Annotated in this window: 57 protein-coding genes (1 of these 57 running past the window's edge); 17 read left to right on the top strand and 40 right to left on the bottom strand. The window is 50.6% G+C overall.

Going from position 1 to position 57,671, the window contains the following annotated elements; genetic code table 11:
* Positions 1–277: 277 nt before the first annotated feature.
* Positions 278–1,855: a glutamine-hydrolyzing GMP synthase gene (guaA, locus tag FM042_RS05585; protein ID WP_143235144.1), complete on the bottom strand. Its 1,578-nt coding sequence runs from the start codon at positions 1,853–1,855 to the stop codon at positions 278–280.
* A gap of 8 nt (positions 1,856–1,863) precedes the next feature.
* Positions 1,864–3,330, bottom strand: coding sequence for an IMP dehydrogenase (gene guaB / locus FM042_RS05590; RefSeq protein WP_143235145.1), 1,467 nt, complete (start codon positions 3,328–3,330; stop codon positions 1,864–1,866).
* A gap of 187 nt (positions 3,331–3,517) precedes the next feature.
* Here guaB and xseA point away from each other — a divergent pair, with 187 nt between their 5' ends.
* On the top strand, positions 3,518–4,903 hold the full coding sequence (gene xseA, locus FM042_RS05595) for an exodeoxyribonuclease VII large subunit (protein WP_143235146.1): 1,386 nt from the start codon (positions 3,518–3,520) through the stop codon (positions 4,901–4,903).
* Positions 4,904–4,926: 23 nt separating this feature from the next.
* Here the strand turns inward: xseA and FM042_RS05600 are convergent, their stop codons facing one another.
* From FM042_RS05600 to gspC, 13 genes are read right to left on the bottom strand one after another with little or no spacing between them, the layout of a single operon-like run.
* Entirely contained in the window at positions 4,927–5,811 is an 885-nt protein-coding gene (locus FM042_RS05600) for a mechanosensitive ion channel domain-containing protein (RefSeq protein ID WP_143235148.1), read from the bottom strand.
* 38 nt (positions 5,812–5,849) lie between these two features.
* On the bottom strand, positions 5,850–6,611 hold the full coding sequence (locus tag FM042_RS05605) for a type II secretion system protein N (protein ID WP_143235150.1): 762 nt from the start codon (positions 6,609–6,611) through the stop codon (positions 5,850–5,852).
* Positions 6,612–6,663: 52 nt separating this feature from the next.
* Positions 6,664–7,215 (bottom strand): type II secretion system protein GspM, encoded by a 552-nt coding sequence (gene gspM, locus FM042_RS05610; RefSeq protein WP_143235152.1) that lies wholly within the window; start codon positions 7,213–7,215, stop codon positions 6,664–6,666.
* Positions 7,212–8,405 carry a type II secretion system protein GspL gene (gspL, locus tag FM042_RS05615; RefSeq protein ID WP_185960712.1) on the bottom strand — a complete coding sequence of 398 codons (1,194 nt, stop codon included), beginning with the start codon at positions 8,403–8,405 and terminating at the stop codon, positions 7,212–7,214. The genes gspM and gspL overlap by 4 nt, the downstream gene beginning before the upstream one ends.
* Positions 8,398–9,390, bottom strand: coding sequence for a type II secretion system minor pseudopilin GspK (gene gspK, locus FM042_RS05620; protein ID WP_143235156.1), 993 nt, complete (start codon positions 9,388–9,390; stop codon positions 8,398–8,400). The genes gspL and gspK overlap by 8 nt, the downstream gene beginning before the upstream one ends.
* Complete coding sequence (gspJ, locus tag FM042_RS05625) at positions 9,387–10,013, bottom strand: type II secretion system minor pseudopilin GspJ (protein ID WP_143235158.1); 627 nt, start codon at positions 10,011–10,013, stop codon at positions 9,387–9,389. The genes gspK and gspJ overlap by 4 nt, the downstream gene beginning before the upstream one ends.
* Complete coding sequence (gene gspI / locus FM042_RS05630) at positions 10,013–10,384, bottom strand: type II secretion system minor pseudopilin GspI (protein WP_143235160.1); 372 nt, start codon at positions 10,382–10,384, stop codon at positions 10,013–10,015. Before gspI ends, gspJ begins: the two co-directional genes overlap by 1 nt.
* A complete protein-coding gene (locus FM042_RS05635; protein WP_143235162.1) occupies positions 10,381–10,965 on the bottom strand; it encodes a GspH/FimT family pseudopilin in 585 nt (194 codons plus the stop codon). The genes gspI and FM042_RS05635 overlap by 4 nt, the downstream gene beginning before the upstream one ends.
* Positions 10,962–11,408, bottom strand: a complete 447-nt coding sequence (gspG, locus tag FM042_RS05640; RefSeq protein WP_143235164.1) for a type II secretion system major pseudopilin GspG — start codon at positions 11,406–11,408, stop codon at positions 10,962–10,964. Before gspG ends, FM042_RS05635 begins: the two co-directional genes overlap by 4 nt.
* 2 nt (positions 11,409–11,410) lie before the next feature.
* Positions 11,411–12,634 (bottom strand): type II secretion system inner membrane protein GspF, encoded by a 1,224-nt coding sequence (gspF, locus tag FM042_RS05645; RefSeq protein ID WP_143235167.1) that lies wholly within the window; start codon positions 12,632–12,634, stop codon positions 11,411–11,413.
* 3 nt (positions 12,635–12,637) lie between these two features.
* Complete coding sequence (gene gspE / locus FM042_RS05650; RefSeq protein WP_143235170.1) at positions 12,638–14,182, bottom strand: type II secretion system ATPase GspE; 1,545 nt, start codon at positions 14,180–14,182, stop codon at positions 12,638–12,640.
* Positions 14,182–16,278, bottom strand: a complete 2,097-nt coding sequence (gene gspD / locus FM042_RS05655; protein ID WP_143235173.1) for a type II secretion system secretin GspD — start codon at positions 16,276–16,278, stop codon at positions 14,182–14,184. The genes gspE and gspD overlap by 1 nt, the downstream gene beginning before the upstream one ends.
* 9 nt (positions 16,279–16,287) lie before the next feature.
* The gene (gene gspC, locus FM042_RS05660) at positions 16,288–17,184 is read right to left on the bottom strand and encodes a type II secretion system protein GspC (RefSeq protein WP_143235176.1); all 897 of its coding nucleotides are present in this window, start codon (positions 17,182–17,184) and stop codon (positions 16,288–16,290) included.
* Positions 17,185–17,330: 146 nt separating this feature from the next.
* Between gspC and hslR the strand changes: the two genes are divergently transcribed.
* Together hslR and hslO are read left to right on the top strand one after the other, a co-directional pair.
* Entirely contained in the window at positions 17,331–17,714 is a 384-nt protein-coding gene (gene hslR, locus FM042_RS05665; RefSeq protein WP_143235179.1) for a ribosome-associated heat shock protein Hsp15, read from the top strand.
* Positions 17,715–17,758: 44 nt separating this feature from the next.
* The gene (gene hslO / locus FM042_RS05670) at positions 17,759–18,625 is read left to right on the top strand and encodes an Hsp33 family molecular chaperone HslO (protein WP_143235181.1); all 867 of its coding nucleotides are present in this window, start codon (positions 17,759–17,761) and stop codon (positions 18,623–18,625) included.
* A 57-nt stretch (positions 18,626–18,682) separates the two neighbouring features.
* On the opposite strand, the gene der is transcribed toward hslO, so the two are convergent.
* The 8 genes from der to ndk all read right to left on the bottom strand — a co-directional run bounded on the left by der (position 18,683) and on the right by ndk (position 27,411).
* Positions 18,683–20,134, bottom strand: a complete 1,452-nt coding sequence (gene der / locus FM042_RS05675) for a ribosome biogenesis GTPase Der (protein ID WP_143235184.1) — start codon at positions 20,132–20,134, stop codon at positions 18,683–18,685.
* Between the two features lie 112 nt (positions 20,135–20,246).
* Positions 20,247–21,434 carry an outer membrane protein assembly factor BamB gene (bamB, locus tag FM042_RS05680; protein ID WP_143235186.1) on the bottom strand — a complete coding sequence of 396 codons (1,188 nt, stop codon included), beginning with the start codon at positions 21,432–21,434 and terminating at the stop codon, positions 20,247–20,249.
* Positions 21,431–22,051, bottom strand: coding sequence for a YfgM family protein (locus tag FM042_RS05685; RefSeq protein ID WP_143235188.1), 621 nt, complete (start codon positions 22,049–22,051; stop codon positions 21,431–21,433). Before FM042_RS05685 ends, bamB begins: the two co-directional genes overlap by 4 nt.
* Positions 22,052–22,068: 17 nt before the next feature.
* Positions 22,069–23,340 (bottom strand): histidine--tRNA ligase, encoded by a 1,272-nt coding sequence (gene hisS, locus FM042_RS05690; protein ID WP_143235190.1) that lies wholly within the window; start codon positions 23,338–23,340, stop codon positions 22,069–22,071.
* 79 nt (positions 23,341–23,419) lie between these two features.
* Positions 23,420–24,535, bottom strand: a complete 1,116-nt coding sequence (ispG, locus tag FM042_RS05695) for a flavodoxin-dependent (E)-4-hydroxy-3-methylbut-2-enyl-diphosphate synthase (protein WP_143235192.1) — start codon at positions 24,533–24,535, stop codon at positions 23,420–23,422.
* 39 nt (positions 24,536–24,574) lie between these two features.
* Positions 24,575–25,633, bottom strand: coding sequence for a RodZ domain-containing protein (locus tag FM042_RS05700; protein WP_143235195.1), 1,059 nt, complete (start codon positions 25,631–25,633; stop codon positions 24,575–24,577).
* Between the two features lie 58 nt (positions 25,634–25,691).
* A complete protein-coding gene (locus FM042_RS05705; protein WP_143235197.1) occupies positions 25,692–26,864 on the bottom strand; it encodes a bifunctional tRNA (adenosine(37)-C2)-methyltransferase TrmG/ribosomal RNA large subunit methyltransferase RlmN in 1,173 nt (390 codons plus the stop codon).
* A gap of 115 nt (positions 26,865–26,979) precedes the next feature.
* On the bottom strand, positions 26,980–27,411 hold the full coding sequence (ndk, locus tag FM042_RS05710) for a nucleoside-diphosphate kinase (RefSeq protein ID WP_143235199.1): 432 nt from the start codon (positions 27,409–27,411) through the stop codon (positions 26,980–26,982).
* Positions 27,412–27,606: 195 nt separating this feature from the next.
* On the opposite strand from ndk, the gene msrA reads away from it, so the two are divergent.
* Positions 27,607–28,146 (top strand): peptide-methionine (S)-S-oxide reductase MsrA, encoded by a 540-nt coding sequence (msrA, locus tag FM042_RS05715; protein WP_143235202.1) that lies wholly within the window; start codon positions 27,607–27,609, stop codon positions 28,144–28,146.
* 83 nt (positions 28,147–28,229) lie between these two features.
* Here msrA and FM042_RS05720 read toward each other — a convergent pair whose 3' ends face one another.
* Both FM042_RS05720 and trmJ read right to left on the bottom strand, forming a co-directional pair.
* The gene (locus FM042_RS05720) at positions 28,230–29,378 is read right to left on the bottom strand and encodes an IscS subfamily cysteine desulfurase (RefSeq protein WP_143235204.1); all 1,149 of its coding nucleotides are present in this window, start codon (positions 29,376–29,378) and stop codon (positions 28,230–28,232) included.
* A gap of 26 nt (positions 29,379–29,404) precedes the next feature.
* Positions 29,405–30,196: a tRNA (cytosine(32)/uridine(32)-2'-O)-methyltransferase TrmJ gene (gene trmJ / locus FM042_RS05725; protein ID WP_143235206.1), complete on the bottom strand. Its 792-nt coding sequence runs from the start codon at positions 30,194–30,196 to the stop codon at positions 29,405–29,407.
* A gap of 172 nt (positions 30,197–30,368) precedes the next feature.
* On the opposite strand from trmJ, the gene suhB reads away from it, so the two are divergent.
* Positions 30,369–31,169: an inositol-1-monophosphatase gene (gene suhB / locus FM042_RS05730; protein WP_143235208.1), complete on the top strand. Its 801-nt coding sequence runs from the start codon at positions 30,369–30,371 to the stop codon at positions 31,167–31,169.
* A 106-nt stretch (positions 31,170–31,275) separates the two neighbouring features.
* On the opposite strand, the gene FM042_RS05735 is transcribed toward suhB, so the two are convergent.
* The 11 genes from FM042_RS05735 to rppH form a co-directional block, all read right to left on the bottom strand.
* A complete protein-coding gene (locus FM042_RS05735) occupies positions 31,276–31,443 on the bottom strand; it encodes a DUF3545 family protein (RefSeq protein WP_143235210.1) in 168 nt (55 codons plus the stop codon).
* 120 nt (positions 31,444–31,563) lie between these two features.
* Positions 31,564–32,214, bottom strand: a complete 651-nt coding sequence (ung, locus tag FM042_RS05740) for a uracil-DNA glycosylase (RefSeq protein ID WP_143235212.1) — start codon at positions 32,212–32,214, stop codon at positions 31,564–31,566.
* Between the two features lie 595 nt (positions 32,215–32,809).
* Positions 32,810–34,612, bottom strand: a complete 1,803-nt coding sequence (locus tag FM042_RS05745) for a DUF1302 domain-containing protein (protein WP_143235214.1) — start codon at positions 34,610–34,612, stop codon at positions 32,810–32,812.
* Positions 34,613–34,803: 191 nt separating this feature from the next.
* Positions 34,804–35,736, bottom strand: a complete 933-nt coding sequence (locus FM042_RS05750; RefSeq protein ID WP_143235216.1) for an electron transfer flavoprotein subunit alpha/FixB family protein — start codon at positions 35,734–35,736, stop codon at positions 34,804–34,806.
* Entirely contained in the window at positions 35,733–36,482 is a 750-nt protein-coding gene (locus tag FM042_RS05755; protein ID WP_143235218.1) for an electron transfer flavoprotein subunit beta/FixA family protein, read from the bottom strand. Before FM042_RS05755 ends, FM042_RS05750 begins: the two co-directional genes overlap by 4 nt.
* A 204-nt stretch (positions 36,483–36,686) precedes the next feature.
* Entirely contained in the window at positions 36,687–37,475 is a 789-nt protein-coding gene (tcdA, locus tag FM042_RS05760; protein ID WP_143235220.1) for a tRNA cyclic N6-threonylcarbamoyladenosine(37) synthase TcdA, read from the bottom strand.
* Between the two features lie 27 nt (positions 37,476–37,502).
* On the bottom strand, positions 37,503–38,336 hold the full coding sequence (locus FM042_RS05765) for a thymidylate synthase (RefSeq protein WP_143235222.1): 834 nt from the start codon (positions 38,334–38,336) through the stop codon (positions 37,503–37,505).
* 2 nt (positions 38,337–38,338) lie between these two features.
* Complete coding sequence (gene lgt, locus FM042_RS05770) at positions 38,339–39,244, bottom strand: prolipoprotein diacylglyceryl transferase (protein WP_143235224.1); 906 nt, start codon at positions 39,242–39,244, stop codon at positions 38,339–38,341.
* A 20-nt stretch (positions 39,245–39,264) separates the two neighbouring features.
* The gene (locus FM042_RS05775) at positions 39,265–40,056 is read right to left on the bottom strand and encodes a sulfite exporter TauE/SafE family protein (RefSeq protein WP_143235226.1); all 792 of its coding nucleotides are present in this window, start codon (positions 40,054–40,056) and stop codon (positions 39,265–39,267) included.
* 1 nt (position 40,057) lies between these two features.
* Positions 40,058–42,331, bottom strand: coding sequence for a phosphoenolpyruvate--protein phosphotransferase (gene ptsP / locus FM042_RS05780; RefSeq protein WP_143235228.1), 2,274 nt, complete (start codon positions 42,329–42,331; stop codon positions 40,058–40,060).
* A 3-nt stretch (positions 42,332–42,334) separates the two neighbouring features.
* Positions 42,335–42,850 (bottom strand): RNA pyrophosphohydrolase, encoded by a 516-nt coding sequence (gene rppH, locus FM042_RS05785; RefSeq protein ID WP_143235622.1) that lies wholly within the window; start codon positions 42,848–42,850, stop codon positions 42,335–42,337.
* A gap of 167 nt (positions 42,851–43,017) precedes the next feature.
* On the opposite strand from rppH, the gene mutH reads away from it, so the two are divergent.
* Together mutH and FM042_RS05795 are read left to right on the top strand one after the other, a co-directional pair.
* Positions 43,018–43,722, top strand: a complete 705-nt coding sequence (mutH, locus tag FM042_RS05790; RefSeq protein WP_143235623.1) for a DNA mismatch repair endonuclease MutH — start codon at positions 43,018–43,020, stop codon at positions 43,720–43,722.
* A gap of 50 nt (positions 43,723–43,772) precedes the next feature.
* A complete protein-coding gene (locus FM042_RS05795; RefSeq protein WP_143235230.1) occupies positions 43,773–44,477 on the top strand; it encodes a DUF2982 domain-containing protein in 705 nt (234 codons plus the stop codon).
* On the opposite strand, the gene FM042_RS05800 is transcribed toward FM042_RS05795, so the two are convergent.
* Positions 44,470–45,204 (bottom strand): EAL domain-containing protein, encoded by a 735-nt coding sequence (locus tag FM042_RS05800; RefSeq protein ID WP_143235232.1) that lies wholly within the window; start codon positions 45,202–45,204, stop codon positions 44,470–44,472. The two genes, FM042_RS05795 and FM042_RS05800, sit on opposite strands and share 8 nt — an antisense overlap.
* 191 nt (positions 45,205–45,395) lie before the next feature.
* Between FM042_RS05800 and FM042_RS05805 the strand changes: the two genes are divergently transcribed.
* The 6 genes from FM042_RS05805 (at position 45,396) to arcA (ending at position 51,420) form a co-directional block, all read left to right on the top strand.
* Complete coding sequence (locus FM042_RS05805; RefSeq protein WP_185960713.1) at positions 45,396–45,851, top strand: ATP-dependent zinc protease family protein; 456 nt, start codon at positions 45,396–45,398, stop codon at positions 45,849–45,851.
* Positions 45,848–46,753 (top strand): 30S ribosomal protein S6--L-glutamate ligase, encoded by a 906-nt coding sequence (gene rimK / locus FM042_RS05810; RefSeq protein WP_143235234.1) that lies wholly within the window; start codon positions 45,848–45,850, stop codon positions 46,751–46,753. The genes FM042_RS05805 and rimK overlap by 4 nt, the downstream gene beginning before the upstream one ends.
* Before the next feature lie 36 nt (positions 46,754–46,789).
* Complete coding sequence (locus tag FM042_RS05815) at positions 46,790–47,821, top strand: succinylglutamate desuccinylase/aspartoacylase family protein (protein WP_143235236.1); 1,032 nt, start codon at positions 46,790–46,792, stop codon at positions 47,819–47,821.
* A 15-nt stretch (positions 47,822–47,836) separates the two neighbouring features.
* On the top strand, positions 47,837–48,868 hold the full coding sequence (locus FM042_RS05820; RefSeq protein ID WP_143235238.1) for a class I SAM-dependent methyltransferase: 1,032 nt from the start codon (positions 47,837–47,839) through the stop codon (positions 48,866–48,868).
* Positions 48,828–50,552, top strand: coding sequence for a sensor histidine kinase (locus FM042_RS05825; protein ID WP_143235241.1), 1,725 nt, complete (start codon positions 48,828–48,830; stop codon positions 50,550–50,552). The genes FM042_RS05820 and FM042_RS05825 overlap by 41 nt, the downstream gene beginning before the upstream one ends.
* 124 nt (positions 50,553–50,676) lie before the next feature.
* A complete protein-coding gene (gene arcA / locus FM042_RS05830; RefSeq protein ID WP_143235244.1) occupies positions 50,677–51,420 on the top strand; it encodes a two-component system response regulator ArcA in 744 nt (247 codons plus the stop codon).
* A gap of 17 nt (positions 51,421–51,437) precedes the next feature.
* On the opposite strand, the gene FM042_RS05835 is transcribed toward arcA, so the two are convergent.
* Positions 51,438–51,791 (bottom strand): Hpt domain-containing protein, encoded by a 354-nt coding sequence (locus tag FM042_RS05835; protein WP_143235246.1) that lies wholly within the window; start codon positions 51,789–51,791, stop codon positions 51,438–51,440.
* A gap of 187 nt (positions 51,792–51,978) precedes the next feature.
* On the opposite strand from FM042_RS05835, the gene folE2 reads away from it, so the two are divergent.
* From folE2 to FM042_RS05855, 4 genes are all read left to right on the top strand, one after another.
* On the top strand, positions 51,979–52,902 hold the full coding sequence (gene folE2, locus FM042_RS05840; RefSeq protein WP_143235250.1) for a GTP cyclohydrolase FolE2: 924 nt from the start codon (positions 51,979–51,981) through the stop codon (positions 52,900–52,902).
* Positions 52,903–52,957: 55 nt separating this feature from the next.
* Positions 52,958–53,992 carry an adenosine kinase gene (locus FM042_RS05845; RefSeq protein ID WP_143235252.1) on the top strand — a complete coding sequence of 345 codons (1,035 nt, stop codon included), beginning with the start codon at positions 52,958–52,960 and terminating at the stop codon, positions 53,990–53,992.
* Positions 53,993–54,011: 19 nt separating this feature from the next.
* Entirely contained in the window at positions 54,012–55,409 is a 1,398-nt protein-coding gene (ahcY, locus tag FM042_RS05850) for an adenosylhomocysteinase (protein WP_143235255.1), read from the top strand.
* A gap of 140 nt (positions 55,410–55,549) precedes the next feature.
* Positions 55,550–56,128, top strand: coding sequence for a GNAT family N-acetyltransferase (locus FM042_RS05855; RefSeq protein WP_143235257.1), 579 nt, complete (start codon positions 55,550–55,552; stop codon positions 56,126–56,128).
* A gap of 9 nt (positions 56,129–56,137) precedes the next feature.
* Here FM042_RS05855 and FM042_RS05860 read toward each other — a convergent pair whose 3' ends face one another.
* Together FM042_RS05860 and FM042_RS05865 are read right to left on the bottom strand one after the other, a co-directional pair.
* Complete coding sequence (locus tag FM042_RS05860; protein WP_143235259.1) at positions 56,138–57,451, bottom strand: NAD(P)/FAD-dependent oxidoreductase; 1,314 nt, start codon at positions 57,449–57,451, stop codon at positions 56,138–56,140.
* A gap of 42 nt (positions 57,452–57,493) precedes the next feature.
* Positions 57,494–57,671 carry the 3' end of an ABC transporter permease gene (locus FM042_RS05865; protein ID WP_143235262.1) on the bottom strand. The gene runs 965 nt beyond the window's last position, so the window shows 178 of its 1,143 coding nt (coding positions 966–1,143); the start codon falls outside the window, past its right edge; it ends in the stop codon at positions 57,494–57,496.

A 57,671-nucleotide genomic window follows, 5' to 3' on the forward strand; every position in this document is an offset into this window, starting at 1 on the left:
ATCCCTATCCCACCCCCAGAGCCCCAACTTCGCAATAAAAAAGCCAACGCAAGTGCGTTGGCTACATAAAATCAATACTACAAGCGTGGGCAGAAACTCCGAGTTATAACGCAGCTAGTGGTGATGCCGGACAAGCCAGCTCACCCAGCCCCAGAAGCGCGGGCAGAAACCTCTAGGGCAAGGCATAATTGAAGCGATTGAGGGAGCGTACACGAAGTACGTGACCGATTGAGCTTTAATTATAACGCAGCCATAGAGGCTTTCTGACAAGCCAGCTCTACTCCCATTCGATGGTGGCTGGTGGCTTCCCGCTTATGTCATACACCACGCGGGAAATCCCATCGATCTCGTTAATAATCCGATTCGATACGCGCCCTAAGAGTTCATAAGGCAAGTGAGCCCAGTGAGCGGTCATAAAGTCGATGGTTTCCACGGCCCGCAACGAAACAACCCAATCGTATTTGCGCGCATCACCCATCACGCCAACCGAGCGAACAGGGAGAAATACGGCAAAGGCTTGACTGACTTTGTGGTACATGTCGGCTTTACGCAATTCTTCGATAAAAATCGCATCGGCGCGGCGTAACAAATCGCAGTACTCTTTTTTTACTTCGCCAAGTACCCGCACACCAAGGCCTGGGCCTGGGAATGGGTGGCGATAAAGCATGTCGTAAGGTAAGCCTAGCTCGAGGCCAATTTTGCGCACTTCATCTTTAAACAATTCGCGCAATGGCTCAACAAGACCCATTTTCATATCTGCAGGCAAGCCGCCGACATTGTGGTGGGACTTGATAACGTGGGCTTTACCGGTTTTTGAGCCAGCAGATTCGATGACGTCTGGGTAGATAGTGCCTTGTGCCAGCCAATCAACTTCGGTGAGCTTGTGGGCTTCTTCGTCGAAAACTTCGATAAACACGCGGCCGATGGCTTTGCGTTTCGCTTCTGGTTCATCGATACCGTGTAAAGCGGATAAGAAGCGCTCTTCGGCATCGACTTTAATGATGTTGAGTCCGTAATGATCACCGAACATTTCCATCACTTGTTCAGCTTCGTTCAGTCGCAACAAACCGTTATCCACGAATACGCAGGTGAGCTGTGGGCCAATGGCGCGGTGCAGCAACATGGCGGTCACCGATGAATCAACACCACCGGACAGGCCGAGTAATACTTTACCGGTGCCTACTTGCTCGCGAATGCGCTCAATGGCGTCTTCAATAATAGCGCCTGGGGTCCAGAGTCGCTCACACTGACAGATATCCAGCACAAAATGCTCGAGCATCCGCAAACCCTGGCGGGTGTGGGTCACTTCGGGGTGGAATTGCACACCGTAGAAACGTTTCTCTTCATTGGCCATGGCCGCATGAGGACAGGTTTCGGTACGGGCAACGGTAATAAAGCCTTCGGGAATTTCACTGACTTTATCACCATGGCTCATCCACACATCAAGTAGTGGCAAATTCTGTTCGCTGATGCCGTCTTCAATGTTTTTAAACAATGGACAATCGGCAATTTGTTCGACCCGCGCATAACCAAACTCACGCAGGTTGGAACCTTGTACGGCTCCACCTAATTGCGCGGCCATGGTTTGCATGCCGTAACAGACACCAAATACGGGTACGCCGGCTTCAAATACGTATTCTGGAGCGCGCGGTGAGTTGGCTTCAACCACGCTTTCAGGGCCGCCGGATAAGATAATGCCATCCGGGTTAAAGGCTTTAATATCGTCTGCATCGACGTCCCAGGCCCAAAGTTCACAGTACACGCCAATTTCACGAATACGCCGAGCAATCAGCTGGGTATATTGTGAACCGAAATCGAGAATGAGAATACGATGCTGATGAATATCTTGTGTCATGTCGGTGTTTAACCCATCCGGTAGTTAGGTGCTTCTTTGGTGATTTGCACGTCGTGTACATGCGATTCGCCCATACCTGCTGCAGTTACTTTAATGAACTGCGGTTTGGTGCGTAGGGTATCGATATCTGGCGAACCGGTAAGACCCATGGCAGAACGTAAGCCACCCATCTGCTGATGGATGATATTGGCAATCGGTCCTTTATAGGCAACGCGCCCTTCAATCCCTTCAGGAACCAGTTTTTCCGCTTGGTTTGACGCTTGGAAATATCGATCTGATGAACCATGACTCTGGTTCATGGCGCCGAGGGAGCCCATGCCGCGATACGATTTGTAATAGCGGCCTTGGTACAGTTCGACTTCGCCTGGTGACTCTTCGGTGCCTGCTAACATACTACCGACCATCACGCAGCTTGCGCCTGCAGCCAAGGCTTTGGCAATATCGCCTGAGAAGCGCACGCCACCGTCGGCAATAACGGGGATGTCGCGGCCTTCAAGGCCAGCAACTGCATTGGAAATCGCGGTAATCTGCGGCACGCCACAACCGGTAACAATACGTGTGGTACAAATAGAGCCTGGGCCGATGCCTACTTTCACCGCATCTACGCCGGCATCTGCCAGTGCCACCGCACCTTCTGCAGTCGCCACGTTACCGCCGATAATCTGAATATCTGGGAAGTGCTTGCGGGTCCAACGTACGCGCTCCAGTACCCCTTCTGAGTGACCATGGGAGGTATCGATAAGCACGACATCAACGCCGGCTTCTACCAAAGCAGCAATACGCTCTTCGGTACCCGCGCCCACGCCTACGGCGGCACCAACACGTAATCGGCCTTGATCGTCTTTACAGGCATTTGGCTTGTTCGCGGCTTTTTCAAAATCTTTCAGGGTGATCATACCCAGCAATTCATGCTTGTCGTTCACCACCAGTATTTTTTCGATACGGTGTTTGTGCATAAGGGCTAAAATTTCTTTGCTGGAGGTGTTCTCACGAACGGTGATCAAACGCTCTTCAGGCGTCATCACATCGGCAACATAGGTGTTACCTGACTCTTCGAAGCGGGTATCGCGACCTGTCACTATGCCCACTAAGCGGCCATTATCAACCACTGGGAAACCATGAAATCCGTGCTCTGCAGCAATGGCTTTGACTTGTTTTAAAGTGGTTTTCGACGTGACAGTGACCGGATCCGAGACAATACCGCTCTCGTATTTCTTCACGCGACGCACATGAGACGCTTGGTCACTAATACTCATGTTTTTGTGGATAAATCCCATGCCGCCTTCTTGCGCAAGGGCAATGGCGAGATCGGCTTCAGTCACGGTATCCATCGCAGCGGAAACCAAAGGGATGTTGAGCGTGATGCTTTTAGTTAATCGAGTATTTAGTTTCGCTGTATGCGGCAGCACAGTCGAGTGGCCTGGCAGGAGCAAAACGTCATCAAAGGTAAGGGCTTCTTGAGCAATTCGTAGCATGGCAACATCTCTCGCTAGAGGTGAATGACTGGATCAATGTTGCGGCGGTATTTTACTCATCTATGCCCTTCCAGTAAACTAAAATATTCGCTATCTGCATGCGTGGGTGTTTCTTCCCGCTTAGGCTCGCACGCATTTCATCATCTAGGTGCTCGGCTGCGTCCCACCTAAATTCAGGATATCGCACATGTTTTACGGCAATGATACGACCTCAGATGGCTCTCAGGAAAGTACGCGCAACGTTCTTACTGTTTCCGCGTTAAATCGTGCGGTTAGGCGCTTACTGGAAAGCAACTGGAGTTCCATCTGGTTGGTGGGGGAAATTTCTAATTTCTCCGCGCCGGGTTCAGGCCATTGGTATTTCACCTTAAAAGATGAACAAGCGCAGATCCGCGCGGCAATGTTTCGTGGCAATAATATGCGCGTGCGCTTACCGAATAATCAGCGTCCGGGAAATGGTATGCAGGTGATGGTGCGAGCCCGCATTAGTTTGTATGAGCCCCGAGGCGACTACCAACTTATCGTCGACCATCTGGAACCGGCCGGTGAAGGCCTGTTGCAGCAACAATACGAAGCCCTGAAGCGGCAATTGGCGGCAGAAGGCCTGTTTGCACCGGAACGAAAGAAACCCTTACCGGAGCGCATTCGAACACTGGGGGTGATTACTTCGCCGACCGGTGCGGCTATCCGTGACGTGCTCTCAGTGCTAAAACGCCGCGATCCCAATCTCAGAATTATTATCTACCCTGCTCAAGTGCAGGGCGCTGAAGCGGCCACACAGTTGCTACGGGCTTTGGCTACTGCGCAGCGTCGTAACGAAGTGGATGCCTTATTACTGACTCGCGGTGGTGGTTCCCTTGAAGATATGTGGTGCTTTAACGACGAAACCTTAGCCCGTGCCATTTCCGTGTGCCCGATTCCCACCATTAGTGCGGTGGGCCATGAAATCGATTTCACTATTGCTGATTTTGTGGCGGACGTTCGTGCTCCTACCCCTTCGGCGGCAGCAGAATTGGTAAGTCAGGATCAAGGGGAAGTGAAACGCCATTTAGCACTGATTGATCAACGGCTACAGCGGGCGTGGCAACACCAAGCACAGCGCCAGCAAGTGCAACTGCATCATTTAAGGCAACGTTTACAACCGTTAAATCCGCAACAACGTTTACATAGCCAAGCGCAACAATTGGATGACCTTAACCAACGCGCTCAGCGAGCGCTGCAGCGGGCACTCAAGCACAATAAACAGCGCTGGTTCAACGCTGCTGAACATGTGCAAAAAGGGCACCTACTCAAACAGATTCAAACCCAACAGGGGCTGCACAATCAAGGTATGAAACAAGTGCGGCAAGCATTGTTACATCAATTGCAAAAAGCTAACGCACGTTTTCATGCCTGCCAGCAGGCGCTCGGTATTGTCAGCCCTCTCAATACCTTACAACGGGGTTATACCATTACTTTTGCTGCAGATGGTTCGATTGTAAGGAAGGCAGAGGCCCTCAATCAGGGCGATGAACTGCGCACGCGCTTTGCCGAAGGGGAAGTCACCAGTACCGTAACCGCTATTAAAAAATAGCGATTACGGCATGGGGTGTTTGTTTAACTTTCTTTCTTATCATCGAGTTTATCGACGTGCTGCTGCACCACGCGAAGTTTGCCTGCGGCACCATCCGGGTGATGTAAATGTACATCCATTTGTGGGAATGGAATGCCAATGCCGTTCTCATCCAGCGCGTTCTTAATCCGCTCCATAGAGTCCCAGTACATGGGCCAATAATCGGCGCTTTTTACCCAGGGGCGCACAATGAAATCCACCGAGGAATCATTCAATGCTGTAACCGCTACCCGCGGTGCTGGATCTTCCAAAGTACGCTCGTCCGACGTAATGACGTCCATCAGCACTTCTTTGGTTTTCTTTAAATCGGCGCTGTAAGACACGCCAATCACCATATCCACTCGACGGGTCGGTTCCTCAGAAAAGTTAGTGATTTCGCTGCCAGTGATTTTCGAGTTTGGCACGATCACCAGTTTGTTATCTGGGGTTTTGAAAATCGTAGTAAATAACTCAATGCGCTGTACCGTCCCCGCGGTGCCACCTGCGTCGACATAATCGCCCGACTTGAACGGACGATAGATCATAATTAATACGCCCGAAGCGAAATTCGACAACGACCCCTGCAATGCCAAACCAATGGCTAAACCGGCAGCACCCAAAATGGCGATAAAGGACGTGGTTTGCACACCGACATGCGACAACGCCATCAGCAACGCCGCAATAATAATAATGGTGCGGATAATGCCGGCCATAAATGAAACAACGGCATTGTCGATATTGCTTTTATCCAGCCGGCGAACCAAGGTATTAGCCAGCGCACGGGCCAAGATAAAACCACCGATAATGATAACAAGTGCAACCACCACTTTACCGGCAAAGAAAAATATCGATTCTTGGTTTTCCGCAAACCAATCAAGAAGTTCTGTCATATGTCGTTCCTTCTGATTTTGAAATTTTTAAAGGGTGATTAAAGGCGAAAGTTAAAGTATCTGCGACCTTGTGCATCGGCCTCGCCCAACCATTGTAGTAAATCATTAATGCCACGTGGAGCACCCGGTTGCGGGGCAATACCGATACGTAACTCAGTACTCGTTGGCGCAACCGAACCGGTAACGCTGAGACCTAGCAGATTATCCGGCTCCATAAGTACATCAATACGGCCTTCACTGCATCCAAGGTTCACTTCATAGTCGCCTAAACTATCCCAACCTTGTGCCAAACGCGCTTGCAGCTGCACGCCGATGATACGTCCGTCAAACTGCTGACAAATCGGCTGGCCTAGCACAAACTCAGACACATTCGCAGTAAGTGCTCCGCGTAACGGAATAGGACTATCAAATGGCATTAGCCCCATTAACTCATCGAGTTCACCCGCCAAACGTAAGTTATGTATGGCAAGGGCACCGCCGGAAGTAACACTAATGCGCCCATTGCCTTGGAGTACATTGTCTTGACGCGCCGGAATATCAAGATCCGCGGTGACTCGCAAACGCAATAAATCCCATGCGCGTACGCGCCAACTCACATCATTAAGCGCCACGTTATCCACCCGCACTCGCGCGATCGTGCCATTCCAAATGGTGCCGGAAATACCACCGACAGCCACCTCCTGCGGGAGAGGTGCAAACCACAGTACAACCCGTGCTGGCATCAGCGCTAGCAAGGCCACGAGATAAATCCCTAGAAGCAACGGTATAAGGACACGCTTTCGTTTTAGTTGTTGCATCATGTACGACGACTCTTCCTTTTCTATCTGGCGTGGCTATCTCACCCCATCGTGTTTACTGGGCGCGTACCTGCAATCTGCGTACGCGTACAATCCCAACATCATTTGTTTCTGACGCATCTAGATTCTCGATGATCACGCCTCGCTCGACTAAGCGGGCGATAAGTATCACTAAGGCATCGAACTCAACTTCATTAAAGGTGAGAATAAGCGAGTCTTGTTGCGGTTGCACGCGAGATATTTCGATATCGAGTTCTGATGCTTGGGTATTGATAAATCCCGATAATTGATTCGCGGAAAGACTCGTTTGTTGGCGCTGATCAGTAGCCCGCGCCGCTTCAATTTGAGCCGCTCCGGTGGCAACCCGCTGAAACATGGTTTGCTGGCTTTGCAAACGTTGCTCCGCCACCGCCACTCGCGTTTGCAGCGGCATCCAAATAAAAAACCAAAGGATAAAGATTGCTAGAAACGCCGCCAACACTTGTAACATGCGTTGTTCACGCACCTGCAAGCGCTGCCAGCGTTGTTGCAACTGAGCCTGATACTTGGTGGTAAACGGCTGAATTTTCGCCCAAACAGGGGCGAAGGCATTGGTCACTGCTTTCATGAGCCGCTCCGTACTAAAATAGTGCCGTTAATTTGCCCTGCACGGCTAGTTAACTGCCCTTGATTCACATCGAGATTTTGCTCACGCGCTGCACGAGCAAAGCGTTCAAACATATCGAAATTCTCGCCGTTTGCTTGTAAGCGCAATTCGCCGCGACTGGCATCGTACTGCATCATCGTCAGTTGCAACGGAGCGGCCGTAAACGCTGGCTCCAGCTGTTGCAGCAGATGCAACACATTACCTGCCTGAGGCCCGCGTATGCTGCGAACGTGAGCGTCCATTTGACGCACCGGATCTTGCACGCGCGTTTCATTGGGGAAGGTCGCCAAATACAGGGCATTCGTTTGCTCAGACAGTGCACGTGTTTCCCGTTCCAGTTGCACCGCAGTGACCCACTGATTGGCTAGCAAAACGGCAAAGCATATCCCAGCCGCAATCGCCGGAAACTTAAATTTCTGCAATGAGAAGTTGGAGGCATGCTGAACACGATAGTTGCCTTGCAGCAAATTAATAGCGCCAGCTCGATTAAACTCTGCCGCTAACTCTAAGGGCAACGCAGGTCCTGCGTCTTCCACAGGTGCCGGCGCAGCCGCCCATTGGGTATCACCATAGGCACGAATTCGGATCGGTTCACCCATCACTTCGTCTGGTGCAAAATGCGGCAATAAATCCACATCTAGGGCCGTGCCTTGCCAAGCGCCTGTGCGTAATACCCACTCTGATCCAAACTGGGTCATCGCCCATTCTTGCTCAACGAAAGGGAGAAGATAAACATCCGGATAGAGCTCGTTCACTGTTAGTCCTGCAGTGGCCAACATATCCAACCACTGACTCATCTGTTCGTGCGCCACTACGGCCACAGGAATAGGATCATCCTTTAGCACGTTATCCGGCCACGCAAAATGCAGTGCCTCAATATCTTCAGCGAGCTCATCTTCAAGGGCAAAGGGAATAACCTGCCCGAGTTGACGACGTGACTTAACCGGCAGGTGTAACTGATGCATGCCCACGGCTAAGGTACTGGCAAAAGCCAATACATGGCGGTTTTTTGCCTTCTCAGCAAGCTCATTTAGATCCGCGATGAGTACCTCACCGCTGGCCAGTAGCTCCTTCTGAGCCAGGCTCCATATGAGCCAACTCACGGGCGCTTGTTGATCCGCTGGCAATCGAATTATTAATTGTTCACTCATCGCGTACATATCCTCCGCGCGACCGGTGCAAAATATGCACGTCGCCTCCGGCTACTAGCATCTGGCTAAAACCGTAATACTCAAGATCACCATATTGCACATGCGCCTGCAACTCAAAATACTTACTTTCTACGGTGAGCAATTCTAGTTCGCTCACGGTTTGGTCGTCCGACAGCAAGTTTTGAATTTCCGGCTGCTGACGTATCGCATCTACTGACTCAAAGCCCTCATCTGGCCGAGCACTTAACAACCCTTCCGCGGCATTCCGGTCGAGCTGTCCTCGAAAGAACGCTTGTACCAACTCTGGATGCTCCGCCTTCACTGTGTTCAGGTTCATTGAGAACTCCGTACTGGCCGGAATAACGCACACAAAGGGGCGTAATGTTTCGTACACTTCCTGCGTGTACCCAATAATTTGGCGCAGTTCAGAACGGTGGCTCAATAAGGTATTTGCGGCCTGATAAGGCTGCGGCATAGATTCATAATCGGGGTCTTCCGCCCCGAATGAATTGTGCAATTCTGAATCCTTATCCAACCAATCAATCAAAGTTGCGGTGAGTCGTTCACTGGTAAATTCATCAAATTCCAAGGCACTCAACAAACTTTGATATTGGTCCACCGCCACGCTAAAGCGCTGCTCATTACCTTCGCCATTAAATAAACTGTTCAAATTAAAGCAACTGTGCAAATCGCGGATACGCCCGCCAATGACACCACCTCGCACCGGGAAAGGCCCCTGCTCGGTTGCCCAGTTCTGACCTAAATGCGCCCGAAAATCAGCGGCCTCTAATTCGGCCGTTAGCACTTGCCGTGCTAATGCTTCCGCACTTAGCCAATGCCAATAGGCTTGCTCGGCAAAATCAGTGCCGGCGATGCGCGCAATTTGTAAGCGTAACCGCTCACTCATTTGCACTGCCATAACCGCGATCAACGCAATGATAAGCATCACCATAATAATGGCTGAACCTTGCTGTTTACGCATCATGGAATCTCCTCCGGTTTTACCCCAGAGGTCAATAACCAACGTTCAACCGTACCAAAATCTTCCAGCGTAATACGTACAATCACAATATCCGGTAGTGAGTGTGGTGTTTGCCAACGGTCGCTTTCATCCGCTTGGTGATAAAACAGCACCTCGAGGGACTCTACGCCAGTAAGCAGCTGCTGCACGGCCGTATCTCCACTGGTGTCGTCTACAAACGGGCGATGTAAGCGCTGCAGCACATTATCGCGAACCCGATACACCACGGGCTGTAATTCGCCTCGAGGAAGCATCATTCCAGGGTTACTCCAGCCAGCTCGCACAAAAGCAAGGCCACCGCTATCTGAGTCGGTTAAGTCACGACTATTGGTGACATAGTACTGGCGGCTTTCTTCCGGAACTGCCCGTACCGGTCTGATTACCATTTGCCGCACATCGCGATCCAGCATAAGGAAGGCAAATTGCAGTTCACTCAAGCGCTGGTGTCGCACTTCACTAATTTCTGACGACCGATTCATTTGAGTAAAAATGGTGGCAGACGCTAACCCGATAATCGCAAAGATAGAAATAGCGACCAACACTTCAATAAAAGTAAATCCTTGTGAGCGATTTGGCGAGTTCTGCATTAGCGTCGTCCCACAAATCCACTCACTTCAGCGACCACCGGACCATTGTCCGATAGACTGACGCGAATAGTCACTTCTTGCAGATCTTCCGTAACCGTTGCCACCACCTGTTGCTGCCAGTACCAAGTGCGGTTGGCCAGCTCCACTTGACCACTGGCTTCATCACGCGGCGGCCACGTGTTCCAACGCGCTTGCGCATGTACTTCCGCCATACGGTTACTCGCCACCAAGCTGGCAAAGTAACGGTCCTCCAGAATCGAGGCGCTGCGGGTGGTTTCACTGGCCAACTGAACAGCCGCCAGTGCGCCCACTGCAAACAAGGCCAGCGCCACCATAACTTCGATTAAAGTAAAGCCACGGGGGGTTCTCATTGCCACCCCTCCACTTCCTCTCGTTCAATTTGAATGCCGCTGCGCCCATCGATCACGAAACTACGTTCGTTTGGATCGTGGGCAGTAAAGCGCAACCGAAAGGGCACAAACTCAGTGCTTTCAAAAATTAATACGTTGGGCCGTGGAGGTTCTTCATCGTCACTTGACGCTCGCCGAACATCTCGGCCAAAAACGGTATCGCGCCCTTCGGTCATATTATCGAGGATTCGAAAATCGCCGGGTTCAAAATCTAAATCCACGTGCTCAGACACCCGCGTTTCAACAAGTGGTGGCTGCACTAATTCGACCCAGTTTTCATTATGCCAACGGTAGAAGGTGTACTTATCGTCTTTAAACTCAATGCCGTAGACATGGTTGCGTAACATCGCCTGTTCACGCGCATGATGCATTTGCAGCACAAACTTCTCGCTGGCATCTTGTGCGCTATCCGACAACACCCGTGTGGGGATGGTAAGAATGATATACATACTGGCCACACTCAAAATAACGATGAGCAGCATCACTTCGATTAGCGTGAAGCCGCTCGTGCGCTGAGCTTGAATGCGACCTGTGTGGTTCATTGCTGTTGCGGTCGATCGTGCATATTCCACGTGCCGATATCATCTTCGGTACCGGGTTGTCCGTCAGGCCCCATGCTGAAAATATCGTAACGACCATATTGGCCAGGGCTTAACAAGCGATAGTCGTTGCCCCATGGATCTGTCGGCAAACGACGGATATATCCGCCTTCCCGATAATTGCGCGGGCGCGGTTCCATTTGTGGTGGTACCACGAGGGCCTCAATTCCTTGTTCTGTCGTTGGGTAAACGCCGTTGTCCAAGCGGTACATTTCCATCGCATTTTCAAGAGCCGTGAGGTCGGAAATCGCCTTTTGCCGATCCGCCTGATCCCGCTGTGAAAACACTTGCGGCACCACTAGTGTGGCCAGAATTCCCAGAATCACCAACACAACCATGAGTTCGATCATGCTGAAACCTGATTGTCGTTTCTGCGTGAATATCATAATTACATACCTGCTAACTGATTAAGCGCCAATATCGGTAAGATAATGGCAAGTACAATAAAGAGCACCACGACTGCCATGACAACAATCAATAAGGGCTCAAAGATCTTCAAACTAATATTAACCGTGGCCGCAAATTCCGTATCTTGATTATCGGCACAACGGCGGAGCATTTGCTCCAGTTCTCCACTTTTTTCACCGGATGCAATCATATGCAGCATCATTGGTGGAAATAATTTACTTGGCCCCAGCGCCGCTCGTAAGCTGGTACCTTCGCGCACGCGATCCGCTGCATCTTCAACAACTTCGCGCATGCGCAGGTTACCCAACACCGACGCGGTAATGCGCAACCCTTCTAACAAGGGCACCGCCGAGGCTGTTAGAATGCTCAATGTGCGAGCAAATCGAGAGGTATTTACACTGCGCACAATGGTGCCAATAAATGGCATGTAAAGCAGACGTTTATCGACCTGATAGCGGAATTTTTCATTCTTGAGGAGGCGCAGCCACAGCATGAACGCCAGCGTGAGGCCTATCAATAGATACAAACCGTAGCTCTGTAACCATTCGCTCACACCGATAAGAATGCGCGTCACCAATGGCAGCTCTTGACCAATATCATCAAATTGTTCAATAACTTGCGGTACGACTACTGCCAGTAAAAAGCCGACGACACCCATGGCAACCAAGGTTAATACCAATGGATACACCGCCGCCTGAGTAATTTGACTCTTCAGAGCCTGCCGTTGTTCCGTATAATCGGCTAATCGATTGAGTACTTCGTCGAGATGCCCTGATTTTTCGCCCGATGCCACCATTGCGCAGTATAGGTCGTCGAATATCGCAGGGAAATCGCGCATACCTTCCGCCAAACTATAACCCTCAACGACTTTACTGCGCACAGACATCAGCATTCGCTTTAGTCGCGGACGATCGGTTTGCTCTGCCACAGCGAGCAATGCTTGTTCAATAGGAAGGGCGGCGGCCACTAATGTGGCTAATTGCCGGGTAATTAAGGCTAAATCGTGGGTACTCACACGGCGCTGAAATATGGATTTGCGCTGGGAGGAGATGCCTTTTTCTTGATCACCTGCTGACTCAACACTGACGGGGAACAATCCCTGCTCCCGCAACATTTGTCGAATCTGACGCTCGGTGTCGGCTTCCAGCACCCCTTGTTTTTTCCGACCTTGTTGATCTAAGGCCTCGTAAGAAAACGCTGGCATGGATTACTCCTCGCGGGTAACGCGTAAAACTTCCTCGAGCGTGGTATACCCCAGAAGAATCTTATCACGACCATCCTGACGGATGCCGGGATAATGTTTACGGGCATAGCGCTCGATGGCTTGTTCACCTTGGCCGTTATGAATTAACTCCCGAGTGGTCTCGTCGATTACCAACATTTCGTGAATCCCAGTACGGCCGCGATATCCAGTATGATTACACTTGGCACAGCCTTTGGGCCGATAGATGGTGGGCGCGGAGCTGGCATCCACCCCGAGCAGTTCACATTCTTCTGGCGTGGCAACATGGCTCTCGCGACAATCTTTACACAGAGTCCGCACCAAGCGCTGAGAGATGACCGCAAGCAAACTCGACGACAATAAGAAAGGCTCAATGCCCATATCTTCAAGTCGGGTAATCGCACCTGCGGCTGTGTTTGTATGCAAGGTTGACATCACTAAGTGTCCCGTCAACGATGCTTGTACGGCGATTTGTGCGGTTTCACCATCACGAATCTCCCCAACCATCACCACATCGGGATCTTGTCGCAGAATGGCGCGGAGGCCACGTGCAAAGGTCATATCCACGCGGGGGTTGACTTGCATCTGACCGACGCCTTCGAGCGCATACTCTATCGGGTCTTCGACAGTGAGAATATTGCGATCTTTGGTATTAATTTCAGAAAGACCTGCATACAGGGTTGTACTTTTACCCGAGCCGGTCGGTCCGGTCACCAATATGATGCCATGAGGTTTGTGGATCAGATTGGAGAAAATCTTGCGATTCTTATCGGTCATCCCGAGCTCGGTGAGATCCAAGCGCGCGTTGTTTTTATCCAATAAACGCAATACTGCGCGCTCACCATGGTTCGAAGGCATGGTCGACACCCGCACATCCACCGCACGGCCTGCAATAAGCAAGGAAATACGACCATCTTGCGGTAGTCGCTTCTCAGCAATATCTAGTTGCGCCATCACTTTAATACGCGAAACTAACAAGGACGCCAGCTTACGATTTGGGCGCAGAATTTCCCGCAACACGCCATCAATACGGAAACGAATAACAAGGTCTTTCTCAAAGGTTTCGATGTGAATGTCCGATGCCCCTTCTTTGATCGCCTCGCTTAACATGGCGTTGATCAATTTAATGATAGGCGCATCATCTTCACTATCGAGTAAGTCTTCAGTTTGCGGTAGCTCTTCGGCTAACGAGAACAGGTTCACCTCGTTGCCAATATCTTCCATGAGCTGCTTCGCTTCTGAGGAGTCGCGTTGATAGGCTTGGCTAAGCAGACGGTCAAATTCATGTTCGGAATGTGCCACAACCGCAAAAGCCTGCCCCAATAAACGGCGTACCTCGTGTAAGGTTTTCGGGCTCACTTTCTTGCGCGTATGCAGTGTGGGCTGATCGTTATCCCAAGTTAACACCACGCCAAAGCGGCGAGAAAAGCCATAGGGCAGACGCGCTAGCGCTTCCCCAGGCTCCGGCACTTGTGCCGCAACCGCTTGAATAGTCTGGGCTTCAGATTCGAGCTTTGTACTGTCGCTCATTAACGCCCTCCCGACTCCGCTTCTTTGCGAATGTCTTCCATATCACGGCGCCACTCATCCAAGAAACGACGGTATTCTGGCGGTAACGCGTCGTAATCATCCCAATCGGGAAGCACCGGCACGGTATCGCGCGAACGCAACGAAATGCCACGTTCCCGTTGCTCAAGCTGCTGAGCACGTAAATAACTGTATTTACGTTGGCTCAATTGCCCCATGCGCTCGTCGTCACGAATAATCGTCGGACGAATAAAAATCATTAGGTTACGCTTACGTGTGTTTACGCTGGTTGATTTGAACAAATGCCCTAAAATAGGGATATCGCCAAGAATCGGAACCTTGGACAAGCTTTCTTGCACATCTTCATCGATCAAACCACCGAGCACGATGGTTTCACCATCTCGCGCCAACACCGTGGTTTTTAACTCGCGCTTATTGAAGGTCACATCCACCGATGTTGCCCCTGCAATACTCGATACTTCTTGTTCGATCAGTAACTGAACCGCATCACCTTCGTTAATTTGTGGGGTGACACGTAAACGAATACCCACTTCACGACGGTCAATCGTTTGGAAAGGGTTGTCGTTGTTTGAACCAGCGGTCGCACCAGTAATAGTCGGTACTTCTTGTCCAACCAGAATCGATGCTTCTTGGTTATCTAGCGTAGTGATACTCGGTGCCGACAGAATATTCGAATTAGTCGTGGTTGCCACTGCTTGCACAACGGCCGCCCAACCATCTTGTACGGTACCAAATAATAAACCGTTAGCGTTGCCTAACAAGTTCGCCAATAACGAGTAATCACCCCGTTGATCCGGCTCCCGCGTCGTGAACTGGTTGCCTGCGTTATCTACCCGAGTTACTTCCGCACCAGGGCGTGTACGTGCGGCTTCTGCGGCAATACCAAGTGGCCCAATCGGCACTATATTACCGTTATTGTGCTGCATCATACCGAATTCTTCACTGGCCCATTGAATACCAAAGTTAATGCCATCTCCTTCGAACACTTCCACAATAATAGCTTCCACCAGAACTTGGGCGCGACGAATATCGAGCTGTCCGATAACGCTTTCAAGTGCGCGTAACACATCAGGTTGCGCGGTCACGACGATGGCATTAGTTGGGCTGTGGGCTTCAATACTCACTTCATTGCCCCGTCGGGTTGTTCGTGCAGCAGCCCCAGTGCCGGAACCAGAACCACTGGTGGTCGCGCGCTCTTCGGCAATAATGGTTTCGGTCATGCCCCGCAGCAACTGCACCATATCTTCTGCTTTGGCGTAACGCAGATAGAACACACGGGTGTTCCCGCTCGTTTGCATTTCTGTATCTAACTGACGCAGTAAGCGCGCCACGCGCTCACGGGCACGGGGATCACCGCTGATTAAAATACGATTGGTCCGCTCATCAGGTACAATTCGCGGAATCATCATTTCTGGAATGCCTGAGCCTTGCTGTTGAAACACACTTTGAGCAATACGAACCATTTCAGCCGCCGAGGCATGTTGTAACTGCACTACTTCTACGTCTTGGTCGCCTGCCCGGTCAACGTGCTGAATGATTTGCACGAGGCGGTTAATTAAGGAAGCGCGGCCACTCATCATAATCACATTCGATGGGTCGTAACTCATCACCGCACCACCACTCGCCTGATCGTTCAACTGACGCAGCAAAGGCGCAAGCTCTCGAACCGACACGTTGCGCAATGGTACAACGCGGGTTACCCACTCATCACCAGTAAACGAATCGTCATCGACCACAGGGACCGGTGCGGATTTCGCATCTCGATCGCGAATCACTTTTAAGGGGCCGTTGTCCATGCGGATCACCGCGTATCCGTAGACTTCCAGAACATTCAGAAAAAACTGATAATACTGTTCCCGATTCATCACGTCGTAACTACGCACGTTGATACGTCCGCGTACTTCGGGGTCGATAATAATCGTTTCTTCGAGGTTTCGACTCACCGCTTGAATAAATTCATTGATATCGGTGTTTTTAAAGCTCGCTGAGAATTCTTCTTGAGCGTGACTCGCGTGCATCGGCACTAAGGCCAAGCTGGCTGCAAAAGTCATTCCAATAATTTTTGTTAGCAAACGCATGATCGATACCTATTGATTCGGAATTCTAAGTTCCAACGTAATGGGTTCATCATTCCGCAACACTACGACGGTAGCGTTGGTGAGTGAACCGACATCACGTAGGATAGACGCTGCTTCGGCAAGATTGGTCAAGTCATAGCCATTTAAACTAATGGCGATGTCACCTGACTCAAACCCAGCTGCAGCAAATAATTCTGGATATCTGTTGGGTGCTAAGCGGTATCCGATAAGATTACCTTCTCGTTGCACTGGCGTGATTGTGACCAACTCTCCGATGTTTTCAGGGTTCACAGTACCGATATCAATCGGTACTTCATGGACGCGCTCAACGGGTTGTTCTCGCGTCTCTTGGGGCTGATCAACTTGGCGCAAGGTGATACCTGGTTCAAAGCCATCACGGCCATCGAGGTACAGGGTTTCCAAACGCCCGCCATTTTCCAATATCACGCGATCTGATAAAATTTCATTGATTACAGCACGGCTTGAGCTAATCGTTTCGCCAGGTATATAAGTCACTTGGTTGTTGCCTTGCTGAATAATAGCGGCAGAGCGTTCCGGTACTGTACTCGCAGTCACGCCCACCAATCGAATATTTAATGTGGTTTCTGGTGCTTCGGTCGTACGCGGCTGGCGACTTGCTTCGGCCCCGCGCTCACCAAACAAATGCAATTGCTGAATTCTATTGAGATTAACCTGAACCTGCTCAGTAGCAGCCTGACCGCCAATTGCTGGGGGGACCGGCAAATCCGCTGGTGTAATCAGTCGCCACGTAATGGTTGCCGCTAGCCACGCAGAAATACACAGCAATAAGATCCCAATACCTGTGAGAACAGGTTGCAAAACGCTGCGATAAGTGGTGCTCAGTCTCGCCAAGGAAAGCGAACCGAGTGACAGTGAACTGACCATGTATGTGGAATCTACTTCTTATTAAAATATTGTTATCGAATTAGCATTCTAGCGTGCTAAGCGATGAACAACAATGTACGGAGCGTAAAATTGTGTAAGGAATCATGTTACACTCAGACGCTTGAATTGTGCAGGAGTTTCACACCATGAGCAATGTATCTGTTCGGTTAGATAAGTGGTTGTGGGCAGCTCGTTTTTTTAAAACACGAGCCCTTGCGCGCAGCGCGATTCAAGCCGGCAAAGTCCACTACAATGGACAGCGCAGCAAACCCGCAAAGATTGTTGAAGTCGGCGCACTGCTCACCATTCCTCGGGGCTATGACCGGTACGAGGTCGTCATCGACACCATCAGCGATCAACGTCGCGGGGCTGCCGAAGCCCAAACTTTATATACTGAAACCGAACAAAGCGTGGCTAAGCGTGAAGAAAACGCGCGGGCGCGTAAGCTCAATCAGATGTATAATCCTCACCCCGATCAGCGTCCTGACAAGAAACAACGACGCGATTTAATCAAATTTAAGCAACAATAGTGCGCCCTCTCGGGTCGTGCTTTAGCAATTTTTAGGACGCCTTTATGTCGGATTCCCTTGATCAGATTCTACGATTTACCTTTGCCAACCACGATGTACGTGGTGAAATTGTGCAGTTACAGGAAAGTTATCATGCGTTGACTCAGGGCCACGCTTATCCCGCACCGGTCAAGCAACTGCTTGGCGAGCTGATGGCAGTAACCAGCCTGCTTACTGCAACGTTGAAGTTTGAAGGCCACATCAACGTGCAAATTCAAGGCGACGGGCCGCTTAACTATGCCACTGTGAATGGTAGCCATGAGCAAGCATTGCGGGGCGTTGCCCGGCTTACCTCAGAACCTACCGGAACCAGCTTTCGCGAGTTAGTAGGCGATAACGCCATTTTATTAATTACCCTCACTCCCGAACATGGCGAACGCTATCAAGGCGTCACAACAATTGCAGGAGATTCCTTGGCTGCATGTATCGAAGAGTACTTTAGTCAGTCTGAACAGTTGGCAACCCGTGTTTGGTTATTTGCAGATATCGAGCAGGAGCGCGCCGGAGGGCTATTTCTACAAGCTCTTCCTGGCAGCAATGGCCACGAAGGCTTTGAACATCTTACAACTCTTGCCAGCACCGTGACTGCCGAGGAATTGCTGCAATTACCTGCAACTGACATGCTGCAACGCTTGTATCATGAAGAAGAAGTCCACCTGTACCCGACACAAGCAGTCCGTTTTTTCTGTGGGTGTTCTAAAGAGGCGACCGCAACTGCATTGCGCAGTGTGCCGCAAGATGAGTTAATGGATATTCTGGCGCAAGAAGGCGAGCTCAAATTAACCTGTGATTATTGCTTAACTGACTACCATTTTAATGCCTTTGATGTGCAATCGTTGCACGCCCATCAAGCCCCCGAGCAACCACAATAACGAAAAAAGCCAGTCCACGTATTGTGTGACTGGCTTTCTTAATATCCGACGCGCGGGCTATTTTTTCACAAATCGCATCATGCGTTTACGCTTCCGCTGTTGTGACAGTGTCAGTGAGTTTTTCTTCCCTTCAAACGGATTCTTACCGGTACGGAATTCCACTTTTACCGGAGTACCCATGAGTTTCAGCGACTTACGAAAGTAATTCATTAAGTAACGCTTATAGCTCTCGGGCAAATCGTTGACCTGGTTGCCATGCACCACGATCAGAGGTGGGTTATAGCCACCGGCATGGGCAAATTTCAATTTGACCCGACGGCCCCGCACTAATGGCGGTTGATGCTCTTCCTGTGCCGACTCCATAATGCGCGTTAGCTGCGAAGTACTTACCCGTTTAGTCGCACTTGCATAGGCTTCTTGGACCGAGGTAAACAAGTGGCCCACGTTGGTGCCGTGCAGTGCCGAAATAAAATGCACGCGGGCAAAATCAACAAAACCTAAACGACGATCGAGTTCATCTTTGATCCACTGTTTTGCATCCTGCTCCAAACCGTCCCATTTGTTTACAGCAATGACCACAGAGCGCCCCGCATTCAACACAAAGCCTAATAAATTCAGGTCTTGGTCACTGATAGTTTCGCGGGCGTCGATAACCAGAATCACCACATTCGCACTTTCAATCGCTTGCAGGGTTTTCACCACTGAGTATTTCTCGACGGCCATATCAATCCGGCCACGACGACGTACGCCTGCAGTATCAATTAACACGTATTCACGACCATCGCGTTCCATTGGGATATACACGCTGTCACGCGTGGTGCCAGGCATGTCGTATACCACGACGCGATCTTCACCCAAAATCCGATTGGTGAGCGTGGATTTACCCACATTTGGCCGACCAATAATCGCTAACTTAATAGGTTGTGCTTGCAGCCGCTCAATCTCTTCTTGGGCGTCTGCTTCCGTTAATTCTTTCGGCTCGTCAGACTTCGGCGCAATTAGCATGTCCGGATAGTCGGCTTCCAGTGGTTGTAAACTGGCGCGCAATAATTGGCTCACACCCCGGCCATGGGCCGCGGCCACTTGCCACACCTGACCTAAACCAAGGCCATAAAAATCTGCAGCCGCCGCATCACCGTCGAGGCCATCTACCTTATTGGCAACTAAATACACAGGCTTATCTTGCTTACGTAAGTATTCGGCAATAAATTCGTCAGCGGCACTAATGCCGGTGCGGGCATCTACCAAGAACAAGACCACATCGGCTTCATCAATCGCTTGCAGCGATTGTTTTGCCATCAATAGATCAAGCCCTTCTTCTTTGCCATGAATCCCGCCGGTATCAACCACGATAAACTGGTACTGATCATAACGCCCCTGACCATACTGGCGGTCACGCGTCAGCCCCGGGAAGTCTGCCACTAGGGCATCCCGAGTTTGGGTAAGGCGATTAAATAGTGTGGATTTGCCAACATTTGGACGGCCCACAAGGGCGACCACGGGTATCATGTAATTTCCTCTCTCCTGAAACACGTTCAGGGCCCAACTCGGCCCTGAACGATTGGCGGTGCTCCGCCTGCAAACGCTATTGTACTACAAGTGAGCGTTTACGTATGCATGATTATTGGCCTTGGGCGCGTATGGCAACCACATTGCCTTTCGCATCCTGCACAATTAATTTATCGTCAACAATCACCGGTGCGCCGTGAATCCGGTCATCACCAACTTGATAGCGACCAACCAGCTCGCCATTGCTGCGATTGAACCAATGCAAATAACCAAAACGGTCACCGGATACCAAATAACTGCCAGATACCGCCGGCTCCGTTAATGAACGCAAGAACAGATCCGAATTGCGCCATAACTCCATACCGTTGGAACGGTCAATGCTTATCATATGACTTTGCTGATCCACTAACACGATACGGTTTACTGCTTGCACTGGGCCACGCCAGCTGCCGTATTCACGTTTCCACAACACTTCGCCATTACGCAAATCAAATGCTGCCAAATCACCATTGAAGGCCGACACATAAATATTGCCGCCCCACACCAATGGCGCGCCATCGACATCAACTAAGCGCTCGAGATCAGTAGATCCGGTAGGAACCGAGATTCGTTCTTCCCATGCCAACATGCCATTTTCGGCAATTAACACCACGACTTTGCCGGTGGCGCTGCCGAAAATAACACCGCCGCTATTAATTACCGCTGGCGATGTGCCGCGCAAACTCAGCAATGACACTTCTTCTTCATGCGTCCACATGATCTCGCCGTCACGTGCACGCAGTGCCGCGACAATACCAGAACCTAAATGAACCACCACCCGACCTTCGCCCACGGTCGGTGCGGCCAGCACTTCGCCAGGTACTTTTTGTTCCCAAAGTAGCTCACCGTTATCGGCATTAAATGCGTATACCAAACCGTTCTCAGAGCCAACAAACAACATCGAACCAGCAACTGCGATACCACTCAAACGCGCTGGCTCACCGCCAAAGTAGCGACCAAATACTGGTTTGCGGCCACCTAATTCTTTTGACCACAGTTTGCGCCCACTCTCGGCATTTATTGCCGCTACAGCGCCGTGACGTCCCGCCACATAAATCACCCCATCTTGATGCACAGGGCGCAAGCGCGAGTGATGATTCCCTTGGCCAATGCCGACTCGGGTGCTCCATACTTCGGAAGCGGTCACTTCGGTGGTAATAGAGCGTAGCTCAGCATGACGAGGCCCTTCATCTTTGGATGAACAGGCCGCCAAAAATATGGATGCTACGGCGACGACTAACCAGTGTTTTGTTTTAATCATTCGTGTCCTGCCAGATTGTCGATTTTCATCTGCAAGGCATTATTTGCGCCCGCTGCAGATGCGTCTGCTGCCGCCAGATAAGACTCCCGTGCAGCGCTATAGTTGCCTTGTGCAAAGTAGATATCACCTTGGATTTCCGCCACGCCAGCCGCAAATGCGCTGCCGCGAATGCCAGCTAACCATGCTTGTGCGCTCGTGAAATCTTCCAAAGCTGCATCAATGCGTGCTAAACGCATGGCCACAATGGATTTTAAGTCTTCGTGGCGTAATTCAGCGTGTGCTGTTTCTAATTCGCTACGCGCCGTGTCTAGATCACCAGCACTTACCGCGTGTTGCGCTAAATACAACCGAGCTAATGCGCCCTGCTCCGAGCCTGATAACTCGCTCGTAATCGCCTGGGCACGGGCCAACGCGTCTTGGTCTTCGCCAAACTGTAAGGTTTCAATGACTTGCTGATAAACTGCAGTTCGTGCTTGTGCGGCTTCGACCTGACTGTCTTGGTAATACCGCCAACCGAACAGAGACCCTAAACCGAGCACTACACCCGCCACGATCCAAGGTCCGTAATCTTTAATAAACGCTTTTATCTGTTCGACTTGTTGATCTTCGTTTTCCACTGCCGTGTCCTCTTGATTTACACCAAGGTGCTAAGCACCGTTGATACGTCATTCATGTGAACTGTTGTTTGCTCTGCATCACGACGCAAGAACTTCACAGTCACTTTGTTTTCTGCAACTTCATTGGCACCAATAATTAACGCTACTTCGGCACCGCTTTGGTCGGCTTTCTTCAATTGTTTTGCAAACTTTCCGCCACCGCAATGAAGCATGACGCGCAGGCTGGGCAGTGCGTCCCGAACCTGTTCGGCAACAGTCATTGCTGGAAGTTCCGCTTCCGCGCCAGCGGCAACTATATAAACGTCGACACTCCGCGGTAGCTGCTGGTTATCGGCGTGTTCGAGCATTAACACCAGACGTTCTAGACCCATCGCAAAGCCGACCGCAGGGGTCGCCTTACCGCCTAATTGTTCAACCAAACCATCGTAGCGACCACCGGCACAAACAGTACCTTGCGCGCCTAAGCTATCGGTAACCCACTCAAACACAGTCCGGTTGTAATAATCTAATCCACGCACCAAACGCTCGTTATGCACATAGCGTACACCTGCGTTATCCAAATAGGCGCAAAGTTGTTCAAAATGAGTTCGTGACTCACTATCCCAATATTCACTGAGTTTGGGTGCCTTCGCCAACACCTCCGCCATAGCAGGATTTTTTGAATCAAGAATTCGCAGTGGGTTGCTGTCTAAGCGACGCACACTGTCTTCGTCTAGCTGTTCTTGATGCGCACGCAAATAGGCGGTGAGCGCTTCTCGGTAATCAGCTCGCGCTGCATTGGAGGCTAGCGAATTGAGTTCAAGAGTAAGATATGGCAACAAACCAAGGGTTTTCCATAACCGCGCCGTCATCAAAATCATTTCCGCGTCTATATCTGGGCCATCTAAACCAAAAGCCTCGACACCCACTTGGTGGAACTGACGGTAACGGCCTTTTTGGGGTCGCTCATGGCGAAACATTGGGCCCATATACCAGAGTCGGCGGGTTTGGTTATACAACAGCCCATGCTCATTGCCTGCGCGCACGCAACTCGCAGTGCCTTCTGGGCGCAAGGTAAGGCTGTCGCCATTGCGATCAGCAAAGGTATACATTTCTTTTTCAACGATATCGGTCACTTCGCCGATAGAGCGCTTGAACAGTTCGGTCTGTTCCACCACCGGCATGCGAATCTCACTGTAGCCGTAATTCGCAACAAGGTCGCGAATCACTTGCTCAAGCTGCTGCCAACGACCCGTTTGGTCTGGCAAGATATCGTTCATGCCGCGAATGGCTTGAATTTGTTTTGTCACAGTTTGGGAATTCCTGTCTCAATTACATGACGGTATTAACAACGCCGGCATTATAGGGTGTTTGCCCCATTAGGTAAAACTAGAGGTTCTGAATATCGATAGGTGTCTCTTGCTCACGACGTTTTACGTAATCCCGTATCTGTGCTTCTAGCTCGTCAACAATATTATCATTGTCGATACGTAGCTTTTGCCGCTGTCCGTCTTTATAAAAACCGCTCTTGTTCTTCGCACCGGCTAATCCGATTTGCGCGACCATCGCTTCACCAGGGCCATTAACAACGCAGCCAATGACCGACACGTCCACCGCGGTGGTGATATCTTCCAAGCGTTGCTCAAGGGCATTCACCGTTGAGATGACATCGAATTCTTGGCGCGAGCAGCTCGGACAGGCAATAAAATTAATGCCGCGACTGCGAATACGGAGCGACTTCAAGATATCAAAGCCGACTTTAATTTCTTCTACAGGATCCGCCGCTAACGACACACGGATGGTATCGCCGATTCCTTCACTGAGCAGCATCCCCAAGCCAATCGCCGATTTTACCGCGCCAGCTCGGGCACCACCTGCCTCGGTGATCCCCAAATGCAGGGGTTGTTCAATTTGTTTAGCAAGTAAACGGTACGCATCGACGGCAAGGAACACATCTGATGCCTTCACACTCACTTTAAAATCGTGGAAGTTTAAACGATCAAGAATATCCACATGGCGGAGCGCAGACTCTACCAGTGCGGCACCCGTCGGCTCACCATACTTTTCTTGGATTTCGCGTTCCAAGGATCCGGCATTAACACCAATTCGAATGGGGATATTGCGATCCCGAGCGGCATCAACCACCGCCCGAATACGATCTTCATGACCGATATTGCCAGGATTAATGCGTAAACAATCCACGCCATATTCCGCTACTTTCAGGGCAATACGGTAATCAAAGTGAATATCGGCAACCAGAGGAACCGTCACCCGTTGACGAATGAGTTTAAATGCTTCCGCTGCATCCATGGTGGGCACGGATACGCGCACAATATCGGCACCCGCCGCGACAATACGCTCAATTTGCGCCACAGTCGCGTCAACATCATTGGTGTTGGTATTTGTCATCGATTGCACGGCAATTGGGGCACCATCACCAATAGGCACATCACCCACGTAAATGCGGCGACTTTTACGACGGACAATCGGAGTTTCGTGGTTCATGGTGTGTTACTGCTCTCTATTCACAAACGTCGAATATGGTTAGCCTTGGCTAGGCAGAGTAAAGCGTGCGGTACGCCCTCTAAAGCGCGTTAAATCAATTTCTTCACCGCGAAAATACACGGAAACCGCCTGCGGTGCGCCAAGCGTAATTTCATAAGGGGCCTGGCCCTCTAACGGCATCACATGACCGCCTTGTTTTACCCCAAAGGCAATGACTTCCCCAGTGGCATCTTCAATGCGTACCCAACAATCATCACTAAAGGTAAGCACTAGCTCTGCCTCTGCGACAGCCGACACCGCTTGCTCTGTGGTTTCATTCTGCACGCTGGGGTCTTCGGTAGTCGCCGGTACTTGAGTTACTTGTTGTTCTGTTCGTTCAGGCGAGCGCGTCGCGCTGCTTGTTTCCGTTGGCGGAGGATCGGAGCGGGTTTCGGTGACTACTGCAGGATCCTGAGTTCCGGTTAACTCAGGTGTATCTACCGGTGCTTCCACCAAATCTTCCGTTTCATCCGTGGCGATTACATCATCTTCATCACGGGCATCAAGCCGGGTTTGCGATTGCACCGTGTCAGAACGTGTTGGTGTGGTGGTTTGGCGATTGCTCACGCGTTCTTGCTGCGCGTTACTATTTACAATGCCATCACCATTTTTTTCTTCAGTGAATTGTTGCCACACAAACACAGCCACCGAGCCAATTAAGATCAAAATAATGATCCAGGTCATCAGCATGAGTTTGTTATCTTGCGATTCGAGCTTGGTCTTTTGCGAAAAGCTTTGCATTTGACCGGCGGGCGCCTCTTCACCGAGAAAGGTTTGGTAGGCGGAAATGACCGTCGCTTCATCAAGGTTCACTAACTTTGCGTAAGAGCGCAAATAGCCTCGAATATAGGTTCCGCCCACATACTTACTAAACTCATTGGCTTCGAGTTCTTCAATTTGGGTGCGGCGTAAACGTAAACGGTCGGCAATTTGGCTCACACTTAATCCGGCCTGCTCCCGCGCATCGCGCAGCAGCTCGCCCGGAGAAACCGGTGGGCTCGCTTCTGTTTCACTCACCTCGTCGTGGTGGTGCTCGTCATTTTGATTAGTTTCGGTCATCTTTAGCTGAATTCACTACTCTAGGGCAATCCATTGCGAAAATCGGTGTTGTAACAGGCTAACCGACCACATTTACGTTAATCGGTTCCCCATTCTTTTGTTTTTGTTGTTTTTTCAATAACCGTTTGGTGCGATCGACAACGTCACCTACAAGTTGACCACAAGCCGCATCGATATCATCCCCACGGGTCTTCCTAACGATAACGGTATAACCGTGTTCCATCAACACCTTTGCGAAACGATCAATGCGAGAATTACTTGATCGACCGTAACCTGATCCCGGAAATGGGTTAAACGGAATCAAATTAATCTTGCTTGGTGTATCTTTCAGTACTTTTGCTAATTGATGGGCTTGGTCTGTTGAGTCATTCACATGATCCAACATTACGTACTCCACCGTCACCTTTGTTTGCGCTTTTGATTGCTCCACATAGCGCCGCGACGCCGCTAAGAACTCCGCAATCGGATACTTCTTATTGATTGGAACGATTTCGTCACGTAGTTCATTGGTGGGCGCATGCAAAGATATCGCCAACGCCACATCAATCTGCTCGCGCAATAAGTCGAGTGCAGGCACCACACCGGAGGTGCTCAAGGTCACTCGGCGCTTGGATAAACCAAAGCCGTAGTCGTCGAGCATAATTTCCATCGCCGGCACCACGTTTTTTACGTTGAGCAATGGCTCACCCATGCCCATCATCACCACGTTCGTAACCGCTTTTACGTTGGTGTCGCCAAAAGGCCCGAGCAACTTACTGACTCGCCACACCTGACCGATGATCTCAGAGACGCGGAGATTGCGATTAAAGCCCTGATGCCCCGTTGAACAGAAGGTGCATTCCAATGCGCAGCCTACTTGTGATGACACGCACAAGGTAGCGCGATCATCTTCTGGAATCCACACCGCCTCAATCTCCTGACCATCGCGTAATTCCATCACAAACTTAATGGTTCCATCGGCAGATTGCTGCTGTACTTTAATTTCTGGCGCACGTACCTCTGCCACTTCTTTTAGCTTGGCCCGCAGCGCTTTATTTAAATTGGTCATTTGATCGAAGTCGTCAACACAATAGTGATACAACCACTTCATCACCTGTTCCGTACGGAACGGCTTCTCGCCGAGCTGCACAAAGAAATCCCGCAATCCTTGCCGATTCAAATCCAGCAAATTGATTTTCTTTTGGGTTCCCTCTGCTAATTCCTTAGCTGGGCTACATGGAGTACCTGTCATGACGACCTCAAGTTTTGTCTAACGTGGCATGTTGAATCGAAATCCAACAAGGCCAAAGAATAACGGTCAAAAAAGGGGCCCGAAGCCCCTTTTTTAAAGTGCTTACCCTACTATTTTAGCGGGTACGCGAGCAAACTTCTTCATCAGAGAAGAAATAAGCTATTTCACGAGCTGCAGATTCAACTGCATCTGAACCGTGAACAGCGTTTTCATCAATCGTTTCAGCGTAATCAGCACGCAAGGTACCAGCAGCTGCTTCTTGTGGGTTAGTCGCGCCCATGATTTCACGGTTCTTACGTACCGCGTCTTCACCTTCCAGCGTCATCACAACGATTGGGCCAGAAGTCATAAACTCAACTAAAGCACCAAAGAACGGACGCTCTTTGTGTTCAGCGTAGAAACCTTCCGCTTGTTCTTTGCTCAGGTGCATCATCTTTTGGCCGACGATGCGCAGACCTGCGCTTTCAAAACGGTTAACGATGGCGCCGATTACATTTTTGGCAACCGCGTCAGGCTTAATGATGGACAGAGTGCGTTCCAAAGCCATTGCTGTACTCCCGATTAATCATAAAAGTTGGTTAAAAAAGACGCGCGGATTATACGTGATTCAGGGAATTTTTCCCACTAATTCTTTATACTTCCAGCATAACTCTGATTCATGACAGATTCTTTACTTGGCAAGTATCCATCCCTGATGTATTTTAGACGTCTAGATGTTTATTTGCAGTAGGATAGTCCCTTAATGAACAAGTCTCTTCACGTAGCAACCCTCGCCGGCGGATGTTTTTGGTGCCTCGAGTCTGCGTTCAATCAAGTACAAGGCATACATTCGGTAAAGTCGGGCTACAGCGGCGGACAAACCGAGAATCCAACCTACAAAGATGTGTGTACTGGCAACACCGGGCATGCGGAGGTGATACGGGTGGAGTTCGATCTTGAGGCGATTTCCTATCGTGAAATTCTCGAGATCTTTTTCGCACTGCACGATCCTACGCAAGTGAATCGTCAAGGTAATGACATCGGCAGCCAATATCGCACCGCGATTTTCTATCATGACGAAGCGCAAGCTGAGGCGGCACGCAGCATTATTGCGGAGATGGAACAAGAGCAGACATGGGAGGGGCCCATCGTGACCCAAATCGAGCCGATCGCGACTTTCTATCCCGCCGAGGATTATCACGATAACTACTTTGAGCGCAATCCAGAGAACCAATACTGCCAAGCGGTGGTATCGCCAAAACTTGCCAAGTTTAAGAAAACCTTTGCGTCGCGGCTAAAATAACCACAGGCATGCGAGAACCCACGCTATCGAAAGAAACGGATGTGCGAACACATCCAGGGCGTGGGTCGGGTGGGTTCGGTAGATTAGTTGCGTAATCCGTTCGCGGTATCGCGCACCAATTGCGCGGCAAAATCCACTTCTTCTGGGGTGGTAAAGCGTCCAACACTCAATCGAATACTGGCATGAGCAACGGCATCCGAGCGACCCAAGGCTTTCAACACGTAGGACGGCTCTACACTGGCGCTGTTGCAGGCCGAGCCCGACGATATCGCTAACTGGCTTAGGGCCATCAGCAAGGTTTCCCCTTCCACATCACAAAAGCCCACATTGAGAATGCCCGCGACGCTGTGCGTTAGATCAGTATTTAAAACCACCCCCGGGATGGATTTCAGGCCGTCCCATAAGCGCTGCCGTAATGTGGCTAAGCGCTCAGACTCGGCCGCTAATTCTTGGCCAGCAATCTCTGCTGCCTTTCCGAACCCAGCAATTTGATGGGTGGGCAAGGTGCCCGAGCGCATGCCGCGTTCATGACCCCCGCCGTGCATTTGCGACACCAAATATACCCGCGGCGTTCGACGCACATACAACGCACCAATGCCTTTCGGCCCATACATCTTGTGCGCTGAAATCGACATTAAATCAATATCCAACGCACGCACATCCACCGGGATTTTGCCGACAGCCTGGGCCGCGTCCACGTGAATCAAAGTGCCGTTATTATGGGCAATCTCTGCAAGCGCTGCGATGTCGTGAATCACGCCAATCTCATTGTTCACATACATCACTGTAAGTAACACCGTGTCGCTGCGCAATGCGGCTTTTACCGCGTTCAGATCAAGGGCTCCGGTATCGCTCACCGTCAGATAGGTGACCTCATACCCCTCATCTTCTAGGGCTTTACAGGTATCTAGCGTGGCCTTGTGCTCGGTGCAGACCGTCACGATATGCTTACCACGCTCCTGATAAAAATCAGCAACCCCTTTAATGGCCAAATTCGATGCTTCCGTCGCCCCCGATGTAAATACAATCTCCCGAGGATCCGCATGAATGAGCTGAGCTATAGACTCCCGGGCAATATCTACGGCCTCTTCCGCTTGCCAACCAAAACGATGAGAACGAGACGCCGGATTACCGAACACGCCATCCATGGTTAAATATCCCATCATGCACTCGGCAACTCGCGGATCGACCGGCGTGGTTGCAGCATAATCAAGGTAAACGGGATATTTCATGGTTGTCCTCAGCTCAGGTTTCGGAATTAGTGATTTTCGCCGTCTTGGCTTGTCGTAGAATCTTGTTGCTCGTGAAGTGTCACAGACGCACCTGAAGCCCGCTCTACCGACGCGAGCACGCCGCGCAAAATATTCAGTTCGTTTTTCTCGGGGCGGGCCCGATTAAACAAACGACGTAATTTGGTCATCACCATGCCCGGGTGTTTACGAATAATAAATCCAGTTGCCGCCAATGCCCGCTCTAAATGATTATAGAAGCCTTCGAGGTCTTCATGTAGCGGATAGTCTTCACTAATCCCTTGGGGGGCCTGTTCAGGGGCTTCTTGCGTAGCCAATGCTGCCATCCGCATCTCATAGCTCACGGTTTGCACCGCCATCGCTAAATTCAATGAGCTATAGTCAGGGTTTGCCGGAATATGCACATGAAAATCCGCCATTTGCAGTTCTTCATTGGTTAATCCGCTCGCCTCGCGACCAAAGATAATCGCCACCTTTGCGCCCGATACGGCTTCTTGAATACCTTTCACACCCGCTTCCCGAGGCGTTAATTGCGGCCAATCAAGGGTACGATTACGGGCGCTTGTTGCCAGTACCAACGAACAATCCGCCAACGCATCCGCCAAATTATCCATAATCGTAGCATTGGCGAGTACATCGGTGGCACCTGCCGCCAATGCCTGAGCCTTACCTTCTGGAAGTTCTTCGGGCTGCACTAACACCAATTCGTGAATGCCCATCGTTTTCATAGCGCGAGCTGCCGAGCCAATATTACGTTGGTCGGTGGTACCCACGAGAACAACACGAATTTGATTTAACATAGGTCTTCTACCCTTATTGTTAGCATACTGGGAGCCCAGAAACGTCGCTAAAATGCTCAATTTAAAATCCGCGGGAGAATAGCACAGCACACCCTTCATTGCATCTGCCTGCTAATTTGCATATAATCACGCCGATTTTTTAATCTGCTCTTTGCCAGTACAGGAACCTCCCATGCATGCAATGTTAAATATTGCGGTGCGCGCTGCACGTGCAGCCGGCCGTGTTGCGATGAAATCGTTTCAGCAACCAGACCAAGTCGAATTTGCTGAAAAAAGTCTGAATGACTTTGTCACTAACATCGACAAAGCCTGTGAACAGACCATCATCTCAACAATCCAAAAATCTTATCCTGATCACGGCTTTCTCGCCGAAGAATCGGGAGAACATCAGGCGCAGGGAGACTACCTGTGGGTAATTGATCCCATCGATGGCACCACCAATTACATGCGCGGAATTCCGCACTTCTGTATCTCAATAGCACTTATGCATAAAGGCATCACGCAGCACGCTGTGGTGTACGATCCTGTGCGCGAAGAAATGTTTACCGCAAGCCGCGGCGCCGGTGCTCAATTAAATGGTTATCGTATACGGGTATCACCGCGCAAAGACCTCGAAGGCACCTTATTAGCCACAGGCTTCCCATTTAAGCTCAAGCATTTACTGCCTGACTATCAAAAAGTCTTTAATAAGTTTTTTGAACAAGCCGCAGACGTGCGTCGTGCCGGTTCCGCCGCCCTTGATTTAGCTTATGTAGCTTCTGGTCGCGTGGATGGATATTGGGAAGCGGGATTGCAGCTGTGGGATACCGCCGCGGGTGAGCTACTCGTGCGTGAAGCAGGTGGGGTCGTAACTGATTTTGGTGGTGGTATGAATCACCAGAAATCAGGCAACATCGTAGCGGCATCGCCTCGGGTATTACAAACCATGGTCACGCAGATGCGCCCCTTGTTACCTAAATCACTATTAAAGTAGTCAACGCACCGCGCTGGTTCGAAGCTTTCTATACAAGCTGACCAGCTACTGCGTATCCTACTTTATTGACAGATACAAAAACGCCGGCATTAGCCGGCGTTCGTTTTTAAAATTCTAAATCGTCTACGTCTAAGTCGTAGGTGTAGTCGATATCCATGAGTTCTTTTTCTAAGCGTTTACGTTCTTTTAGCGCTTCAATCTCACGCCATTTCCGCTTTGCCCGACCCTTACCTGACTTCTCAGATGCGTTGCTGAGTTCTTCCGTATGGTTCATGAGCTCCCCCTATTTGAACATCGCTGTTATATTTTTGTTAGCGCCTACACATAGTGCCACAACGAGGGTAAATGTAAAGCAAAATTGTTGCACATATGTGATCACACTATCACATTTGCGTTACCAGTTGATGGGCGCACGACCCTGCTCCTGCAGCCATGCATTTGCCGCTTTGAAGTGCCCGCAGGTTAAGAACCCACGGTGCGCCGAAAGCGGCGAGGGATGCACCGATTCCAATAGCAGATGACGGTTCTGATCGATATGCTCGCCGAGTTGCTGGGCATGCTTGCCCCACAACATAAACACCATCGGTTGCAGCTCATTTAAGTACGCCAAAGTCGCCTTAGTAAATTCCTGCCACCCCCACTTCGCATGCGCTCCTGGGCTGCTGTCTCGCACCGTCAGCGCCGTATTCAATAACAACACCCCCTGCTGTGCCCAGGCCGTTAAATCGCCATGCTGCGGGATAGCGAAGTTTGGATAGTCGTGTTGAATGGCTTTATAAATATTCTTTAAGCTCGGCGGCGGCCTGATGCCCGCGGGCACCGAAAAAGCCAAGCCATGGGCCTGCCCCGGCTGGTGATAGGGATCTTGTCCAAGAATCACCACTTTCACCTGATCTTTAGGGGTTAATTCAAAGGCACGAAATACCTGTTCTTTGGGCGGATAGATCGGCACATCCCCCGCCCGCTCGGCCAACACCCGATCCCGCAGCTCGCGAAAATACGACTTCTGCCGCTCTTGCTCAAACAACCCCTGCCAAGATTCCATCCATTATTCCTCGTTATCACAACCACACCCATAGGTTATATGAGTTCGCCATCGTAGCCAACGCGGTTGAGGCTGATCTAGCACGGGCGTGGGCCAACGCGCTGCGTTGGGTACGGGGGCTAGTCTGGCGCGGGGGTGGGATAAGTCACGTGGGGGTGTGCGCGGCAGGGATGCCGCGCCCAAGCCTACATGGATGTATTCACGGCGTCCCCCGCGGGGCTTTCCCACCCCCGGGCCTTTTCTGGGCGTGGGCCAACGCGGTGCGTTGGGTACGGGGTTTAGGGCGGGGATAGCCCTCGCCCTGAGCCCTATAGTGGCACCAGGCCAACGCGGGGCTTTCCCACCCTCGGGCCTTTTCTGGGCGTGGGCCAACGCGGTGCGTTGGATACGGGGGCTAGTCTGGCGCGGGGGTGGGATAAGTCACGTGGGGGTGTGCGCGGCAGGGATGCCGCGCCCAAGCCTACATGGATGTATTCACGGCGTCCCCCGCGGGGCTTTCCCACCCCCGGGCCTTTTCTGGGCGTGGGCCAACGCGGTGCGTTGGATACGAAAAAGGCCTCCGAGATGGAGGCCTTTTTTAAGCTTGTGCGGTGGTTTAGAAGGATACCGAGAAGCTAGCTGAGATATGATCCCGATCTTGCATTGGATCGTAGTCTGCGCCTTGGTAGCGGTTATAACCCACAGTCACCCGGTATTTGTTGCTCATGTAGTTTGCGTCGAGCAACAGACCTAAGTTTTGACGACCTTCGATGAAGTTTGCGTTCGGCGAGTAACCTTTAACATCGTGGTTCCATGCGATTGTTGGGTTGATGTTCCAGCCCATAAACGCATTCGAGAAGTTAAAGATAAAGCGCGTCCGGTAACCCCATGAGAAGCTCGTTACAAAGCCATCACAGTTCATGTCTGCCGTTGGGCTTGGATTCCCTAGCGCCATTTGGTCAGCACGCGTTAAACACTTGCCATATACCGGGCTACGACCGAAACGCTGCTCGTCGAGACCGGGTAAATCAGACACATAGTTCGCACCGATTTCACCGATAAACGTCATGCGGTCAGAACCCCACAGACGCTCAAAGAAGTTAATAAATGTTGTTTGTGCTTGCCACACTTCCAACTCTTCATAACCCCGTGCACGATTGCCTACTGCGTTGCCATCAGGGCGTGCTTCAATGATACGCGGCGTAAAGGTGCTTGGTACGTTTGGACGCAAACCAGCCGTCAGGATTTCAGTGGTGTTAATTTGCACCGCTTGATTTGGACGGTAGCTCACTTCACCAGCCCATGACCAGTCGCTCAATGTGGTACTGAAGCTCACACCTACGATCTCGTTGTCTTCAGGGTATTCCGCAAAATACTCTGGACCCAACTGTGACACGATGTTGTTACTAAAGTTGTTGGTGCGCCAGTCATATGCAGAAATGATAGGGGTGGTGTTATGCACGTTCATGTAATAGAAGCCGAACTCCGTGTCCAGATCCATTGAATAGTAACGGGCAGAAATACCATAAGAACCTGTGTTGCTCGCTTCGATATCTTCAGCCCGGGTTAAGTAAAAACCGGCTTCAACAGACTCGCGGTCACTTAAGAACCGACCTGGCGCGACTTCTGGGTTTAAGGTTACTTTGTTACAACCTGGGCCACCCAAAATATCGACTGTTGAGAAGAAAGTACCGCAACCGTCGAGTTTGGTGTTATCCCACTCGAATTGCCAGAACGCATCTAAGCTCCACGCATCGGATAAACCGATAGACGTGCTCACCATACCTACCGGCAGCAATGCTTCACGCACTTCCGCACCAGGGCGGCGGGCCGCGTTCACGTCGAGCGGGTTAATTGAGTTCACACCATTGAAGATAAAGGTGCTTTCACCCCAGCTCAGTACCTGACGACCTACACGCAGATCCACAGGTGTGTCACCTAAATGGAAGTTCGTGTAATAGAAAGCGTCCAGTAAGTTGATCCCTTTCCCTTTTGAATAATCATCAAAAGAGTCTGCATCAAGGCGTGAGTCTGGGAAGTAATTTGTACCCGTATGACCGTGTGGAACGCCTTCGCGCTCGAGTACAGCATCATACCAGTAGTTAAAGCGAACAAAGAAACCACCTGAATTTTGAGTGCGGATATCCACATCGTGAATACCACGGAAAACCCAAGCTGTTAGGTCACCCCGATCGAAGTTCAGGTTACCATCATCGGCAACACCCGATTGCCCCAATCCACCTTCGTAGTTGCCCGGATGCAGCACTCGATTGTCTCGAGAGCCTACCCGCCAAGTTGCCCCAACCGAGAAGGTTGAATCAAAGTTAACTTCAAACGGACCTGCGGTAAATTCTGCAGCCTGTGCAGGCATTGCGATTGCAAGTGCGACAGCAGAGGCAAGAGGGAGTTTTTTAAACATAGTTGTTTTTCTTTTCATTGTTGTTGCCACCTATCCTGCGTACCCCGAACGGGAGTCCTTGGCTAATGACTGTGCAAAAATCATGTCTGATAACTTGCAATTTCGCAAGTATTTACACCCATTTAACCAACTTTTTTGTAATACTTTATTAACAAGCAGGTTAGCAGAGGACCGACCTGCTTGTCACGCAGTTAAGATAAAGCGTTTTCCAACTCCGGTAATGCGTCGAATAAATCCGCCACCAAACCGTAGTCTGCGACCTGAAAAATAGGCGCTTCTTCATCTTTATTGATTGCGACAATCACCTTGGAATCTTTCATTCCGGCGAGGTGTTGAATCGCACCACTGATCCCCACTGCGATGTATAACTCAGGCGCGACAATCTTACCTGTCTGGCCGACTTGCATATCATTCGGTACAAAACCTGCGTCGACAGCGGCACGTGATGCCCCAATCGCGGCCCCCAATTTATCCGCTACTTTTTCAAGTAACGCGAAGTTTTCACCATTTTGCATCCCGCGACCACCGGAGATAACGACACGTGCCGAGGATAAGTCCGGACGCTCAGAAGCGGCAACTTGCTCCGCCACATAGCGAACTTTATCGGATTCAAATACGGCGTCGAGAGCGTCTACGGAAGCGCTACCACCTTCTGCTGCTACGGCGTCAAACGCCGTTGCGCGCACGGTAATCACTTTAATGGATTCGTCGGATTTCACGGTAGCAATCGCATTACCCGCATAAATCGGACGACGGAAGGTATCGGCTGATTCCACGCTAATAATGTCAGAGACTTGCGCCACATCGAGTAACACGGCAACGCGTGGCATAAAGTTTTTACCGGTTGTCGTCGCAGGCGCAACGACGTGGCTGTAATCTTTTGCCAGGCTCACCACTAAAGCACTAATGTTCTCTGCCAGTTGGTGGCCATAAGCCGCATGGTCTGCACACAATACTTTGGCAACGCCGGCCGCTTTTGCCACTTGGTCTGCAACCGCTGCACATCCTTCACCAGCCACCAATACATGAATATCATCACCCATGGCCTGTGCTGCGGTTAATGTTTTCAGAGTCGCAGGATTGAGTTCTTTGTTGTCGTGTTCGGCAATCACTAAGATGCTCATAATACTTTCGCCTCGTTCTTCAGCTTGTCGACCAGTTCTGCAATATCCGCCACTTTTACGCCGGCACTGCGCTCAGCTGGGGCTTCCACTTTCAGAACCGACACTTTCGAGCCCAGCTCTACACCTAAGCTTTCCGGCGTTTTCACATCCAAAGGCTTGCGCTTGGCTTTCATAATGTTTGGCAATGACGCATAACGGGGCTCATTCAAACGCAGATCGGTGGTGACAATCGCAGGCAGAGTCAGCTCGATAGTTTGTAAGCCACCGTCGACTTCTCGGGTTACATTCACTTTGTCGCCATCCACTTGCACTTCAGAGGCAAAAGTCCCCTGAGGCATATCCGTGAGCGCTGATAACATTTGACCGGTTTGGTTGTTATCTGAATCGATGGCTTGTTTACCAAGAATCACTAGCTGTGGTTGTTCTTCGTCGACTACTTTGTGCAGTAGCTTTGCTACCGCAAGGGAATCGGGCATGGTATCGGTTTCGATATGAATGCCACGGTCGGCACCTAATGCCAGTGCAGTCCGAATCTGTTCCTGACAGGCTTTGGGTCCAATCGATACCACCACCACTTCTTCGGCAGTGCCTTTTTCTTTTAAACGCACCGCTTCTTCCACTGCGATTTCGCAGAATGGATTCAACGCCATTTTCACGTTACTGAGGTCCACATCGGACTGATCGGCTTTCACCCGTACTTTGACGTTGTAGTCAATGACGCGCTTCACCGCGACCAAGATTTTCATAACTTCTTCCTTCTCGTCATTCCTACGTCGATTCCGACATAAGCGTGCATTATGTAAAAGCGGCCTGCTTGAAACAAGTGATCAGGCGAGAATATAAACAAAAATGCTACATCCGGGTGTCAACTCAAGCTGGCACCCTGTTTTAAATGCGTAGATTCATTTCAGGCGGCGTATTATGGCAGTTTCCGCGCCATTCCTAAACGCCTAAGATGATGGCGTAACCTGAGGTAAGCTCCGTTCCAACAATTTTGCTGCAGCAAAGAGGCCAAAACTAGCAGTGACCATCATGGATGCACCAAAGCCTGTGGCGCAATCGAGGCGCATCGCTTGGCCACCAGGCTTAGCGTAAGACACCGAGCCATCAGCGCCTGGGTAACGCAGCTGTTCCGTTGAAAAAACACAATCAATACCAAATTTACGCTTGGGGTTTTTAGAAAAACCGTGATCACGACGGAGTTGATTACGTACCTTGGCCATGAGCGGATCTTGGGTTACCTTTGCCACGTCAGCCACGGTCAGGGCTGTCGGATCAATTTGCCCGCCCGCACCTCCAGTGGTCACCACTTTGATTTTTTGCCGCTTGCACCACACCAATAACGCGATCTTCGGGCGCACACTGTCAATGGCATCCAAAATACCATCCGGGCGCACTGCAAACACCTCATCGAGGTTGCTTGGGGTGACAAAGCTATCCACCACGCGCACGTTGATGTCAGGATTAATATCCCGTAACCGATCGGCAATCACGTGGGTCTTCTGGCGGCCTATCGTGCTTGTCAGGGCATGGGATTGGCGATTGGTATTACTTAAACAGACGTCGTCTAAATCCACCAAGGTGATCGTGCCTACGCCCGTGCGAGCCAGGGCTTCTGCCGCCCACGAGCCAACGCCACCTAATCCCACAACCGCAAGGTGTAGCTGTTGAATGCACTCCGCTTGAGCGCTTCCATATAAGCGTTCGATACCACTAAAACGACGCTGCCATTCATTCATCACGATTCGTGCCTAGCCTTCACTGAGTTAGATCGCCACTGGCGCTTTAATATGGGGATGAGCTTCGTACCCCACCAATTCAAAATCGTCGTAGGTAAAATCAAAGATACTCTTTACCTGAGGATTCAGTTTCATTGTCGGCAAGGGTAATGGCTCACGGCTTAATTGCAACTGCGCTTGCTCAATATGATTGGAATATAAATGCGCATCACCAAAAGTATGGATAAATTCGCCCAGCTCCAAATCACACACCTGGGCAACCATCATGGTAAAGAGCGCATAGCTCGCAATATTAAACGGCACGCCTAGAAAAATATCAGCACTGCGCTGATATAACTGGCAGGAGAGCTTGCCATCGGCAACATAGAACTGAAACAACGTATGACACGGCGGCAGCGCTTGCTTTCCGGCTGCTGCATTTTCTTTTGGCGACATGGATGTATCCGGCAACAACGCCGGGTTCCAGGCGCTAATCAGTAATCGTCGGGAGTCCGGACTACTTTTGATCTGTGCTATCAGTTCTTCGATTTGATCCAGAGTTCCACCTTCTGGCGTTGGCCAGTTGCGCCACATAGCGCCATACACAGGCCCTAAATCTCCGGAGTCCGTGGCCCAACCGTCCCAAATACTCACGCCATTCTCTTTTAGGTAACCAATATTGGTGTCGCCTTTCAAAAACCACAGCAATTCGTGAATGATCGAACGTAAATGACATTTTTTGGTGGTCACTAAAGGAAAGCCGGCGGCTAAATCGAAGCGCATTTGGTATCCAAAAATGCTCCGCGTACCAGTGCCCGTGCGATCTTCCTTTACGCTTCCATTCTCTAAAACGTGGCGCATCAAATCGAGATACTGTCGCATAGTTAGCCCTTTTTCCGTGTTTTATTTTTATTTGTTTTGTTGTTACTCAGGGAATCTTTCGTTGCTTGCCCTTTGCCTTTTCCCGATCCCTGCGTGGGCTCACCGCCACCGGCAGGAAGAGGCCCAAAACGCCCCTGATAAGCCAAGACCATCAGCAAAATGCCAGCAATGACCATCGGGATGGATAACCACTGCCCCATGGTAAAGAGACCCAAGGTACCTAAATGCGCATCCGGTTCTCTAAACAACTCGGTAACTAGGCGTGCGCAACCGTAGCCAACTAAAAATAATCCACCAACTGCACCTACCGGACGCGGTTTGCGCGAGAATGCCCAAAGCACAACAAATAATACCAAACCTTCGGCAAAAGCTTGATAAAGTTGCGATGGATGACGGGGCAACGGCCCTCCTGTTGGAAACACCATCGCCCAAGGGACATCGGCAACGCGGCCCCATAACTCACCATTAATAAAATTGCCGATGCGTCCGGCACCTAATCCTACAGGGACCAACGGTGCAACAAAATCGCCGACACTTAAAAATGAGCGGTTAGTTTTCCAAGCAAAAATAAAAATCGCGGTAATGGCCCCAATCAAGCCCCCATGAAACGACATACCGCCTTCACTGAAGCGGAACAAATACAACGGGTCTTGCATCAAGGTTGGGAACTGGTAGAACAGCGCATAACCGAGACGACCGCCAACAATCAGGGCAATAAATCCCCAAAACAACATGTCCTGCCACGCTTGGCGACTCCAACTGGGATCCCGATCCGCTTGCCGATTCCCCCACCACAGGGCAAAACCAGCGCCCACTAAATACATGAGTCCATACCAATGAAGCTGAAGCGGTCCAATTGCGATAGCGACTGGGTCCCAGGCTGGGAATTGGAGGTGATCTGAGTTCATGCAGCGTCCTTTAATCTCGACTAAGTCATAAATAAATGCACAGCGATGGATATTAACAGAATGGCAAAGCCCCGTTGTAGATAACGCACTGGCAAGCGGTGGGCAATAGCTGCGCCCACCCGTGCAAATATCGCTGAAGTCGCCACAATGGCGAGCCATGCCGGCAAATACACGTATCCGATGAGCCCTGGGATACGACCCTGTTCGAGGGCAGGTGCCGCGAACATGTAGGTGGCAGTCCCCACTGCCGACAGGACTACACTCGTAACCGCCGCCACAGCAACGGCGTTACGCATGGCCACTTGATAAAAGTGCAACAAGGGCACCACTAAGGCCCCCCCGCCTATCCCTACCAAAGCCGATACGACACCAATCACACTGCCCCAAACCCTGACTAACCAGAGGATCGGCTCACCTTTAGGCTTATGCGGCGTATGCTTCCAAATCATGCGGACCGCCAGCAGTGTCAAAATCACCGCAAAAATTCGCTGCAACACCTCGGCGGGTAAACGGGTGCCTAAATACGCGCCGAAAAAACCACCCAATAGCAAGGTCGGAAGTAGCAACTTTACCCAGGGCCATTCCACGTAGCCGCGCTTGGCATGCGCTCGGGCTCCCGATAGCGTGGTGACCATTATGGTTGCGAGGCTGGTTCCAATCGCCGTGGGCACCACAATACTTGCCGGCAATCCAAGGCTTGGCAGCAAATAGATCAGCAGCGGCACAATCAACACTCCGCCACCAATGCCCAACATGCCCGATAGGAGCCCCGCAAAAACGCCTGCGAGAACACATATCAGTAGGCTGATCATATTATTTCCCTGCGCGTACGAAGCCGCCTAAACCAAGGGCTTCAAGTTTCATCGTGACCAATCGGCGCACTTGGTCTGGGTGGGAACAAGAGAGCGCTTGGGTGAGAAGTACTTGCAATACTTTGCTGTCGACATGACGCAAAATCCAGCGAATTTTATCCAAGTTATGGGTGCTCATCGACAAGGTGCGATAGCCCATGGCAACCAATAAGAGCGCTCCGCCGGGGTCGCCGGCCATTTCACCACACACACTCACTGGCTTTTGTATCTCAGCACAGCGCGTGGCGATATGCTGCAAGGCATGCAACAACGCCGGGTTATAGGCATCATACAGGCCTGCCACGCGCGAATTATTACGATCAACCGCGAGCAAGTACTGCGTTAAATCGTTCGTACCTACGGAGAAAAAGTCGACTTTGCGCCCTACGGCATCTAACTGATACAAGAGCGCAGGCACTTCTACCATCACCCCGACCTTGGGCCGTTGGATATGCAGTACGCGATCTTCTTGGGCTAACTCATTGCGCACTTCAAAGTAGGCTTGGTTGATCAGGCGTGACGCCTCATCCACTTCATCGAGGGTGGTCACCATAGGAAGCAAGATTTGCAAGTTGTCCAAACCAATGTTGGCACGCAGCATGGCGCGTACTTGCACCAAGAAGATCTCGGGATGGTCGAGGGTCATACGAATCCCGCGCCAGCCCAAAAATGGATTTTCCTCTTTAATCGGAAAATACGACAGCGGCTTATCGCCGCCAATATCTAAGGTTCGCATCACCACCGGCACATCTCGGTGGGTTTGCAGGGTTTGGCGATATAATTCGTGTTGTTCTTGTTCTGTGGGGAAACGCTCGCGCATCATAAATGGGATTTCAGTGCGATACAGACCAATACCTTCGTAGTGGCCCCAACGCTCATGCCCATGATCAACATTCAACCCGGCGTTGACCTGCAAGCTCACCCGAATTCCGTCTTCGGTTTCCGCTGGTTGATCGCGGTCTTCAGCAACTTTCTCCGCCAGTTCCTGCTCTTCACCTCGCAACACTTCGTATTCTTCGAGCAGTTGCGCGGGCGGGTTAATAAATACATCGCCGCTGTAGCCATCAACGATTAAGTGCTTCTCAGATAAATAAGTAAGCGGCACATCGGTTAATCCGAACACTGCAGGAATTCCCATACTCCGAGCCATAATAGCGGCGTGGGAGTTGGAGGAGCCATGCAATGAAATTAAACCTTGGAGGTTATCCCGCGGAATCGCCGCAAGCATACTGGCGGTTACTTCTTCGGCCACCAAAATACAGGCATCAGGGAAGCTTTGCGGTTGACCATTACGTTCTTGCAAATGAGAAAGAATCCGCTGCCCAAGATCGCGAACATCCACTGCTCGCTCTTGTAAGTAGGGATCATCGAGGTCTTCAAATTGGGCAACGAAATCTTCCACCACCATTTTTACGGCAGTTTGCGCCATCCACCCATCTTTGATTTTTTTCTCTACCGCATCACCCAAACTGGCTGCATCAAGCATGCCTTGGTACACATCAAAAATAGCCAAGGTATCTTCGGCGACGTAAGCGGCCACTTGTTTTGCAAGATCGCGTAACTCCATGCGGGTTTGCAGCACGGCTTTACGGAACTTGTGAATCTCACGCCAAGGGTATTCAGTGCGCCGCGGCACCACCGAGCTGAGCTTCGCCGCAGGCTTACCAATAAAGGCCTCACCAATAGCGACACCTGGCGCACCTGCCAAACCTGAGAGGTTTCTGAGCCACGGTGAGTAGTGGCCACTCACTAACCCTTTCGCTTCAGCGTGGGCAATTACCGCAGCCAGCTGGGCTGCTAGAGTTACGACAAAGGCTTCTTCCTCTCCGGAAAATGCCCGCGCTTGTTTCTGCTGTACCGCTAATACACCTAGTACTTTACGTTGGTGAATAATGGGTGCCACGAGCATGGCGCGGTAAGCTTCTTCGCCGACCGATTCAACCAGTTTAAAGTTGGGATGCTCTGCGGCATTCGCGATATTGAGGGGTTCTTCACGTTGCGCGGCAAGGCTTATCAAACCTTCGCCAAATTCCAGGCTAACGCGCTGATCCGGCGCTAGTTGTAAGCCTTCAGTGGCCATGAGAACAAATTCGCGCTGTTCATGATCGGCAAGGTAAACACTACACACATCACTGCCTAACGCGGCGCGCACACGCTGGACAATAGCTTCCAAGGCCGTATCCAAATCCGGCGCTTGGTTCACCACTTCCACTATGCGCTGCAGCGTCGTCAGCATAAGTTATCGCTTTCGTTTATGACGTTTGGAACGAGCTTTATGCCGGAATGGCATGGCGATAGGAGCAAACTCCTTCATCACGCGACGATAGACATCACGCTTAAATGAAACAACTTGTCGCACCGGGTACCAGTAACTTACCCAGCGCCAACCATCGAATTCCGGGTGCCCAGATTGCAGCACGTCCACTTCAGATTCGGCACAAGTCAATTTTAGCAAAAACCACTTTTGCTTTTGACCGATACACACAGGCCGAGCACCTTTTCTCACAAGTCGCTTAGGTAACCGATACCGATACCAGGTGCGACTTGTGTATACGATTTCAACTTGCTCTGGGCGAAGCCCTACTTCTTCGTAAAGCTCCCGAAACATGGCTTGCTCAGGCGTTTCACCATCATCAATACCACCTTGCGGAAATTGCCAACTTTGCTGCCCAAATCGTCGTGCCCAAAATACTTGCCCATGCTCGTTACATATCACTATGCCGACATTCGAACGATATCCCTCGGCATCTATCACGCGAGCATCCTCTTTAATTTCTCTATGTACTGATTCTTCCACAAAGGGCCGCTCGCGGCAAATATCTTCACACGGTGCTAACATCTTTTCGGTTTTGTTGCGCCTGCATCCAAGACTTCATACCATGCACAGATGACAGAACCATGTATGCCACTTTCACTATACCCATGAATCGAGGAATTGCTCTGAAACAGCCACAACAGATTCCGCACAGCTTAGATGAACTGATGCAACGTGCCCATCAGCTCACCGGCTATACCCTTGGCGAACTTGCCACCAACTTGGGGTGGCCGGTTCCAAAGGATCTGCGCAGCGCCAAAGGCTGGACTGGACAGTTAATAGAAGCCTGCCTCGGCGCGAGTGCCGGGTCGAAGCCAGAACAAGATTTTCCCGAACTCGGTGTGGAGCTGAAAACTATTCCAATTACCCCGGAAGGGAAACCTTTGGAAACCACCTACGTGTGTATCGCACCCTTAACCGGGCTTAATGGCGTCACGTGGGAAACATCCAATGTGCGCAATAAATTGCAACGGGTATTGTGGATTACCGTGGATGGTCGCCGTGAGCAACCGCTCGCCGAGCGCCTCGTTGGCGTGCCTATTTTATGGACACCAACTCCGGAGCAAGAGGCCACGTTAAAAGCCGATTGGGAAGAAATTACCGAAGCCATTGTTTTAGGACGTGTCGAACAGATTACTGGGCGCCATGGTATCGCACTGCAACTACGCCCCAAAGCGGCCAATAGTCGCGTCGAAACTCAAGGAGTCGGACCTGACGGTCAACCCATTCGCACCCTGCCACGGGGCTATTATTTAAAAACAAGTTTTACCCAAGCACTGCTGCATGAAGCCATCGGCGTTCGTGTGGAGTAACCCCTAAGGGACTTGGCTCGCTATGCACATATAAAGGTGATTACACTGCTATGAATGAACCACAACACACGCCTCTGCCTGAGCAAATCGTGCAGCCGCAAGCCAAACGCAATGGCTTAGTGCTCACTATACTCGGCGGCACCCTGTTTATTGTCACCCTTAGCTTGAATGCGATCTTTAGCGAATTTCCCATGGCTTTTTTGTTGGCAGGTACCGGCTTTGCGCTGGTGACACTGGCTCTCGGGGTCGGCAAATTGATTGAGCCGCCTGCATCCTTGGTTATGAATCCGCGCCATATTGTGTATCAGCACCGCAAAGGGCAATGGCAACTCAACTGGGATAATATTTTGCGCTTTGATGTGCCCCGCATTCAACGTGGCTTAGATATGGTGGAAATCCCCGTGATTGGGTTTCGTGTCCACAATTACGATGAGGTTCTCGCTCATATAGATAAACGCATGGCCGTGCACATTCTATTGGAACAGCGCCAGCTTATGGTAGTGGCGCTGCGTTCGCAGTTTCCGGACTTGGAAGACTACACTCAGTATTTTGACGTGCCATCACGATATAAAACTGAGTCAGGCATGATATACGATGGGGTGCTGGCGTCCTTCGGACAGCGCATGCAGCACATGCGCGAGTTGCTTGGGTATGATTTATTTATTTCCGAAAACGCCCTCGACCGCTCCTCTCACGAGTTTATCGCGCTACTCCATGAGCTCCAGCAAACTCGGCAGGAGCATCTCCCTACTTAGCATAAGGACTCACTAATTGCTCTACTAGCGGTTTGGCAAAGTAATAGCCTTGCATCAAGTCGATGCCTTGATCGAAGAGATAGCTATATTCGTCTTGGGTTTCCACACCCTCCGCGATGATGACAATATCCAGCTCGCAAGCAACTGCGAGGATGCCTTTCAGAATAATTTGCGATACACGGCGCTCGTGAATATTGCGAATCAATGCCATATCGAGCTTAATAATGTCTGGCTGAAAATCTGCCAGTAAGTTGAGCCCGGCATAGCCTTCACCAAAATCGTCGATGGCCGTGAGCAGCCCGTGTCGTTTATAGGCTTCAAATACTTCCACCAACAACGCATAGTTCTCGATCTTTTCGTGCTCAGTGACCTCAAAAATAATATTTTTATGAGGAAAGTTCAGCTTCTTTGCGGTACGCAGGGTACGCTCTAGACAGGTTTCCGGTTCGTAGATCGCATTTGGCAGGAAGTTAATACTGAGCTTTTCCTGAATGCCCAACCGAGACGCGGTTTCTATTGCTGTCACACGACACGTTTGATCGAAACTATAAATATTATCGGAGTTCACGCGCGACAGAACTTCGCCGGCGCCTTCCCCGTCGCTGCCCCGCACTAAAGCTTCATAAGCATAGACTTCGCGCGTCTGCACACGCACAATAGGCTGGAACGCCATTTTGATATCGAATCCCGTCGACTGGTAACAATTGCACTGATTGCAGACAGACATATGTTTCACTCCGTGATGTTTTGCGCTAAATTTGCCGTATATGTGTTGTTCTTTCCCATGAATTCACGTCAATTTTTAAAGCATTATAAACACAACAATGTGTCAATTGCCCGACTGTAAGTCGATATGAATCATAAGCTACGGAAACGCGACCATGCGTTTTCCGGATCAGTTGAAGGAGAGTTTTTCGCGTGAGCGACACCCAACACCCCGAACAAATTACCGGTTGGCGCGAGTGGCTAGCCTTGCCCGAACTGGGTATTTCCGCGATTAAAGCGAAAGTAGATACAGGTGCACGCACCTCGTGCTTACATGCCTTTCAACTTGAGCCCTTTACCCGCGATGGCGAGGAATGGCTAAAAATATGGGTACATCCTATTCAAGATGACCTCACCGAACACGTGTGTGAAGCAAAAATCCTGGAACAACGGCAAGTGACCGACTCCGGCGGCCATAAAGAAATGCGTTACGTGATTAAAACCCCAATCCAAGTAGGATTTGGGTCACAGGCGCAAACATTTTCCGCTGAACTGACGCTGACAAACCGTGATACAATGAAATTTCGTATGCTTTTAGGGCGGCGCGCGTTAAACGGACGCTATTTAGTCGATCCCGAAGCTTCATATTTACAAGGAAAACCAGCATGAGAATCGGTATTCTCTCGCGCAATAAAAATCTCTATTCCACCCGTCGTTTGATCGAAGCGGGAGAAGCACGTGGTCATGAAATGCACGTACTCGACCCATTGCGTTGTTATATGAACATCAATGCAAAAGAGCCGGAGATTCATATGCGTGGGAAAGAGCTACCGGTTTTTGATGCAGTGATCCCACGTATTGGTGCGTCCATTACCTTCTACGGGACTGCCGTGTTACGTCAATTTGAGATGATGGGCACCTATCCTCTCAATGAATCCGTAGCCATTAGCCGCAGCCGCGATAAATTACGCTCGTTGCAATTGCTTTCCCGCAAAGGTATTGGCTTGCCGGTTACGGGCTTCGCAAGTAAGCCATCTGACATTCCTGATTTGATCGATATGGTCGGCGGCGCACCGCTGGTGATTAAATTACTCGAAGGCACCCAGGGTATTGGTGTGGTGTTAGCGGAAACCCGAAAAGCTGCGGAAAGTGTGATCGAAGCATTTATGGGACTCAATGCGCACTTTATGGTGCAAGAATATATTAAGGAAGCCGGTGGCGCCGATCTGCGCTGTTTTGTCATTGGCGACAAAGTCATTGCGGCTATGAAACGTCAGGCAAAGCCCGGTGAATTCCGTTCGAATTTGCATCGTGGTGGTAGCGCAACCTTAGTGAAACTCAGTCCAGCTGAACGAGCAACCGCAGTGAAAGCAGCAAAAACCATGGGGTTAAACGTGGCCGGTGTGGATATACTTCGCTCCAATCATGGCCCATTGGTGATGGAAGTGAACTCCTCGCCTGGCCTTGAGGGGATTGAAACTGCGACCGACAAAGATGTCGCGACACAAATCATTTCCTTTATTGAAAAAACGGCACAACTTCATAAAACCCGGACCAAAGGACGAGGCTAATATCCTCGTTCGCTGTGTTTGTTCAGGATACGCATCATGGCACGTAAACGCGCTCAAGCTTTTGAACTCGGGGAGCATCGTATCGCCCCCGGGACGCAAGAACGTGTGCTGCTTCCCGCAGCACGCTTATATAGTGACACCCCCTTAGATTTGCACGTCGAAGTGTTGCATGGCACCAAGCCAGGGCCTGTTTTGCTAGTATGCGCGGCAATCCATGGGGATGAGCTCAATGGCGTTGAAATTTGCCGGCGCTTAATACAAATCGTTGACCCAAAAACCCTCACCGGCACCCTGCTACTGGTACCCGTGGTAAATATGTTTGGTTTTATTCAACAAACACGTTACTTACCCGACCGTCGGGATTTGAACCGCTGTTTTCCAGGCTCTGAACGTGGCGCCTTAGGAAGCCGTTTAGCATTTTTGTTTCGCACCCAATTAGTTGAGCGCGCGACCCATATTATCGATTTGCATACCGGTGCGATTCACCGCAGTAACCTGCCACAAATTCGCGTGAATCTCGATAACGAAGAAGCCACGCAGATGGCAGAGGCCTTTAATTCGCCGGTAATCATGAATGCTAAAGATCGCGATGGCTCCTTGCGTTCACAAGCCGCTGAATTAGGCGTTCCATTAATTCTATATGAAGCTGGCGAGGCACTGCGCTTCGATTATTCAGCAATTCAAGCGGGCGTAAACGGCGTCACCAACGTGATGAAGATGCTCAAGATGATGAAAGGTCGTCGCACCCGGAAAAAAGTAACACCGGTTGTTGCCCAGCGTTCCGTGTGGGTACGTGCGGAAGCAGACGGCTTGGTGTTGCACAAAATTGAACTAGGCGCCACCGTGACCCGCGGTCAAGTGCTGGCGCACATCGCACCACCCCACGGTGGTGAACAAACAGGTATTTATGCGACCGTAAGTGGCATTGTCATTGGTGTGAGTAATATCCCCGTCAGCCACGAAGGTGAAGCCCTATTCCATATTGCATGTTTCGATCCTGATGAAATTCCCTACGCGACCGAGATGGTCGACACATTTGTTGAAGCTTACAACGACCGACCAAGTTAAGGCGCTATTGAAACGATGAAACGAAGTGATTATGCCAACATGATCGATGCTGCTGCCCAGTTAATCCTGCGGCAATCCGAATCTATTCATGGCAACAAGCTTTTGCTGGTTAATCCCGCAGCCGACACTATGGATGGATTGCGCGATGCATGGCCTGAGCGCAGCTTGCTCAGTTGGAGTTTGCACGCACGCAGCCACAACGCAAATGACGTAACAGACTTCTTTACGGCGCATTTAACAGAACCACTGGATGTCGATGGTGTAATTGTATTTTTGCCTAAGGAAAAAAAACTAGTCGCGATGTTGATGGCCAATCTTGCAGCCGTTGTGCCAGCAGGCACACCACTTTGGTTATCGGGTCATAAAGATACTGGCATTAAGTCGCAACTTAAAATTACCCATCCGGGCTGGTCACCATTTACCAAGTTAGCGAGCGGCAACCATTGCCAATTAGTACAAACCCAGTTGAATCAATCCCATGATTTCGATCCTGAAGCCTGGTATCAGGTGTATTCAGTGCCCACACCCGGTGGTGCTCTCAACGTCACTACCATGCCAGGGGTATTTAGTGCCGACCATTTAGATGCCGGCACCGAACTCTTGCTGGCTAACATGCCCTCATATGTTGGGGGCCGCGTTCTGGATTTCGGGTGCGGTGCTGGAGTGATCAGTGCTTGGCTGGCAAAGAATACCGGTGTTAAAGAACTCTTTGCCATTGATGCAAGTCCCTTGGCCCTTGCCGCAACGGCCCGCACCTTAGCCTCGTTTGAGGTTCCCCATGAATGTATTGGTTCCGACGGACTAGCGCAAAGCCCACGACGTTTGGATTGGATTATCACTAATCCTCCGTTTCATACGGGCAAACAAATCGATTATCACATTACGCGAGAATTTATTCAGAAAAGTCGCCAATGTTTACGTAAAAATGGAACCCTCCTGCTGGTAGCCAATCGCTTCTTACCGTATCGTGATGTTTTAGCAGACACCTTTAAAAAGGTGGATACCATTGCTGAAAACTCTCGGTTTATTGTATGGAGAGCTTGCTAACGTGGCCGTGCAGCAACCATCCCCGATAGGCACACATAACGCACGATACCGTTGGTCTTTGGCCCAACGTTTGAATGTGATCGTCACGGGAATTGTTGCCCTTGCACTACTGATATTCATCGGCATGACCACCTTGTGGTTATCCGATTCCGAACGAACCCAATTGGCGGAAAATACCAACGCGGCTGCGATGCGTTTGGCACAACAAGTCGCCGAATCGGATCTATCGTCAGAGCAATTACAACGTATCTTAAACGACCTTGCTACCCACGAGTTTGTTCAGCATGCGCATATCTATGTGTATATTCCGAACGACAACCGTTTTAGCTACCGTGCGAGCTATCACCATTCCAGCGCCAGCCCGTTACCTTCCCAAGAAGACTATTTAGTTGATGAACCGGTGCGTACTTTTGGACGTGATTACTTTGAAGTGGCCATGCCGGTGGTCGGAAACCGTGATTTACTCGGTGCAGTGCTGGTGCGTTCATCCTTATCCCATGTCCAATTCCAATTTCAACGTCACTTATGGTTGTCTTTGGGGGTATTTTTGGTGGTGATGATTAGCGTGTCCCTTGGCCTTCGTTTTTTTATTCGCGGAATGGAGTCAAATATCCATAAATTTACGCGGGCTGTGGCGAGCGCGAGTCAAAATAACGACGAGTCATTGCAACATGTGCACTATCTACCAAGTGAGTTTTCCGAGTTACGCTATCAAATCCGCCGTTTGTTGGAAAAATACCGCCACGAGCAGCGCTACTCCGAGCATGCTAGTAACCAAGCCCGCACCATGCGCGAGCGTATGGAACAGGAAATTGGGGAACGCACCGAGGCGTTGCTTGATGTGAATCGGAAGCTCACCAAAGCACTCGAAGAGCTGCATCAGTATCAACGTAAACGATTAACAGAAGATAAACTGGCCTCCTTGGGCGAGCTCGTTGCCGGCATTGCTCATGAAATGAATACACCACTAGGTACTGCCATTACCGCCACGAGCTTGCTGCGCGAACAACGGGAAATACTTGCTGAACGGGTGCAAGAACAGAGCCTGACTACCGAACAGATGCAAGGGTATTTGCAGCGCACCGACGACAGTATTCAAGTAGCGGACCGCAACCTTATGCGCTGTGCCGATCTGATTCAGCATTTCCAACAATTGGCGATGTTTAATCGCAATGACACACCACGGGAAGTGGATTTGGCGGTGTGTGCGCAGCGAACTATTGAGCGTGTTCAGGATGCGCTAAGCATTCCCGAGCATGTTTCGATTCAACTTGAATGTGCCGCCAATCAACGCGCAGTTGTGCGTCCTTTGGTTCTCGAACAAATTTTGCTAGAGCTAATCGAAAACTGTATTCGCCATGCCTCCATACGGGACAAAGACGATCAGCCGCTGCCATTACATATTGGAATTCATATAACCTGTGATCCCAATTATTTAACGGTTCGGGTTGCGGATGACGGACGTGGCATTGATCCTGAATTATCTGCCCGTATTTTTGATCCTTTTGTAACCTCATCTCGCTCAAAAGGGGATAAAGGTCTCGGGTTATTCCAAGTATATAACTGGGTGACTCACCTGCTACACGGCGAGGTACAGTGCGATACCGAGCTTTGGTTCGATGGATCCGATGATGAACACGGCACATCAATCACTCTCTTTATTCCAGTGGAACCTACACCTTAGATTAGGGTCTGTAGACAGAGTGATGGTAAAATAAACAGGCGCTTGACTTGCTTTATTCGCGCATAAAATCATATTCTTATATAATCAATACGATGCTAGCGCCACGCGGAGAACATATATCAGCATGGAACCAAAAAATAACGTCAGACTTTTAATCGTCGAAGACGAAGTGGTGACGCGCCAAACTCTAACGCGATTGTTTCAACAAGAGGGTTACGAGGTCTTTGATGCCGCAGATGGTCGTCAGATGGAACACATCATGGCGCAACAACCCATCGATATCATTATTATGGATGTGAACCTGCCTGGGCAAAGTGGTCTAGAGCTCGCCGAATCATTGCGTGAACAAGACAATATTGGCTTAGTTTTCCTGACTGGTCGAGACAGTGATGAAGATCGTTTATTGGCCCTTGAATTGGGTGCCGATGACTATCTGATTAAGCCGTACAACCCTCGGGAACTTACCGTGCGTGTGCGCAATTTAGCGCGCCGCATTGAGCAGATTCGCCAACCCAGTGATTCACATGTGGAAGGTAGCCGTCAGTTTCACTTTAATGGTTGGGTACTCGACTGCGACAGTCGTTGCTTGTATTCACCCGATAAAAAAGTATTCCGCTTACCGAAAAGTGAATATCGTGCCTTGGAACTTTTCCTGACCCAACCCGGAAAAATCCATGATCGCGACACCTTAGTGCGAAAAATGTTGGACCGCGAATTGCGTCCGAATGACCGTACGGTAGACGTTGCTATCCGCCGTATTCGCCGTCACTTTGAAGCGCATCCGGATACGCCCAATTTAATCACCACGATTCATGGTGAAGGCTATCGTTTTGTGGGTGACGTGTCCACCAAGATAGCCGACGAATAATGAATCATGCTTGTCCGCTAGGTTTGGTTGGCTAACCAGGCCTTAGCGGCGGCAATATCTTCATGCATCATCGGCCCCCAAGCTGAAACGCGCGCTTCCAGTTGCGCCATAGTCCATTGTTCTTTCTCTATAACTTCCATCGATTGCCCCAATCGAATAAACCCCAACGAACGGCAACTTCCTTTCATTTTATGAGCGCATTGGCGAATTGCCGTCTCATTTTCAAGGCCCATCAAGCCATGTAACTCCTGTAAATACTGGGGACACATACTCTCAAAGGTTATGAAACTTGCAGCAATCCCTTCTTTTCCAAGGATTTCCACGTATTGTTGAAGTAACTCTGTATCGAGTTGGGCGTCTTTACCTTGCATAAATCCAAATGCCTCTTCACCTGCGTATAGATGACTGTACTATACGCCGACTTGACCTAATTTTCTGCCTATGTGCAATAGCTTTACTGAAGAGGGTGAAGCATACCCCAATTTTGAGGTATAATTAGCGGTCATATTTTCGACAAATGCGCGGTCACTTGCGCCAACGTGGACGGAGAAGTATTGCATGCCGACTTCTATGCCGGATATCGCAAACCAAGCCCAAGCTCAAACCGAGGGAAGTCTCGATTGGGTAGGGATGAGTAACATTGAAATGCCTGTGATGATTGCCAGCGAAGCTGGGTTACCACAGCAAGTAGGCGCACGTATTGAAGCGTTCGTGAGCTTAGACGATCCGAAAGCCAAGGGCATTCACATGTCGCGGTTGTATCTTGCCGTCGATGAGCTCGCTAACGACGACGTGTTGAGCGCGAGTAGCATCCGTCGTTTATTAGATCGCTTTATCGAAACCCATGACGACTTAAGCTCAAAAGCTCGGGTCATGTTTAGTTTCGAATACCTATTGCGTCGCAAATCTTTAGTGAGCGGCAAACAGGGGTGGAAAGGCTATCCAGTGACCGTTGCAGCGACCTTTAATGGTAGCGGCTACGATGTAGAGCTGAGCGTGAATGCCACCTACTCCTCGACCTGCCCATGCTCCGCAGCGTTGGCGCGCCAATTGATTCAAGAAGCGTTCAAGAAACGCTTTCAAGAACAAGAAGTGAGTGCTGAAGAAGTTGCTGCTTGGTTAGGCACGACCGAAGGTATTGTGGCCACGCCACACAGCCAACGCTCGGTGGCGGAAGTAAAAGTAAAACTCAGTAACGACGTCGATATTTTGCCTATCGTTGCGTTGATCGACCGCATTGAAGGCACCCTGAAAACCCCAGTGCAAGCTGCGGTAAAACGGGAAGATGAGCAAGAGTTTGCGCGCTTAAACGGGCAAAACTTAATGTTCTGTGAAGACGCCGCACGCCGTTTGCAGCACGAGTTGAACAAGTTGCCGACAGTACTCGATTTCCGAGTGCGTGTGAATCATTACGAGTCCTTGCATGCCCACGACGCTGTGAGTGTGACAACAAAAGGAATTTCGGGCGGTTATCGTCCGTAATTTGCTGTATACTATCGGGCTCGAAATTCAACCGAAAGCAACGTGAAGCAACGTAATGAAATCTTACGACGTCGTTGGCGTGGGTAACGCCTTGGTGGATCAGGAATTTAAAGTAACCGATGAATTCCTCGCAGCCCACCGCATTGAAAAAAGCATCATGACTCTGTTGGACGAAGCGCAACAGCAACTATTGCTCAAAGAACTGCATAAGCAATTCAAACTGGAAAAACGCGCTGGCGGTGGCTCCGCGGCAAACAGTTTGGTGGCCTTTAGTCAGTTTGGCGGTAAAGCATTTTATTGCTGTAAGGTCGCCAACGACGACGATGGAAATTTCTATCAAGAGGATCTTGAGCGCGCTGGGGTAAAAACCCATCTGGTGAAACAAGACAATGACGGTCACACCGGTAAATGCGTGGTGATGGTGACACCTGATGCAGAGCGTACCATGTGTACCTTCCTTGGCATCACCATCGATTTTTCTACCGACGAGCTCGAAGATGCGGTGGTCGCGGATTCTCATTATTTGTATGTAGAGGGCTATTTGGCCACCTCTGAGATCGCCCGCAATGCGGTGCAAAAAGCACGCACCATCGCAGAAGAAAACAACACTAAGATTGCCCTCACCTTCTCTGATTCATCCATGGTGAAGTATTACAAAGAAGGCCTTGATGAATTCTTGCAGGCCGGTGTTGAAGTACTCTTTTGCAATCAGGAAGAAGCCGAACTATATACCGGTATTGAAGGCTTGGAGCCGGCTATGGATAAGCTACTCGACTATGCCAAGCAAGTGGTGATCACGCGCGGTAAGCACGGGGCACTGATTGGCACTCGGGAACGTCGCATTCAAGTACCGGGCTTTAAAGTGGAAGCCATCGATACCAACGGGGCTGGCGATATGTTCGCTGGCGCCTATTTATACGGCATCACGCAAGGATTAACGCCCGCTCAGGCCGGCACCCTTGCTAGCCGCGCCGCGGCTGAAGTGGTAAGTCATTATGGCCCGCGCCTGACCACAGAGCGCCAACAAGAACTGCTTGCAGAGTTAAACCTGACTCAGGACGTTGACGTCGCGCAAGCCCAAGCGAACTAATTTACATAGAGAGAACACCATGTCTGCAAATCCAGCGGTTGCGACCGAAGTAAGTCAAGATTACAAAGTAGCGGATATTAGCTTGGCCGATTACGGCCGCAAAGAAATCAATATTGCCGAATCAGAAATGCCGGCACTGATGGCTATTCGCGAGAAGTACAAAGCTAGCCAGCCGCTGAAAGGCGCGCGCATCATTGGCTGCATTCACATGACCATTCAAACTGCCGTGTTGATCGAAACCTTAATCGATCTAGGTGCTGAAGTACGTTGGTCGTCGTGCAATATTTTCTCCACCCAAGACCACGCTGCGGCAGCTATTGCCGCTGCCGGTATTCCAGTATTCGCTTGGAAAGGTGAAACTGAAGAAGAGTACGAGTGGTGCCTTGAGCAAACGTGCTTAAAAGACGGCAAGCCATGGGACGCCAATATGATTTTGGACGACGGTGGCGACGTGACTTTGTTGATTCACGACAAATATCCAGAAATGCTTGAAAAAGTACACGGTATTACCGAAGAAACCACCACTGGCGTACATCGTTTGTTGGAAATGCTGAAAAAAGGCACCTTGAAAGTGCCTGCAATCAACGTCAACGACTCAGTAACCAAATCGAAAAACGACAACAAATATGGTTGTCGTCATTCACTGAACGACGCCATTAAACGCGCAACCGACCACTTGCTCTCGGGCAAGAAAGCCTTGGTTGTTGGCTACGGCGACGTGGGTAAGGGATCGGCAGCTTCGTTGCGCCAAGAAGGCATGATCGTGAAAGTTACTGAAGTAGACCCCATCTGTGCCATGCAAGCCTGCATGGATGGCTACGAAGTGGTATCGCCGTACATTGACGGCATTAACAAAGGCGATGGCTCGACCATCAACCATGACCTTTTGGGTAACACCGATTTAATCGTGACCACCACAGGTAACGTAAACGTGTGTGACCGCTACATGCTTGCTGCCCTGAAAAAAGGCGCCGTGGTGTGTAATATCGGCCACTTCGACAATGAGATCGACACCGCGTATATGCGCAAAAACTGGCGCTGGGAGCAAGTGAAACCACAGGTTCACACGGTGTTCCGTTCAGACAACAGCGACGACTACTTGATTCTGTTGTCGGAAGGTCGCTTGGTCAACCTAGGCAACGCCACCGGTCATCCAAGCCGTATTATGGATGGCTCGTTCGCGAACCAGGTGCTCGCGCAAATTCACTTGTTTGAACAAAAGTATGCAGACATGAGCGCAGCGGACAAGAAGACCCACCTCACTGTGCAAGTGTTGCCAAAAGCCCTCGACGAAGAAGTAGCACGCTACATGGTACAAGGTTTTGGTGGTGTGATTACCAAGATGACCGAAGCCCAAGCGGAGTATATTGGCGTGACCGTCGATGGCCCGTTTAAGCCAGATAGCTATCGTTATTAATTACTAGGGTTCGAACGCCCGAAGCATGCTGCACCTGCACGATAGCTGCTGCGTTATATCCTCTACAAGAAAGCGCCTTTCGAGGCGCTTTTTTTTATGCGGTTTCAGGTATACTAGCCCAAAGAATAAGGAATACCTGCATGACGGCAAAACACCCCCAATTAACCTTTCGACAAATGACCCACGCGGATCTGGATATGGTCATGGCGTTGGGTAATAAAGTTCATGGCGAGAACTATCTCACCGAACAAAATCTTCCGGATTATTTTGCGCGAGGAATGTCTGAGAATGGCCGCAATCTGCACTGGTTGGCCTTCGCGGATGAGCAATTAGTCGGCATTCGCTTAACTTTTGCACCACATCGCTGGGATGTGGATCAGTGGTGTACGCCACAGGAATGGCCTTTTGCGCCAGAGCAGCTGTGTTACTTTAAATGCTCAGCGGTAGACCCAGACTTTCAAGGGGGAGGCGTGGGTAAATCACTACTCTACCACTCCATTATTGAGGCCCAAGGTTCAGGCTGTAAAGGCGGTCTTGCCCATATTTGGCGTCAATCACCCAACAATAGCGCCCTTGAATACTTTACCCGCTGTGGTGGAGAATTGATTAAAGATCACCCGGAGCGCTGGCTGCGTGCATCGCTCGACGACGGCTATTATTGTCCCGTGTGTGATGGCGTGTGTCATTGCACCGCGGCAGAGATGTTACTGCGCTTTTAACAGCGCCCGTTAACCCCGTTGCAACGCATAGAAGGTTCGTAACGCCAAACGGCGCAATTGCGGCAAAGGAAAGCGCGGTAAAGCGCTTTGATAAAACGGCAACTCAGGTAAGCTATCGCCCGCCACAAGCTGTGCCAAACGTTTTCCTGCCAAGCTCGCAAAAGCCACCCCTGCGCCGCAGTAGCCCATACTTGTATAAACACCAGCTTCCGGCGAATACACGCGGGGCATGGAATCGAGCGCCACGCTAATCCAACCGGACCAATAGAAATCGCTCGTGAGCCCCTGCAAGCTTGGGAAAGTTGCCTGCACTGCCGCTTCTAATCGCGCCCGATGGCGGGGGTGGGATTCAGACGCTCCGGTGACCGCACCGCGCCCACCAAACAATAAACGACCATCGGGAAGCAGTCGGTAATAGTATTTGAGCGTTCGGGTATCCATCATCATATCGTTAATCCGCAATCCCTGGGCATTCTGTTCATGCTGGGTTAACGGACGGGTGACCAAGATACTCGACAACACCGGCATTTGCCGCGCGCTCAGCTGTGGAAACGGCGATTTCGCCAAATAACCGTTGCTACACAGCAGCACGTGATTCGCCCGAATCGTGCCGGAAGGGGTGGTAAGTTGATGCCCACTACCCTGCTTTTGCCACGCCACCACTGGATGATGAGGTACACAGCGTACGCCAGCGTTCAGGGCATGTTGTAAATAGACACCCACAAGGGCGCGGGGATTTACCGCCCGCGCGGGGGTCACCTCTAAGCCACCGTGGTTCCATGAAAGGCCAGGAACTTGCTGGGCAATATCATCGGGGCTTAACCAATGTGCAGTGAGGGCCGTATGTGCATAAAGGCTTTGTTGGCGCTGCAACTGAGCAGCCATTTTAGCGCTATGGGCTAGGCGAAGGTAACGGGTATGCAATAAATCACAGGACACATCCGATGCATCCACCATGGCTTCCACATGGGTAATACTGGTGGCGAATTCCTGTTGCACCGCGCACGCGGTGTCAAAACCGAAGGATTTCTGATAATCGCTAAAACTTAAACGCCCAGTTCCTGGCAAGAGAAAACCGGCATTACGGGAACTGCAGCCTGCTCCGATACCGCCGGCATCGATCAGCACCACCTCTCGACCTCGCTGCGCTAATTCAATTGCTGCATTGAGGCCGGTATAACCCGCACCAATCACGACCACATCAGCGCTGCCCGGAAGTGGGCTCGCATCAAATGCGGGCAATTCCGTATTGCTCGCCCAATAAGACTGCACACCACGCTCGTGGTCTCGTGGGATCTGGTTATGCGTTAGTGGATCATACATACAAACATCATCTCCCTCGAGACAGCGCGTTCCCAGAATTGCTTACAGCCCAAACACCACCTTTTCGCTGCGCAACATGCGCGTCACCACGCCCACGAGCACAAGAGTGAGCGCCAGAGTAATGGCACTTCCTGCTATTACCGCCATTACGTCCAGTGGCTGGCCGGCGATGGATGAGAACAACACATTGTGTTGCGATGTCACCGGAAGCATTTTTAGG

This window comes from Aliidiomarina halalkaliphila, from assembly GCF_007096385.1.
GTDB lineage: Bacteria > Pseudomonadota > Gammaproteobacteria > Enterobacterales > Alteromonadaceae > Aliidiomarina > Aliidiomarina halalkaliphila.

Coding starts and splice junctions, on each gene's coding strand:
- FM042_RS05820 (WP_143235238.1), top strand. CDS start 47,837: ATGAAACGAAGTGATTATGCCAACATGATCGATGCTGCTGCCCAGTTA.
- FM042_RS05835 (WP_143235246.1), bottom strand. CDS start 51,791: ATGCAAGGTAAAGACGCCCAACTCGATACAGAGTTACTTCAACAATAC.
- der (WP_143235184.1), bottom strand. CDS start 20,134: ATGATACCCGTGGTCGCCCTTGTGGGCCGTCCAAATGTTGGCAAATCC.
- guaA (WP_143235144.1), bottom strand. CDS start 1,855: ATGACACAAGATATTCATCAGCATCGTATTCTCATTCTCGATTTCGGT.
- hslO (WP_143235181.1), top strand. CDS start 17,759: ATGTCGGATTCCCTTGATCAGATTCTACGATTTACCTTTGCCAACCAC.
- gspL (WP_185960712.1), bottom strand. CDS start 8,405: ATGAGTGAACAATTAATAATTCGATTGCCAGCGGATCAACAAGCGCCC.
- arcA (WP_143235244.1), top strand. CDS start 50,677: ATGGAACCAAAAAATAACGTCAGACTTTTAATCGTCGAAGACGAAGTG.
- suhB (WP_143235208.1), top strand. CDS start 30,369: ATGCATGCAATGTTAAATATTGCGGTGCGCGCTGCACGTGCAGCCGGC.
- ptsP (WP_143235228.1), bottom strand. CDS start 42,331: ATGCTGACGACGCTGCAGCGCATAGTGGAAGTGGTGAACCAAGCGCCG.
- rimK (WP_143235234.1), top strand. CDS start 45,848: ATGAGAATCGGTATTCTCTCGCGCAATAAAAATCTCTATTCCACCCGT.
- FM042_RS05605 (WP_143235150.1), bottom strand. CDS start 6,611: ATGATGCAACAACTAAAACGAAAGCGTGTCCTTATACCGTTGCTTCTA.
- gspG (WP_143235164.1), bottom strand. CDS start 11,408: ATGATATTCACGCAGAAACGACAATCAGGTTTCAGCATGATCGAACTC.
- lgt (WP_143235224.1), bottom strand. CDS start 39,244: ATGAACTCAGATCACCTCCAATTCCCAGCCTGGGACCCAGTCGCTATC.
- FM042_RS05750 (WP_143235216.1), bottom strand. CDS start 35,736: ATGAGCATCTTAGTGATTGCCGAACACGACAACAAAGAACTCAATCCT.
- FM042_RS05700 (WP_143235195.1), bottom strand. CDS start 25,633: ATGACCGAAACTAATCAAAATGACGAGCACCACCACGACGAGGTGAGT.
- FM042_RS05845 (WP_143235252.1), top strand. CDS start 52,958: ATGAAATCTTACGACGTCGTTGGCGTGGGTAACGCCTTGGTGGATCAG.
- FM042_RS05860 (WP_143235259.1), bottom strand. CDS start 57,451: ATGTATGATCCACTAACGCATAACCAGATCCCACGAGACCACGAGCGT.
- FM042_RS05735 (WP_143235210.1), bottom strand. CDS start 31,443: ATGAACCATACGGAAGAACTCAGCAACGCATCTGAGAAGTCAGGTAAG.
- gspF (WP_143235167.1), bottom strand. CDS start 12,634: ATGCCAGCGTTTTCTTACGAGGCCTTAGATCAACAAGGTCGGAAAAAA.
- trmJ (WP_143235206.1), bottom strand. CDS start 30,196: ATGTTAAATCAAATTCGTGTTGTTCTCGTGGGTACCACCGACCAACGT.
- FM042_RS05855 (WP_143235257.1), top strand. CDS start 55,550: ATGACGGCAAAACACCCCCAATTAACCTTTCGACAAATGACCCACGCG.
- FM042_RS05800 (WP_143235232.1), bottom strand. CDS start 45,204: ATGTCTGTCTGCAATCAGTGCAATTGTTACCAGTCGACGGGATTCGAT.
- FM042_RS05795 (WP_143235230.1), top strand. CDS start 43,773: ATGAATGAACCACAACACACGCCTCTGCCTGAGCAAATCGTGCAGCCG.
- gspI (WP_143235160.1), bottom strand. CDS start 10,384: ATGAGAACCCCCCGTGGCTTTACTTTAATCGAAGTTATGGTGGCGCTG.
- ahcY (WP_143235255.1), top strand. CDS start 54,012: ATGTCTGCAAATCCAGCGGTTGCGACCGAAGTAAGTCAAGATTACAAA.
- gspC (WP_143235176.1), bottom strand. CDS start 17,184: ATGGTCAGTTCACTGTCACTCGGTTCGCTTTCCTTGGCGAGACTGAGC.
- bamB (WP_143235186.1), bottom strand. CDS start 21,434: ATGATTAAAACAAAACACTGGTTAGTCGTCGCCGTAGCATCCATATTT.
- hslR (WP_143235179.1), top strand. CDS start 17,331: ATGAGCAATGTATCTGTTCGGTTAGATAAGTGGTTGTGGGCAGCTCGT.
- FM042_RS05600 (WP_143235148.1), bottom strand. CDS start 5,811: ATGACAGAACTTCTTGATTGGTTTGCGGAAAACCAAGAATCGATATTT.
- mutH (WP_143235623.1), top strand. CDS start 43,018: ATGAATCGAGGAATTGCTCTGAAACAGCCACAACAGATTCCGCACAGC.
- gspK (WP_143235156.1), bottom strand. CDS start 9,390: ATGATGCGTAAACAGCAAGGTTCAGCCATTATTATGGTGATGCTTATC.
- FM042_RS05705 (WP_143235197.1), bottom strand. CDS start 26,864: ATGACAGGTACTCCATGTAGCCCAGCTAAGGAATTAGCAGAGGGAACC.
- gspJ (WP_143235158.1), bottom strand. CDS start 10,013: ATGCAGAACTCGCCAAATCGCTCACAAGGATTTACTTTTATTGAAGTG.
- FM042_RS05775 (WP_143235226.1), bottom strand. CDS start 40,056: ATGATCAGCCTACTGATATGTGTTCTCGCAGGCGTTTTTGCGGGGCTC.
- FM042_RS05720 (WP_143235204.1), bottom strand. CDS start 29,378: ATGAAATATCCCGTTTACCTTGATTATGCTGCAACCACGCCGGTCGAT.
- gspD (WP_143235173.1), bottom strand. CDS start 16,278: ATGCGTTTGCTAACAAAAATTATTGGAATGACTTTTGCAGCCAGCTTG.
- ndk (WP_143235199.1), bottom strand. CDS start 27,411: ATGGCTTTGGAACGCACTCTGTCCATCATTAAGCCTGACGCGGTTGCC.
- ispG (WP_143235192.1), bottom strand. CDS start 24,535: ATGAACCACGAAACTCCGATTGTCCGTCGTAAAAGTCGCCGCATTTAC.
- xseA (WP_143235146.1), top strand. CDS start 3,518: ATGTTTTACGGCAATGATACGACCTCAGATGGCTCTCAGGAAAGTACG.
- guaB (WP_143235145.1), bottom strand. CDS start 3,330: ATGCTACGAATTGCTCAAGAAGCCCTTACCTTTGATGACGTTTTGCTC.
- FM042_RS05815 (WP_143235236.1), top strand. CDS start 46,790: ATGGCACGTAAACGCGCTCAAGCTTTTGAACTCGGGGAGCATCGTATC.
- gspM (WP_143235152.1), bottom strand. CDS start 7,215: ATGAAAGCAGTGACCAATGCCTTCGCCCCTGTTTGGGCGAAAATTCAG.
- FM042_RS05765 (WP_143235222.1), bottom strand. CDS start 38,336: ATGCGACAGTATCTCGATTTGATGCGCCACGTTTTAGAGAATGGAAGC.
- ung (WP_143235212.1), bottom strand. CDS start 32,214: ATGGAATCTTGGCAGGGGTTGTTTGAGCAAGAGCGGCAGAAGTCGTAT.
- folE2 (WP_143235250.1), top strand. CDS start 51,979: ATGCCGACTTCTATGCCGGATATCGCAAACCAAGCCCAAGCTCAAACC.
- gspE (WP_143235170.1), bottom strand. CDS start 14,182: ATGAGCGACAGTACAAAGCTCGAATCTGAAGCCCAGACTATTCAAGCG.
- tcdA (WP_143235220.1), bottom strand. CDS start 37,475: ATGAATGAATGGCAGCGTCGTTTTAGTGGTATCGAACGCTTATATGGA.
- msrA (WP_143235202.1), top strand. CDS start 27,607: ATGAACAAGTCTCTTCACGTAGCAACCCTCGCCGGCGGATGTTTTTGG.
- FM042_RS05635 (WP_143235162.1), bottom strand. CDS start 10,965: ATGAACCACACAGGTCGCATTCAAGCTCAGCGCACGAGCGGCTTCACG.
- FM042_RS05745 (WP_143235214.1), bottom strand. CDS start 34,612: ATGTTTAAAAAACTCCCTCTTGCCTCTGCTGTCGCACTTGCAATCGCA.
- FM042_RS05755 (WP_143235218.1), bottom strand. CDS start 36,482: ATGAAAATCTTGGTCGCGGTGAAGCGCGTCATTGACTACAACGTCAAA.